Origin of the sequence: Gordonia rubripertincta (genome assembly GCF_038024875.1) — a bacterium.
Taxonomy (GTDB): domain Bacteria; phylum Actinomycetota; class Actinomycetes; order Mycobacteriales; family Mycobacteriaceae; genus Gordonia; species Gordonia rubripertincta.
Genome location: NZ_CP136136.1, coordinates 2,184,455 through 2,242,125, shown reverse-complemented (window position 1 = coordinate 2,242,125; position 57,671 = coordinate 2,184,455). Strand labels below are relative to the sequence as shown.

Below are 57,671 nucleotides of genomic sequence, written 5' to 3'. Positions count from 1 at the left end.
TCGACCTCGCCTCGCACGTCGGCCTCGGTGTGGGTCGAACCCAGCGGCATGCCGGCGTAGCTCGGGACGACCGAGGCGGCGGGCAGACCCGGCAGCACCTCGAAGGTCACCGAGTGGCGGGCCACGGCGTTGACCTCGGCGAGCACCGAATCGGTGGTCAGCGGGTCGCCGGCGACGACGCGGACCACGTCGTCTCCGTTTCGGGCGGCGGCCACGAGGGTCTTGGCGACCTCGGTCGGGTCGCCGAGTGCCGGTCGCACCACCGACTCCTCGTCGGCCTTGTCGGCCTCCGGGGCAGGTGCGGCGGTTGCATCGGCGGCGTCGGTGCCCGTTGCGTCGGCGCCGGCCTTCTCGTCCGCCTTGTCGGCCTTCTTGGTCGACCGGCGGGTGTCCGGTGCGGGTTCTTCGCGGTGTGCGCTGCCGATCAGCGACACCACGGCGGCCGGCACATCGGGATCGATGTAGGCCGTGGTCGCATTGATGATCACGGTGCGCGCCCGCACGGTGAGCAGATCGGGATCACCTGGACCCGACCCCACGAACAGGATCCGTCCGGGATTTGCCTTCTTCGTACGGCTCATGGGTTCGCACTCTCCTGCCCCCGCGTGGAGGGCTGCAGTTCGTTCTCTGCTAGGGAGAGTTGACGAGTTCGCCCGCTCCCAGCTCCAGCAGTTCGGCGGCGAGATCATTACCCAGCTGAACGGCCCGATCGACCGGACCCACCACCGAAGCGCGGATCACATCGGATCCGTCCTCGGCCGCCACCGCCGCGCGAAGCGACAGTTCGGCGAAGATGCGCCCGTCCTCGTCGATCGACTCCACCACCTCGGCGATCGCTCCGACCGGCGCGGTGCACCCGGCCTCCAGGGCCGCGAGCACCGACCGTTCGGCCTCGATGGCCGCCCGGGTGGACTTGTCGTCCAACTCGGCGAGTATTCTCACCAGTTCGGCATCGTCTGAGCGGCACTCCACAGCGAGAGCACCCTGCGCCGGAGCCGGCAGCATGACGACCGGATCGAGCGCTTCGGAGACCACTTCGGTCCGTCCGATCCGCACGAGGCCGGCGCGGGCGACCACGACTGCGTCGAGTTCGCCGCTGGCGACTTTGCCCAACCGAGAATCTAGGTTGCCTCGTAGGGGGCGGATTTCCAAACCGAGACCCAATGCCTTAAGCTGTGCCGCCCTGCGCGGCGCCGAGGTTCCGACGACCGATCCCGGGGGCAGTTCCCCGAGAACCAGTCCGTCCCGGCTGACCAGCGCATCTCGCGGGTCCACCCGGGTCGGGACGGCCGCGATCGTGAGGTCGTCCTCGGGGGCCGTCGGAAGGTCCTTGTAGGAGTGCACCGCGACGTCGACCTCGTCGTTGCGGAGAGCGACGCGGATGGCGGTGGTGAAGACGCCGACGCCGATCTCGGCGACCGGGGCGGCCGAGGCGTCACCGGCGGTCTTGATGATGACCAGCTCGGCCGGATGCCCGGCGGCGGTGAGCGCATCGGCGATGGTCTGCGACTGCGTCGTGGCCAGCAGCGAACCCCGCGTACCGATCCGGATCGGCGCGGTCCGGGTTTCGCTCATCGGTCGCCCTGCTCGCCGGCCACGTCGGTGGTCCCGATTCGATCGGGCGCCGAAACCGACTCTGCCGCACCTGGTTTGAGTTCGAACAATTCGCGCAGGGCCTCCGCGTAGTGGTCGCCGTTGGGTGTCGAGGCGAGCTGCTTCACCCGCACGGTCGGCGCGTGCAGCAGCTTGTCGACGACGCGTCGGACGGTCTTCGCGACCTCGTCGCGCTGGTTGTTCTCGAGGTCCGGGAGCCGGGTCTCGAGGCGCAGGATCTCGGCCTCCACGACGTCGGCGGCACGCTGACGGAGGGCGGCGACGGTCGGGGTGACCTCGGCCTGGCGCTGGTGGGTCAGGTAGTCGGCGAGCTCGGCCGCGACGATGGACCGGGCGGCGAGGGTGTCGTTCTCGGCGGCCTGGGTCTCGGAGTCGCCGCGCAGGCCCTCGATGTCGACGACGTGGACGCCGGGCAGGCGGGCCGCGGCCGGGTCGACGTTGCGCGGGAGCCCGAGGTCGCAGATCACCATCGGGGTGGTGTCGCCGTTACGGTTCCGCTCGGCGAGGGCCGAATGCACCGCACCGACGCTGATCACGGAGCCGACCGAGCCGGTACAGCTGACCACGACGTCGGCGGCGGCCATCGCGGCCGGCAGCTCGTCGAGGCCCACACCGTGCACGGTGATGCCGTGGTTGGCGGCGATGTTGTCGGCGAGGTGGCGGGCGTTCTCGACCGTGCGGTTGACCACCGACATCTCGGTGACGCCCTCACGCGCCAGCTGGGCGGTCGCGAGGCCGCCCATGGCGCCGGCGCCGACCACCACCGCGGTGCGCAGGCGATGCGCTTTGGTCGCGGGGTCGGTGAGCAGCGACTTCGCGCGATGCAGGGCCACCGACACGACCGACGCACCGGCGCGGTCGATGCCGGTCTCGGTGTGCACCCGCTTGCCCACGCGCAGAGCCTGCTGGGCGAGCTCGTGCAGGACGCGGCCGGCGGAGTCGTTGGCGTCGGCACTCAGGTAGGCGTTCCGGATCTGACCGAGGATCTGCTGCTCGCCGACGACGAGCGAGTCGAGACCGGCGGCCACGGTGAAGAGGTGTTCGACGGCGGCCTCGGAGTAGCGCACGTAGGCGTGCCGGGTCATCTCGTTGACGGTCATGCCCGAGTGGTCGCCGAGGACCTCGCCGACCGCCTCGAGGGCCGGGTGGAAGGCGTCGACGACCGCGTAGATCTCGACGCGGTTGCACGTCGAGACGACCATGGCCTCGGAGATCGCCCGCGACGACAGCAACTCGTCGACCAGCTTCGGACGGTCGTGGTCGGAGACCGTCAACCGCTCGAGCACCTCGACGGGCGCACTGCGGTGCGACACCCCGAACAACAGAACACTCACGCTGTCACCGTTTCTTCACCCATTGCATTTCCGCGGCGCCCGTCGGCCGCCTTCACCCCGCGAGGCGCACCGACGTCGCTGCGTGAGGAGATCTTGAGGTCGTTCCGTGGGACCTGTGAACTGCCACGAGAGGCCTGGAACGCCAACACCTGTAGTTCCAAGGCTAGATCAACTTGTCTGACGACGACATCCGCCTCCGTCGTCAGCGCCACCGGGGTGACGTTGAGCACCTGTCGCACGCCTGCCTCGACGAAGGCGTCGAAGGCTGCCCGGGCGTCCTCGTCGGCGGTCGCGACGACCCCGATCTCGACCGCGGGCTCGACCTCGGCGCAGACCGCCGCGATCTCGGCCAGCTGGGCGATGCGCGGTCCTCCGACCTCGAGCGATGTGCCCACGAGGGCCGGATCGGCGTCGAACATCGCGGCGACCCGGAAGCCGCGGCCGAAGCCGGTGTGGGCGAGCAGGGCGCGTCCGAGCTGTCCCGCGCCGGCCAGGGCGACCGTGTGGATGCTGTCGGTGTGCAAGGTCATCGAGATGCGCGCGGTGAGACGACCGACGTCATATCCGACGCCGCGGACGCCGTTCGCGGCGACATAGGAGAGGTCCTTGCGGAGGATGGCGGGGTTCACGCCGGCCGCGGTGGCCAGTTCCCCGCTGGAGGCCACCAGGACGCCGCGCTGACTGAACGAGCGCAGGACGTGCAGATAGGTGGCCAGACGGGCCACCGTGGGGGCCGGGATGTCGGTCGCGACCGCGGTGGCGGGGGGCGGCAGCGCGGACGCGGGAGGGTCGGCGTCGCCGGGCTTCTGACGATCGGCGCCCACGCTCACCTCCGCTCCCCTTCGCACAGCACGATCAATCGAGGATATAACCCCCTGTGAAACTCTTCACATGGACCCTCACGATTCGGCGACCCGTGTTAAACGCGACAGGTTCTCCGCAATGGCGGACCTGGGGGTGCCACGCGGCCAGATGGCTCAGCCGCGGCGCGCGAGGTCGGTGCGCAGTCGGGGCTCGTCGACCTCCCAGTAGCTGTGCTCGTCACCGTCGAGCAGCACCACCGGCAGCCGGTCCCCGTACTCCGCACGGATCTCCGGACGGCCGTCGGCGGCGGCCCGGTCGACGTCGACCTCGGTGAACTCGATACCGAGCTCGCCACAGATCCGCGTCAGGTCACGACGGGCGGTCGCGCACATCTGGCATCCCTCACGGGTCAGCAGTTCCACGGTCATGGGGTCCATACTCGCAGCGCTCCGCTCCCTCGATGACGCGACCCCGGCCGGTGACGAGGACCACGACCGTGGCGCGCCGGAACCGCCCGGCGGCGACGCTGATCGGCGTGTGCGGCCGCTAGGCTGGACCGCGCAGGCAGTGCTGGCGCCAGACGCGACGTGGGAGGTGGGCAGTGGGCAACACCCCGGGCCCGGGAGACGAACGACCCGACGATCCCTCCGACACCCCTGTGCCCGGCGCAGCCGGGTCCGAAACCACTGTGCCCGGCGCACCCGGCCCCGAAACCCCCGCGCCGAGCGTTGTACCGGCCGACTCCGGCGCCACCCCGCTCGACACCGGCGAGGACTGGGAGTCGCAGGCGGCGCGCATCGAGTTCGACGACGACTTCGACGAGGACACCGAACTCCACGACATCGCCGAGGACGACGAGTCCCACCGGGTCACCACGTGGATCTCCCAGCGGGCCAGCGCCGCGACCGGCCGCTTCCGCCAGACCGCCCACGAACTCCGCCAGACCCTCGCCGGCGAGGCGAGCGCGAAGGCCGCGGTCGACTCCCTCCGGCTGCGCGAACCGTCCGACATCGAGCCCGGCGAACCCCCGCGCGACCTGACCGCGGCCGCCTTCTTCGACGTCGACAACACCCTCGTCCAAGGCGCGTCGATCGTGCACTTCGCGCGGGGCCTCGCCGCCCACAAGTACTTCACCTATGGCGACATCATGGATTTCGCCTGGACCCAGGCGAAGTTCCGGATCACCGGTAAGGAGAACGCCCGGGACGTCGCCGAGGGCCGGGAAAAGGCACTCTCGTTCATCGCCGGGCGCCAGACCTCGGAACTCGTCGAACTCGGCGAGGAGATCTTCGACGACTACATCGCGGACAAGATCTGGCCGGGCACGCGCGCTCTCGCGCAGCGCCACCTCGACGCCGGTCAGCAGGTGTGGCTGGTGACCGCGACGCCGGTCGAACTCGCGCAGACCATCGCCGACCGGCTCGGGCTCACGGGTGCGCTGGGCACTGTCGCCGAAAGCGTCGACGGCGTGTTCACCGGGCGCCTCGTCGGCGACATCCTGCACGGGCCCGGCAAGGCCCACGCGGTGCGCGCACTCGCCATCCGCGAAGGCCTGAACCTCAAACGCTGCACCGCGTACTCGGATTCGCACAACGACGTGCCGATGCTGTCACTCGTGGGCAAGGCCGTCGCCATCAACCCCGACACCGACCTGCGCGACGTCGCCAAGGTCCGCGGATGGGAGATGTACGACTTCCGGACAGCACGCAAGGCGGCGAAGTACGGTGCCGGGACCGCCATCGTGCTGGGCGCCGCCGGTGGTGGTGCCGCGGCCGCCGCACGGCTGCTACGCCACCGCTGACGGGCGCCTCGTCGCGACGTCGGTGACCGGCATCGACGCCGATTCGATCGTCCGCGCCGCCCTCGTGCTCTGAGACACGCTCAGAGCGAGGCGATCTCGCTCATCGGATCGATCAGCACCTTCGCGTGGTGGGCGGCGGTCCCGAGCGCGTCGAACGCCGGTGCCACCCCCTCGAGTCCGACCGTCGCGGTGATCATCGGCCCGACGTCGACCTTGCCCGCGGCGATCATCTTCAGGGTCTCGTGGAACTCGGCCGGGTCGTAGACGAACACGAACCGCAGTTCGATCTCCTTGTTGAGCGCCATCGCCGGGCGGAACGTGTCCGGTTCCATGCACACACCCACCACGACGACACGTGAGCGGAACGGCGCATTCGACACGATGTGCTCGATCATTCCGGGTGTGCCCACGCATTCGAAGATCACCGGGCCCTTCGGCGTCGCCCCCAGCCGATCGGCGACCCGGAAGAGGGAGTCCCACGGCGCCAACGGGATTCGACGCAGCGTGCGCATCGCGTCGAAGGCGGTCCCGAGCAGGTCCTGCGCGGCGGTGACGTATTTGCCCTCCCGCGCACATCGGTCGAACGGCGACTCCACGGCCGGGTCGACGACGATGTCGGCACCGACGCGGCCGGCCAGCGAGCGTCGTCCCGCGGACAGGTCGCTCGCGATCACGGTGCGTACGCCCGACGCCTTGAGCATGGCGATGACGGCAAGGCCGATGGGGCCGCACCCGATCACCACCGCGACGTCGCGCCTGCCGACCTCCCCGCGACGGACCGCGTGGTGGGCGACGGCGAGCGGTTCGGTGAGGGCGGCGTGATCGATCGACAGCCCGTCGGGGATCTCGAAGGTCATGTCCTCGGAGACCAGCACGAACTGGGCGTAGGCCCCCGGCGCCGACGCCGTCAGGCCGGTCAGGTGTGCCTCCTCGCCGTGACGGATCATCGGCACCGCCACGACCGGCGTTCCCGGCGCCCACCGCTTGCGGCATCCGGGCCCGTAGGACACCACCTCGCCGGCGAACTCGTGCCCCATGACGACCGACTGGTCGGAGCGCATGAACGCGTCATAACCGACCTCCGCCGACACATCGGCGGTCGCGTCGCAGTGCACGCGGGCGTGCAGGTCGGACCCGCAGATCCCGGCCCGCAGGACACGGATGAGAACCTGCCCCTTGTCCGGTACGGGAGTGGGAACGTCTTGGACGGTCAGCTCACCGGCTCGACACACGACTGCACGCATGCCTCATCAGTATCAGTCGGCGAGCGTCGGTGTCAGCCGAAGTAGACACTCCCGCGGCGACTCAGCATCCGGAAGAGGGTCTGCTGAATCTCTTCGCGGACATGGTCGGTGAGGTCGAAGACAACCATCGGATCGTCGGCCGACGACTCGTCGTAGGAACCGGTCTCGATCGGGCGACCGAAGTGGATGTGCCACTTCGACGGCAACGGCACCATGCCCAGCGGTCCGAGCCACGGGAACAACGGCGTGATCGGGAAGTACGGCAGGCCGAGCACCTTGGCGAGTGGCTTGAGATCGGCGAGCATCGGGTAGATCTCCTCCGAGCCCACGATCGACACCGGGATGATCGGCGCCGCGTTGCGCAGCGCGGTCGTCACGAAGCCGCCCCGGCCGAATCGCTGTAGCTTGTAGCGGTCCTTGTAGAGCTTGCCGATGCCCTTGAACCCCTCCGGCCACACGGCGGTGAGCTCACCGTTGCGCAGCAGTCGGTCGGCGTCGCTGTTGCAGGCGAGCGTCGCGCCGATACGCCGCGCGACCTCGCTGATGCCCGGCGAGTCGAAGGCCATGTCGGCGGCGAGGACACGCAGGTACCGGTGGTCGGGGTGGTTGTCGCGGACGGCGAGCGAGGTGATGATCGCGTCGACCGGGATGGTTCCTGCATGGTTGGCGACAAGCAGCGCACCACCCTCGAGGGGCAGGTTCTCGATACCGGTGACCTCGACACGGAACCACTTCTCGTAGACCTGTCGGAGCGCCGGAAACCACACCGATTCGGTGAAATGGGGATCGAATCCGAACTCGTCGACCTCGTACTCGCCCGCCATCCGTTCGCGAATGAAGCCCGCGGTGGAGGTCAGGGTGTCGGCGACGGCGTTCCGGATCCCACCGAGACTGAACAGCGGGCTCGACTTCGACGGGTCGCGGTGCTCGATACCGAGCGCCTCGTCCGACAGCGCGATCTCGTCGCTGATCGGGGTGATCCGCGCAGGCGGGACGGCCGAATCCATCGGTGTTGGGGTGACCGAGCATCGAATCCTCGTGCATCGCACCGGCATTCGGTCGGTGTCCCGGACCCTGCTGGCTGGGATGTCGACGACGCCCCGAATCACGTGCGCCGCGGCGATCCGCGGAGGCGTCCGGACCGGACGGCGACGCGTAGAGCTGTATGACCTTGGCGGTACGCGCATCTGTAGCTCCGCTACCTGGCAAGGCGCTCACCCCTTGTTCCTGTCCCATGGATCGTGCGTGTGCCGGTGAACCCCCCGCTCGACGTTTGAACAAGGGGCGCCTGAACTGCTGGCAGTCGTTCCGTCACAGGCCATTCCCCCGGCTCCACAGACGCGACTCTGCGCCGTCGATGACTTGAAACGGGAACCCGGCAACCACCGCGATCTCCCCGTGTGATCATCAGCAAGTTCCCGAAGTCCTCACCCGTCGCCCGCGACGGAGTGGCTTCCCCCGCGCGTTGTGGGTCTGGCGTCCAAGTCTAGAGGTTGCACCGACGTTGCGCACCTCGACTGCAACTCCTCGCACCAATCTCATCTCACAATTCACTGGAGTTGATGTGCGGCAGAGACGACACGCTGCTCCAGGGCCCGCCAGACGTCGGTCCCGATCACCGGTGTCACGCCGCTGCGTTCCACGAAGTCGTCAAGGGTTTCCATGGTCGTGTACCTCGGCACGAAGCCCAGCTCGGTGCGCATCCTGGTGGTGTCGAGCACGCGGCCGTAGGTGAGGAACTCCGTCTGCGAGGAACGGAGCTTCGCCGAACGCAGGTCCTGGAAGACCCCGGCGATCGGCGCGAGGAGACCGCTCGGCACGGGTAGCTCGACGTGACCGACCCGCCGGATGGCCTGCGACAACGTCACCACCCCCTCGCCGGAGAGGTTGAACGTGCCGGGCTTGCCGGCGAGGGTCACGTACTCCATCGCCGCGAGCGCGTCCTCCTCGTGCAGAAACTGCAGACGCGGCTGATAACCGATGACCGTCGGGACCACCGGCGCCGACAGGTACGAACCCATGCGCGTGGTGATGCGCGGCCCGAGCATGGCCTGTGGGCGCACGATCGTGATGTCGATGTCCTGGCGGCGGCGTCCGAGACCGCGTACGTAACCCTCCACATCGAGGAGGTCGCGGCCATAGCCCCGCTTGGGCTCGCGGCGCGCGCGGGTCTCCTCCGAGAAATGCGACGGGTCGCGCGCGCTGGACCCGTAGACCATCGCAGTCGAACGCAGTACGAGCCGCTTCACCGACGGTGTCCGCTGGCAGGCCGCGCAGACCTGCATCGCGCCGACGACGTTGAACTCCTTGATCGCCGCCGAGTGCGGGGCGGTGTCGGCGATCGACGTCGCGGCGTGCACCACCGTGTCGACCTCGTACGACGCCAGCGCCTTCGCGATGGTGGGCCGCCGGATGTCCAGTCGCAGGAACTCCGCACGCCCCATCCGCCGCAGCAGGTCCTTGCGCGGCACCCGTGAGTCCACCGCCAGCACACGTTCGATCTGCGGATTGGCCGCGAGCCGTGCGACGAGGTACCCGCCGAGGAAAGTCGACGCCCCCGTCACCAGGACGACCCGAGGCACTGCGGAGGATTCGGCCATGGCGTCGAGGCTAACGCCATCGACCCGCTTCAGCCCGTCGAGGGGCCGAGATCGAGGCGATCGGTGACGAACGACCCCGGAACAAGTTCTTTCGTGTGACAAAGGACCTCAGGGGCCCGGACAATCCCGACACAGCAGCCCTGTAACAGCAAAAGGACCCGCCCGGGCGGGTCCTGGTGCCATGAGAGTGCTTATTTGCCGAGTTTGCGGCGCTGCACCCGGGTTCGACGCAGCAGCTTGCGGTGCTTCTTCTTCGACATGCGCTTGCGGCGCTTCTTGATCACTGAACCCATGGGGGCGCTTCCTCACGATTGACACTGATGTACTTGACCGACCCTGGCCTGCACTCGATCGGCTTCGTCAGTGGTCGTCGACTGGCGTCGACTACCCGGCCTCGAGGAGCTCACCGGTACATCCAGGTACGCGACCACTGAGCCTACCGGGCGGTGTGTCCGATCAGGAAATCGCGGTGGCCGAAACGATCACCAGGAGGGTCCGCCGACCCGACGGACACACCCATTGAACACAACACTCCCGGAGCGGCCGGACGGCCACCCTCGGGAGTGCTGGATAGAACTTGCTGATCGGCGCGTCGGCCGAGACCGAACCTAACCGGCGTCGAAGTACGACGTCTCCAGGTAGTCGTGCACCGCTTTCGCGTGCACACGGAACGAGCGTCCGACCCGAACCGCAGGCAGTTCGCCATTGTGGACGAGACGGTAGACCGTCATCTTCGAAACGCGCATCAGCGACGCAACCTCGGCGACGGTGAGGAACTGCGACGCAGAAGTCGCATTGCTCACCGAGGCCGTCCTGTCACCAGGAGTGTCTGCAGCTGCCATTGATCACTCAACCTCCGGTGCACGCGTCGCGGCCGCAGGCTTCCCCTCCTGCGGACATCAGACACGCACGTGCTTAAAGCAGCTTAGCGTGGCAGATGTGAAAAAAGCGACGTAAGGGACCGTGGTTTCTGGGATTTCTGTGACTCGACCCCAACATGCTGGGGTTTAACGGCCCATCGACCACAACTCATGGGGTGTCGGACACCGCGTGTCCCGACGCCAAACCCTCGACTTCCACTCGACGTCCGCCGCGGGCGCTGGCGGCCGCACAGGCACGTGTGGCCTGGTAGACGGCGTGCCGGAGTCCGTTGGCCTCGAACTCGCGGATCGCCTCCGCGGTGGTACCGCCCGGGGAGGTCACGGCGGCCCGCAGGTCGACCGGCGACATCCCCGAATCGCTGAGCAGGACACCCGCACCGCGGATCGTCTGGATCGCCATCTCCGACGCCTGCGCGCGGGTGAGACCCAGGCCGACGCCGGCGTCGATCATCGCCTCGGCGAGCAGGAAGACGTAGGCGGGACCGGACCCGGACACGGCGGTGACCGCGTCCATCTGCTTCTCGGGCACCACGGCCACCCGGCCGACGGTCTTGAGGATGTTGACGACGGCGCTGAGCTGCTCATCGCCGACGTACCGACCGGCCGACACCGCGGACATCGCCTCGTTGACGAGCATCGGCGTGTTCGGCATGACGCGGATGACCGGCGAACCCGCCTGCAGCGCACTCTCGTAGCGGGCCAGCGGGATGCCGGCGACGAGGGTCACGGTGACGCGCTCGCTCTCCGCGTTGTCCTCGGCCGAGGCCAGTTCCCGCAGCACCGAGTCGACGGCGTCGGGCTTGATGGCGAGGAAGACGTACTGCGCGGATTCGGCGGCCGTCTTCACGTCGGTCACCAGGACCCCGTATTCGTCGGCGATCTCGGACGCGCGGGATTCGAGCTTCTCCGCGACGACGAGATCCTTCGTCGGGGTTCCGGCACCGATCAGGCCGGCCAGGAGCGCCTCCCCGATCTTGCCTCCACCGATGATGGCGATGCGTTCGGTCACGAATGTCTACCTTCCTGCGGGAATGAGTGCCAATTGACGGGACTGGGCGACAACTGTCCCGGTCGAGTCCACCACGAGATGGTCCTCTTCGAACATTCCGGGCCCGACCTCGGTACTCGTCGCGGCGAACCGCAACCAGCCCGGCGCGGGATGCCGGCGCACGTAGGTGGTCAACTGGACGGTCGGCGCCCAGCCGAACATCGCGAGGTTGAAGACCACCGGCGGCGAGATGTCGCACACGAGGACCGCGAAGTACTCGTCGGGCTCGAGGCCCTTCGGACGGATCCAGCCGCGCACGAGCGGCTCACCGGTCTCGCCCCGGACCATCGGGAATGTCTCGGCGTCGAGGACCAGGTCGACCGCCGCGCCGAGGTGGTTGATCTCGGCGATAGGCGAACCGTCCAGCGAGATGCCGGTCGACGGTGGTTCGGCGGGCGTACCGTCGAGCACGTTGGGGCCGGAGTGATGCGGGGTGCCGGAGTCGGGGCGGGCCATCGTCACCGACGAGGACACGACCGTGCGACCCTGCTGCACCGCGTCGACCTGCAGGACCGTGACCGTCCGGCCTCGTTTGCGCACCGAGATCGCGAGATCGACGTCGGCGGCATCGGGTGCGGTCAGGTAGTCGCTGGCGACGGCGACCGGGATCATCGCGGCGGCCGCGTCGGCGACCTTCGGATCATCGGACGGCGTGAGGGCGCTCAGCGCGGTGCGCGCCGCTTTCGCCACGACCATCTGCAGGCTTCCGCCGTGCACCTTGGGTCCGATGGTGAAGGTGTCATCGATGTGCGCGCGCAAGGTGATGGAGTCGGGACCACCGCGGTCCACCTCGGTCAACGCCAATACCTCGGTGATCTTGCTGCTCATCGTCCCGCTTTCGCCGTGCCGACCCCGCGGCCGGCGAAAGACCGCAACGCGACGATCTCCGGGCGTCAGTTGTTGCGCCGGCCGGCGCTCTCGGGGTGCAGCTCCCGTTTGAGATGCTGCCGCGCAAAATCTAGCGAACGGGCCAGGAGTGCACTGCGTTCGGGTTTGGTGCGTGCACTACCGGTGGTCACCTCCAGCACGACGGCGCCGGCGAAGTCGCTCGCCGCGATCCGGCGGCACACCTCGGCGCACGGCTGTCCGCCGTCACCGGGGATGAGATGTTCGTCGGTGGCCGCACCGTGGCCGTCCGCGAGATGCAGATGGTTGAGGCTCGAGCCCATGCGCTCGAGCAGGTCGAGCGCGTCGACCCCGGCCGTCGCGGTGTGCGACAGGTCGAGCGTGTAGTTCGAGTACCCGTCGTCGGTGGGGTCGATCGACTTGCCGAAGGCGGAAGCGGCGAGGCCCGGTCCACCACCGCGCTTCTGGAGGCGTCGCACGGACGGCTCCCGGGACCCGAAGAAGCGGTCGGCCCGCATCGGGAACATGTTCTCCACGGCGATGGCGACCCCGCTGTCCTCCTCGAGTTCGCCGACGAGGTCGTCGAAGGCGGACACGTAGCCACGCTGCCAGCGAAAGGGCGGGTGCACGACGACGGTCGGCGCGCCGAGATCCTCGGCCGCCTGCACCGAGCGCGCGAGCTTCACGACCGGGTCACGTCCCCACACCCGCTGGCTGATCAGCAGGCACGGGGCGTGGATCGACAGCACCGGCACCTGATAGTGCTCCGACAGGTAGGCGACGTGCCGGATGTCCTGGCTGGCCGGGTCGCCCCAGACCATCAGTTCGACGCCGTCGTAGCCGAGGTCGGCGGCGTAGGCGAAGGCCGCCTCGGTGTTCTGCGGGTAGACCGAGGCGGTCGACAGGCCGATGGGTATCTCCGGCCTGGGGAGCGGAGGCGGCTCGGGCGGCGTCACGTGGCCAGGAGCACCAGTGGACCGATGGTCACCAGCAGGCCGACCCCCAACGCGAGCAGCGTCGTGGTCAGGTCCTTGGTGCGCCGCACGACGTGCGACAACGTGACGATCCCGAAGATGACCAGGACCGCGAGCACCAGCGCGAAGTACGGATTCCAGCGCCACAGTTCGGTGAAGCCCCAGAACAGGCCGATGCCGACGACCAGACCTGCGACTGCCTGACCGAAGATCAGGAGCCAGGCGACAGCCGGCGACCTCTCCTCCCTGGTCTCGTCGACCGCGGCCTCGTCGGTCTCGTCGCCGGTGACCGCGGGCCTCGCGGCCTCGTCGTTCTCGGGCGTCGACATACCCGCGACGGCGCCCTCCGACGACCCTTCGGTGTCACCACCGGGGGTCTCGTCGAGGTCGGCGGTCTCCGCGAGACGGGCGGTGTCGGGCTTGGCCGGGTCTTCGGGCTCGGATGAGGTGGTGGACTCGGCCGATTCGCTGGGCTGGTCATCCTCCTCGTCGACGACCGGCGCCGACCACGCCTCGGTGTCGTACCACTGGGCCGACGCCTGCCAGTCCACGGTCTCGGCGGTCTCCGCGGGCCGGGTGTCCTCGCCGCGGGTGTCCACCGCGGCCGACTCCTCGGGAGCGGCGGCGTCCTCCGGGGTCGGGACCGGCGCGATGATCTCGGTCGGGTTCTCGTCGTCATCGCGTGCCCGCGCCGCGGCGGCTCGTGCGCGGCCACCGGCCGGGGCGGCGTCCTTGCCCGACTTCGCTGCGGCGGCCGTGGCGGCGGTTCCCGCGGCAGCGCCCGCCGATTTCCGGCTGAACAGTTTGCGTGCGAGCCCACCCAGCGCCTTGGCGCCCTTCCTGGGTCCGCTCGTCCCGACCGCCGGCTGTGCGCCGGTGTCGGCGTCGCCCTCCACGTCGGCGAAGTTGCGATAGGCGTCGAAGTCCATGACGTCGGAGAACCCGCCATCGGCCCGCTCGCGCGGATCTGAACCGGAGTCGACCTCGGTGAGGTCGTAGGTCACCACGTCGTCGGATTCGACGACGACGAGGCCCTCGTCGGAACCCTCCACGAGCGGGATGATGCCGGTGACCGCGTTCGCCGACTCCTCGTCGACCGGCGCCGAGTCGCGGGGCGGACTCATGCGCCGGGCGACGGAATCCGAGCTGAAGTCACGGGTGGCCGGCGGTGCCTCGCCGTAACCGGGCATACCGCTGGCGTTGCGGCCCGACGTCGAGAACGGTCGGTCCCGACGGGAGCGGTCGGCGACCGGGCGGTCGTCGGCGGCGCGGCGCGCGACGGGGTTGCCCGACCGCGGGAACGGACCGTCAGGGCTCTCGGTCCCCGACCAGCCCGCCGGACCCCAGGCGCGGGGTGCGGCCGACTCCGGGCCCGAGGTCTCGGGTTCGGGAGTCTCGGTGGGTTCCGGCACCGACGGTTCGGTCGCTGGTCCGGGCGTCGAGGGTTCCGGCGCCGATGCCGCCTCGGGAGCTTCCGTCTCCGGTTGGTCGACCTCGTCGACCTCGTCCCGGGGCGTCTCGACCTCCGGTGTCTCCACCGCGGCGGGTTCGGCCGGCGCGGCCGCCTTCTCGTTCGCGGGCTTCTCGTCCACGGGAGCCGGCTTGTCGTCGGCCTGTGCTGCAGGCGCGTCGGTGATCTTCGGGATCTCGCCGGTCAGGTCCGAGACCGAGACCGAGCCGTCGCGACCCGCGCGTCGACGGCCGCGACCGTCACGCCGCGTGGGCGTGGTGCCGCCGGCCGCCTGCGACCGCGCGAGTAGTTCCGATACCGAGATGGGTCGAGATTCGGGCTCCGAATCCTTCGACATGAAGTGGCTCTCCGTCCTCGAACGTCACCGGATGCCGGTCGAGCGCATCCGCCTGGGTACTTCCCGGCGCTCGTGGACGCACCGTCGACCGTCTCCCCCATCCCGCGCGCCCGTGGGCATCGCAGACCGGATCAGCCGACGCCGCCCCGGGCGCCAGTCGTCTGTGAGGGCTCGAACGAGTCGGCTGGTTCCGCGTCGAGTCGACGCAAGATCACACCCTCCCGCAGAGCCCACGGACAGATCTCCAGTGTATCGACTCGGAGGGCCCGCATAGCCGCCTCCGCCACGAGCGCTCCGGCGACCAGCTGACCGGCACGATCGGCGCTGACGCCCTCCAGTGCGGCGCGGTCGGCGCGGGTCATGCGGGAGATGAAGGAGATGAGCTGGCGAAGGCCGCTCGTCGTCAATTCGCGCCGGACGCGGGGCCCCGCGCTCGACGGCGCCGCGCCGGTGAGGCGGGCGAGGCTGCGGAACGTCTTCGAGGTGCCGACACAGAGGTCGGGTGCGCCGGGCGCGAGGAGCTCCTTGGCGGGGGCCCGCAGCTCCGCGTCGAGCCAGTCCCGCAGAACACCGATCCGGCGCCGGTCCGGTGGGTCGTCGGGCAGCCACTCGCGGGTGAGTCGTCCGGCTCCGAGCGGCAACGACAGCGCGACGTCGGGTTCTTCGTCGACACCGTTGGACATCTCCAGCGAACCGCCGCCGATGTCGAGGGCGAGGATGCGGCCCGCGCTCCAGCCGCGCCAGCGGCGGACGGCGAGGGAGGTCAGACGTGCCTCGTCGCGGCCGGAGAGGACCGCGATGCGCACCCCGGTGCGCAACTCGACCTCGTCGAGCAGGTCATCGGAATTGGTGGCGTCGCGGACGGCCGACGTCGCGAAGGCCATCATCTGCTCGCAACCGGAGGTGCCGGCGATGTGGGTGAACTCCGTGACGGAGTCGATCAGCTTCGACACCGCCTTGTCGCTCATCCGCCCATCGGCGTCGATCTGTTCGGCCAGGCGCAGAACGGCCTTGGTCGAACTCATGGGCGTCGGGTGGCCGCCGCGATGGGCATCGACCACCAGGAGGTGGACAGTGTTGCTGCCCACGTCCAGAACTCCTAAGCGCACGGGTCAACGGTAGTGCAGCCGCCGTGTCGGCACGATCCCGGCTACCGTTGTAGTCGTGACCGCACTCTCGCCGTCCGCGCCACGAATCACGCCCGCCCCGGAGGTCGAACTCGACTTTCCGCGCGAATGGTACGAATTCGTCGATCCGGCCGATCCCGAACACTTCATCAGAGCCGACCTCACCTGGCTGCTGTCGCACTGGACCTGCGTCTTCGGCACCCCGGCCTGCCAGGGCATCCTGCCCGGACGCGAGACCGACGGTTGCTGCAGTCACGGCGCCTACCTGTCCGACTCCGACGATCGGGAGCGTCTCGCCCACGGCGTCTCGATGCTCACCCCGGAGGACTGGCAGTTCTACAAGAAGGGGTCGGGCAAGAACCCGCTCGGCCCCAGGGGGTACCTCGAAGAAGGCGACCTCGACGACGAGCCGGCGCTCAAGACGCGGCTTCACAAGGGCGCGTGCATCTTTCTCAACCGGCCGGGCTTCGAGGGCGGCGTCGGATGCGCGCTGCACTCGATGGCCCTGCGCAAGGGACTCGAACCGCTGACCGTCAAGCCCGACGTGTGCTGGCAGTTGCCGGTTCGCCGTGAGCAGGACTGGGGTGGAACGTCCCGACGGCACCGAGGTCCTGCAGACGACGATCACCGAGTTCGACCGCCGCGGCTGGGGCGAGGGCGGCCACGATCTCAAGTGGTACTGCTCGGGATCACCCGACGCGCACGTCGGCGCCAAGCAGGTGTGGGAGTCCTACGCACCCGAGCTGACCGAGCTGCTCGGCGCCCCGGCCTACGAGGCCCTCGCCGCCGCCTGCCGGCGTCGTAAGGGGTTGGGCCTCATCGCCGTTCACCCGGCGACCACAGCCGCGACCGCCCGTCGCGAGACCGACGTCAAATACGAGCTGCAACCGCCGGAGTGACCCCGGGTGCGCGGGAGACCGCGCACCCGTTTCAGGCCTCGAGTTTGTACCCGAGGCCACGGACGGTGATGAGGTGCTTCGGGGTGCCCGGATCGGGCTCGATCTTGGAGCGCAGGCGTTTGACATGCACGTCGAGGGTCTTGGTGTCGCCGACATAGTCCGCTCCCCAGACCCGGTCGATCAGCTGCCCGCGGGTGAGCACGCGGCCGGCATTGCGCAGGAGGTATTCGAGAAGGTCGAATTCCTTGAGCGGCAACGTGATCGACTGGCCGTCGACCGACACGGTGTGTCGCTCCACGTCCATCCGGACCGGACCCGCCTCGAGGACACCGAGATCGAGGTCGTCCTCGGCGGCGTCCGCCCCGCGACGCAGGACCGCCCGGATTCGGGCAATGAGTTCGCGCGCCGAGTACGGCTTGGTCACGTAGTCGTCGGCGCCGAGTTCCAGTCCGACGACCTTGTCGATCTCGGCGTCCCGGGCCGTCACCATGATCACCGGCACGTTCGACCGGGCACGCAGGGCCTTGCAGATCTCCGTCCCCGACATCCCGGGGAGCATCAGGTCGAGGAGGACGATGTCGGGGCTCACGCGGTCGAAGGCGGGCAACGCCTGGGCACCGTCGTTGACGATGCTGGCCTCGAACCCCTCCTTGCGCAGTAGGAAGGCCAGCGGATCCGCCAGCGATTCCTCGTCCTCGACGATCAGCACGTGGGTCAACTCTTCGATTCCTTGTCGTCAGCGGACCAGCCCACGTCGGACAGGTCCTCGGGGATGCACAGCGTGAACGTGGAGCCGGTGCCCGGTTCGCTCCACAGGTTGATCGTGCCGCCGTGATTGGCGGCCACGTGTTTGACGATCGCCAGGCCAAGACCGGTACCACCGGTCATCCGCGACCTCGCCTGGTCGACGCGGAAGAAGCGTTCGAAGACACGCTGCTGATCGCCGCGGGCGATGCCGATGCCGCGGTCGGTGACGGCGATCGCCACCATCGGACGGCCGTCGATCTTGATGATGCGGCGGCTGAGCGAGACGACGGTGTCCGCGGGCGAGTAGGCGATGGCGTTGGTGATCAGGTTGTTGAGAGCGGTGAGCAGCAGGAGACGGTCGCCGCGGATCGTCGCGCCGAGCGGCTCGTCGGACCGCAGTTCTATCGACGCCGCCTCGGCGGTCAGCGTCGCCGCGGCGAGAGCGTCGTCGACCAGCTCGTCGACGTCGATCCGGGTGAACTCGGGGGTGTGGCCGTCCTGCAGGCGCGACAACGCGAGCAGTTCGCTCACCAGCCTGCCCATCCGTTGGGTCTCCCCGACGACCCGCTGGCCGAAGTGCTGGACCGACTCGATGTCGTCGGACGATTCCAGGAGGGCCTCGGCGAGCAGGCCGATCGCGCCGACCGGCGTCTTGAGTTCATGCGACACGTTCGCCACGAAGTCGCGACGGGTGGCCTCGAGCCGCTTGTGTTCGGTGTCGTCGAGGCCGTAGACCACGGCGTACCGCTCGTCGTCCTGGGCCACCACCTTGGCCAGGCAGCGCACATGTTCGACGGTGGGCCGCGGGGTGCGGCCGGTGGAGACGAAGCCGAGGGTCGACGTGGGCGGGCTGAACTCGAAGTGCTGCTCGCCGTCGGTGTCGAGGACCTCCTTCACCGCATCCCAGACGGGGTCGGCGAGCAGCATCTCGCGGACGATCCCCAGCTCGACGGCCCGGTGGTTGAACATCACGACATCGCGGAACCCGTCGACGACGGCGACGGCGGTGGTCGAGTTGCGGACGACCATGCTCAGCAGGCCGGCCTTGGTCATCCGGCCGTCGGCGGTCGTCGACGTCACATCGGAGTCCCGAATCTCGGCCGAGGCGGACACGACCCTCGGCTCCTGCGCGCGGTCGGTGGCGGGCACGGGCAGGGCAGCGTCGGCGGAGGCGTCGGATCGTGTGGACGTGCGTTCGCGGCCGAACCAGGAGCCGAGCGCGAAGTGTCGGGGCCACCCGGAGGCGCCGAGACGACGCCCCAGCGTGACTCCGAGGATGAGCGCGAGCACGAATGCGATCGTCGCGGCTGAGATTGCGGCGGCCACGGGCCCAGCTTACGGCGGAACCAACGACAGCTGCACAGATGTCGCAGCTGTTCGGCAGCTGTTCACGTGCCGTTCGCCGAAGACCCGGCGGCAGCCGGGCACGACCGCCGGCGGGTGGAGCTCACGCCGGCGGCGCGGATCACTGAGGGACCGGCACCGCCATGTCGGCGAATTCCGGATGGCGCTCGATGAAACGCTGTACGTACGAGCAGACCGGCACGACCTGCTTGCCACTCGCGCGGATGTCCTCCAGGACGAACCGAACCAGTTGTCCCGCATAGCCATGCCCGCTGTACTGCTCACGGACCACCGTGTGGGTGAGCACGACCTGATACGGCTCGGAGACATAGTCGAGGTAGCCGACCACCTCGTCCTCGCCGAAGGAATCGGAGGCGAGAATCGCCTCATACCGTTCCTGAGCAGGTGAATGATCGATCCGAAGGGTGCCCACATCCGCCATAGCGTCTAATGTAGCGCGCGTCACACCGAAGAAGCTATGACGATTATGTTACGCGCTCGCCACCCGGCGTTTCCGGGTGGCGAGCGCGCGTGTCGAGGCGGGTCCGAAGGCTACTTCTGGCCCTGGGCCGCCACCGCGGCCGCGCCGGCCGCAGCCGCCTCGGGGTCGAGGTAGGTGCCGCCCGGGTTCAGGGGCTTGAGGTTCTCGTCGAGGTCGTAGCGCAGCGGGTTGCCGGTGGGGATGTTCAGACCGGCGATGTCCTCGTCGGAGATGCCGTCGAGGTGCTTGACGAGCGCACGAAGCGAATTGCCGTGTGCGGCCACGAGTACGGTCTTGCCCGCCTTGATGTCGGCGGCGATCGTCTCGGTGAAGTACGGGATCATCCGCGCCACGACGTCCTTGAGGCACTCGGTCAGCGGGACCTCGTCGAGGTCGGCGTACCGCGGGTCGCCGACCTGGCTGTACTCGGCGTCGGGCTCGATGGCCGGCGGCGGGGTGTCGTAGCTGCGACGCCACAGCATGAACTGCTCCTGGCCGTACTTCTCCAGGGTGTCGGCCTTGTTGAGGCCCTGGAGCGCACCGTAATGACGCTCGTTGAGACGCCAGTCGCGGACCACCGGGATCCAGTGGCGGTCGGCGGTGTCGAGAGCGATCTGCGCCGTCGAGATCGCGCGGCGCAGGAGCGAGGTGTACAGAACGTCGGGCAGCAGATCGTGCTCGACGAGCAGTTCACCGGCCCGTACGGCCTCGGCCTTGCCCTTGTCCGTGAGCGCCACGTCCACCCATCCGGTGAACTGGTTGGACGCATTCCATTCGCTCTCGCCGTGACGCATCAGGATCAGGGTGCCGTTGCTCATGGGCGATAGTTTCGCACAGACGCGCGGCGCCCTCTTCCCGCCGCCCGCCCATTTGGTGTCCGGCGTCGCGATTCGCGCGGCGACCGCACCTGGCGAGGTCTAGCGTTGTCGCATGACAGCCAGCACAAACGCCGGCGAGACCGGCAAGAATGCGGAACAGCAGCCCGAGCTCAAACGCGTACTGGGCTGGAAGCTGCTGCTCCTGTTCATCATCGGCGACATCCTCGGCACCGGCGTCTACGCGCTGACCGGTCAGGTGGCGGGCGAGGTCGGGGGCGCGGCGTGGCTGCCGTTCCTCATCGCCTTCGCCGTCGCGACACTCACCGCGTTCTCCTACCTCGAACTGGTGACGAAGTATCCGCAGGCCGCCGGGGCAGCGCTCTACGTGCACAAGGCCTTCGGCATCCACTTCATCACCTTCATCGTGCTGTTCACGGTGATGTGTTCGGGCATCACGTCGGCGACGACGGCCTCCCGCGCATTCGCGGTGAACATGCTGACCGCGTTCGGCGGCGAGTCCCCCGACGCCACGAATCCCGCCCTCTACGCGGTGGCCGTCGGTTTCCTGCTCCTCGTCATGTTCATCAACTTCCGCGGCGTCGCCGAGGGCGTCGGCACCAACGTCGTCCTGACCCTCGTGGAGCTGACCGGTCTGCTGCTCGTGCTGTTCATCGGTTACTGGTTCATCGCCGGCGGCAACGCCGAGCACTGGGATGCGGTGGTGGCGTTCGAGAGTCCCGACGACAAGAACGTCTTCATCGCCGTCACCGCGGCCACCTCGCTGGCCTTCTTCGCGCTCGTCGGCTTCGAGGACTCGGTCAACATGGCCGAGGAGTGCAAGGAGCCGACCCGCATCTTCCCGAAGGTCATGCTGAGCGGCCTCGGCATCACCGCCGCCGTCTACGTCCTGATCGCGATCTGCGCCGTGGCGATCGTGCCGGTGGGCGTGCTCTCCGAGAGCGAGACCCCGCTCGTCGACGTCGTCCAGGCCGCGGCGCCGGACTTCCCGATGTCGGATCTGCTGCCGTGGATCTCGATGTTCGCGGTCGCCAACACCGCCCTGATCAACATGATGATGGCGAGCCGCCTTCTCTACGGCATGGCCAAACGCGGTGTGCTGCCCAAGTTCCTGTCGTACGTCCACCCGGGGCGCCGTACCCCGTTCGCGGCCGTCATCTTCACCACGGTCATCGCCCTGTTGCTGCTCACCTACGTGAGCTCCGACCCGAAGAGCTCCGTCGTCGGGCTGCTCGGCGGCACCACCGCGCTCCTGCTGCTCGCGGTGTTCACCATCGTCAACATATCGGTGCTCGTGCTACGTCGGGACACGGTGGAGCACAAGCACTTCCGCACCTCCACACCCGTCGCCGTGCTCGGCGCCGTCACGTGCGGGTATCTCACCCTGCCGATCACCGGCCGCGATCCCGAGCAGTACGTGATCGCCGGTTGGCTCCTGCTCCTCGGCGTGCTCCTGTGGGCCCTGTGACCTATTGGTGGAACAGGCGTGCCGGTGACCATGCGATCAGCTACGACGAGGTGCCGCCGCATCAGATGAGTTGACGACCTCGCGGAGAGCCCGGAAATGAATCGACCCCCGACCAGGTGATCACCTGGTCGGGGGTCGATTCTGGTAGCGGGGACAGGATTTGAACCTGCGACCTCTGGGTTATGAGCCCAGCGAGCTACCGAGCTGCTCCACCCCGCGTTGCAAGGAGCAACACTATCCGCGGGGTGCGTCCTGCACCAAATCGGCAGCTCGGACGGGTCCTTGTCCTGCGCCCGGACCTACTTGCGCAGGTCCTTGCGGAGGATCTTGCCCGACGCCGACTTCGGGATCGCCTCGATGAACTCCACCGCACGAACCTTCTTGTGCGGGGCCACCTTCGACGCCACGAACTCCATCACCTCGTCGGCGGTCAGCTCGGCCTCGGGCTGCCGGACCACGAACGCCTTCGGGATCTCCTCCCCCGACTCCGCATCGATCACACCGATGACCGCCGAGTCCGCGATCTTGTCATGGGTCAGCAGCAGGGCCTCCAACTCCGCCGGCGGCACCTGGTAGCCCTTGTACTTGATGAGCTCCTTGAGCCGATCGACGATGTAGACACACCCCGTCGGATCGACCTGCGCCATGTCACCGGTGTGCAGAAAACCGTCGGCATCGATGGTGTCGGCGGTGGCCTGCTCGTTGTTGAGGTAACCGAGCATCACGTTCGGCCCCTTCACCCACAACTCACCCGGCTCCGAGAGCCCCTCCTGCGGAAGAGGGATGTCCTCACCGGTGGCCGGATCGACAACCTTGTTCACGGTGTTCGGCACCGGCCAGCCCGTCGACGACAGCGGCGGATCCTCACGCCCCAACGTGGCCTGGGTGTCGAAGGGGATGATGTGCGAGACCGGCGACAGCTCGCTCATGCCGTAGCCCTGCAACATGTGCAGGTCCAAACGCTTGGCCACGGCCTGACCCAACTCGTCGTCGAGCGGGGCCGCCCCCGACATCATCGTGTGCAACGACGACAGGTCGTAGTTGTCCACGATCGGATGCTTCGCGAGCGCCACCGCGACCGGCGGCGCGATGTAGGCCATCGTCACCTTGTGGTTCTGGATGTTCTCCAAGAACTCCACCAGATCGAATCGCGGCATGATGACCAGCGAACCGCGAGCCGCGAGAGCCGCATTGAGCAACACCGTCATCCCGTAGATGTGGAAGAACGGCAGCACCGCGATCACCACATCGTCGGCGGTCATACCCTGCAACGGCCTCAGCTGGGCGACGTTGGCGACCAGATTCCGGTGAGACAGCGCAACACCCTTGGGGTTTCCGGTCGTTCCCGAGCTGTAGGGCAACACCGCCACATGGGTGGCCGGGTCGAAGGAGACGTCCGGCGCGGGCAGGTTCGGACCCAGCAGATCCACCGCGTTCGGATGACCCGAGGCGTCCTGCCCCTCACCGTCGAGGACGATCAGGCTCTCCGCGGCCAACCCCACCTCGTCGGCAGCCGCCTTGGCCTGCTCGAACATCGGCGAGATCGTCACCAGCATCTTGGCGCCGGAATCCCGCAACTGTTTGGCGATCTCGGTCGCGGTGAACAGCGCATTGATCGTCGTCGCCGTCGCGCCCGCACGCAGGATGCCATGGAACACGGTCGCGAACGCCGGAATGTTCGGCGAGAGGATGCCCACCACATCCCCGACCCCGATCCCCCGCGACGCCAAAGCGCCGGCCGCGGCCTCGATCTGGCCGACCAGCTGGCCGTAAGTGGTCGTCGAACCCGACTTCGGGTCCACCAGGGCGATCCGTTCGCGGTCCTCGTCGGCGACCGACCCGAACAGGTAGTCGAAGACACTCACATCGGGGATCTCGACGTCGGGGAAAGGACTCGTGAAGCTCATGGCACCTCCGGTGATGGGTCGATTCTGCCCGCACACCGTATCAACACTCGTTGACACGGTGTGACCTGGACCTCTCCATCCAATCAAACTCCCCCGGCCCGGTGGGACACCACCTACAAGAACCGCCCCTCGAATCGACCCCAGATCGCGGCCACCGACGATATATGTCTGCGATGCCGCTGCCCAGGGCGGTTGACCGGGAGCGTTTCTCAGTCGTCGGACACAGGCTCGTCGCTGGAGGTCTGCGCGCCCTCGACGACGGACTCGCCTGGGACGTAACGTCCTTCGAGCGGGGCGCCGGCCTCGGGCAGCGCCTCCTTGTCGATGAGGTGCTCGAAGGCCAGGAGGTTCCGCAGGGATTCACCGCGCGACACGCGCCAGGCCCACTCGCGCTGGATCGAGGAGAGGAAGCCGAGTTCGAGCAGGGTGTTGAAGTCGCCGTCGGCAGCCTCGAGTACCTGCCCGAGGACACGGTCGAGTTCGTCGGAGCCGAGTGCGTCGGCCGAGATCCGGCCGACGAGGTAGATGTCGCCGGTGTTGTCGATCGTGTAGGCGACGCCGAACAGCCGACGGTTCCGCTTGAGCAGGTACTTGTAGACGCCCGCGTGGTTCTCGTCGGGTCGGCGGCACACGAAGGCCTCGACCCTGACCCCGTGTTCGCTGGCGGTGAGCAGGACCGTCGTCTTGAGCTTCTGCTCGCCCGGGAGTTCCAGGATGACGTGGTCGACGTCGGCTCCACCACCGCTCTTACGCGAGTAGGCGATCTCGTTCTCGGTCAGTGTCTTCTCGAGCAGGTCGACGACCTCGGTGCGACTCACGACATCCTCTCGGTGGGGAACGGGTACTGCGAGACCCTCAGACGGTCACCCGATTGCGCCGCCGACGCCAGCGCCGGCGAGCCCGGGCGGGGCCGCCCGGTGTCTGTGCCGCCGCCTGCTCGGCATCCTTCTGGGCCGCATCGGTCTGGGCGGCGAAGGACTCCATCGCCCGGCGATAGCTCTCGATGAGCTGGTCCACCGTGTGCTCCCAGGAGAACTTCTCGGCGTGGCGGCGGGCGTTGCGACCGAGCTCGGCCAGCCGATCGGGCTGCGCCAGAAGCTTTTCCAATGCGTTCGTCCAGTCACCGGGCACATGACCGTTGACGAGCACCCCGGTGCGGCCGTCGTCGACGGCGACGCCGAGACCACCGACGTGGGCGGCGATGACCGGCGTCCCACAGGCTTGCGCCTCGATGGCCACGAGACCGAAACTCTCGGAATGGCTGGGCACCGCGACCAGGTCCGAGGCGCGGTACACCTGGACGAGCCGATCCGACGGCTGCGGCGGAAGGAAGGTGACGGACTGCGAGATCCCCAGTTCGGCAACCTGATCCATGAGTGCGGTGGGGCGCTGCAGTCCGGAACCCGACGGCCCGCCGACGATCAGGAGCCGCAGCTTGCGCCCGGATGCGACGGCGTCCTCGATCAGCGGTGCCATCGCGGCGACCAGGAGATCGGGAGCCTTGAGCGGCTGGATCCGTCCCACGAACGTCACGATCGTCTCGTCGGGATCGAGACCGAGGATCGACCTGGCCTCGGCCGACGAGCCCGGCGTGTAGCACTCGAGGTCGGCGCCCGGTGTCACCACGTCGATGCGGTCAGCGTCGGCGTCGTACATCGAGAGAAGTTCTGCCGCTTCGGTTTCGGTGTTCGCGACCAGGCGGTCGGCCTCGCCCACCACCTGTTGCTCGCCGATGACGCGTAGCTGCGGCTCGGCGGTGTCACCCTCGGCCAGGGCGGCGTTCTTCACCGCGGCGAGGGTGTGGGCGGTGTGCACCAGCGGCACGCCCCAGCGGTCCCGCGCCAGCCAGCCGACCTGCCCGGACAGCCAGTAGTGGGAGTGGATCACGTCGTAGTGACCCGGCGCCTGCGCAGCCTCGGCCCGGAGCACACCCGCGGTGAAGGCGCAGAGCTGGGCGGGCAGGTCTCGCTTGTCGAGACCCTCGAACGGGCCGGCGATGACGTGACGGACGGTCACACCCGGCGCGGCCACGACCGACGGCGCATCGGACGAGGAGGTCGCCCGGGTGAAGATCTCGACCTCGATGCCGCGCCGGGCGAGCCGGATCGCCGTCTGCCAGACGTAGACGTTCATCCCGCCCGCGTCGCCGGTACCCGGCTGCGCCAACGGCGAGGTGTGCACGGAGATCAGCGCAACACGCCGCGGCAACGGGCTGGAGGTCATGTTCTCCACCTTAGAGAAATGGTGCCGCCGGTGACGCGCACCCTCCGCTTGGACCAGCGCACACCACAGATCTCACGCGGCTTCGCGTCGCACCCGGCCATCGCCTACACTGTTTTCGGTAACGATTGTCATTTGCGTAAAGGGTGTCATGAGGAAAACGCTTCTGGCCGCTGCCGGAGCCCTGTCCACCGCCGTGCTGCTACTGGCCGGCTGCTCGAGCGACTCCGGGAACGGTGACGACACCCCGACGGTGGTGACGTCGACCAACGTCTGGGGCGCGGTCGCCTCGGCCGTCGCCGGCGACAAGGCGACCGTCACCTCCGTCTACACCAACACTGAGGGCGACCCCCACGAGTTCGAGCCGTCCGCTGCCGACACCGCGACGATCGCCGACGCCGACATCCTCGTCATGAACGGCGGCCACTACGACGCCTACATGGAACAGGCCGCGAAGTCCTCGGGCGCGACGGTCGTCGACGCCTACGCCCTCACCCGCAGCGACGACCACGACGCGCACGATCACGATGCCGACGACCACAGCGCAGACGACCACGCGGAACACGACCACGGCGACGAGAACGAACACGTCTTCTACGACCTGCCCGTCGTCGCGGAGGTCGCCGACAAGGTCGCCGACGCCCTCGCCGAGCAGGACCCGGCGAACGCGGAGACCTACCGCGCGAACGCCAAGACCTTCACCACCGGCATCGACGAACTGCGCGGCGAGGTCGCCGGCATCCGCAAGGCGCACGACGGCACCAAGGTGGCCCAGACCGAACCGCTCGCGGGGTACCTGCTCACCGAGGCCGGCCTGGTCGACGCGGCTCCGGCCGGGTTCACCCAGGCCGTCGAGGAGGGTCAGTCGCCGTCCGCCGCGGACCGCGCGGCCATGCAGGACCTGCTCGCCTCCCGCGGCGCCGCCGTCCTGATCTACAACGTCCAGGCCGTCGACCCGGTGACCCAGGCGATGCTCGACGTCGCGAAGTCCGCGAAGGTGCCCGTGGTCGAGTTCACCGAGACCCTGCCGGACGGCGTCACCGACTACCTCGTCTGGCAGCGCGCCCAGGTCGACGCGCTCGCAGCAGCTCTCGACGCAGAGAAGTCGTGACCGCGATGACGGCGGGAACCGACCCGGTGGTCACGTTCTCGGGTGCGCGGCTCGGCTTCGGCGACCGCGTGCTCTGGGACGACCTCGACCTGACGATCCGGCCGGGTGAGTTCGTCGCCGTCCTCGGGCCCAACGGGTCGGGGAAGACCTCGTTCCTCCGCGTTCTGCTGCGCCAGTACTCACTCGACCGCGGCACCGTGGAGACGACCGACAAGATCGGTTACATCCCGCAGCAGCACGCCGACGAGGGCGACCCGATGGCTCTCCGCGGCCGGGACCTGGTCGGTTTCGGCGTCGACGGCAGCCGGTGGGGACTCGGTTTCCGCGGCCGGTCGCGCCGTCGTGAACTCGTCGACCAGGCACTCGCCGCGGTGGACTCGCTCCCCTACGCCGACGCCCCGCTCGGTGTCCTCTCCGGAGGCGAACAGCAACGACTGCGTGTCGCCCAGGCGGTCGTGAGCGATCCCGACCTCCTGCTGTGCGACGAACCGCTGGCGAGTCTCGACCCGACCAACCAGCAGGTGGTCGTCGACCTCATCGACCAGCGCCGCAAGCAGGCGGGAACCGCGGTTGTGTTCGTCACGCACGAGATCAACCCGATCCTCCCCTACGTCGACCGTGTGCTCTATCTGGTCGGCGGCCGCTTCCGCGTGGGCACTCCCGACGAGGTGATGACCACCGAGACGCTCAGCGAGCTGTACGGCAGCGACGTCGAGGTGCTCCGGGTCAACGGTCGCCTCGTCGTGATCGGCGGCGAGGACGCCCATCACTGCGTCGACGTCGCCGAGGCCGGGAGTCAGCCCCTATGAGCGTGACTCCGCTGGCCGCCGAACGTCAGTTCAGCGACCTCTGGGACTTCTCGACGACCGTCGACCTGCTCGGCTACGACTTCATGCAGCAGGCGCTGCTCGCGATGGTCCTGCTCGGCCTGGTGGGCGGACTGCTCGGGCCGTTGATCGTCGCCCGGCAGATGTCGTTCGCGGTCCACGGCTGCAGTGAGCTGTCGGTGACGGGTGCGGCCGCGGCGTTGCTCGCCGGCGTCAGCGTCAACCTCGGCGGTGTCATCGGTGCGGTCCTCGCCGCGGCGGTCTTCGGCATCCTCGGTAACAAGGCCCGGGAACGCGATTCGGTCATCGGTGTCGTCATGGCATTCGGCCTGGGCATCGGTGTCCTGTTCCTGGCCCTCTACGGCCGGATCGGCACCGGTTTCGCACTGCTGACCGGACAGGTCGTCAGCGTCGGACTGAACGGCCTGGTCGCGATCGCGATCACGACGGCCATCGTCGTCGCGGTGCTCGCCGTGATCTACCGGCCACTGCTGTTCGCGTCGACCGATCCGCGGGTGGCGCAGGCGCAGGGCGTGCCGGTGCGCACGTTGTCGGTGGTCTTCGCGATCATCATGGGGCTCGCCTGCGCCCAGGGTGTGCAGATCATCGGCGCACTGCTGGTGATGTCCCTGTTGATCACCCCGGGTGCCGCCGCTGCACGGGTGACCGCCAACCCGATGCGGGCGCTGGTGCTGTCGGTGATCTTCGCCGAGGTCGCCGCGGTCGGCGGCCTGTTGATGTCGCTCGCTCCGAAACTCCCGGTTTCGGTGTTCGTCACGATCATCTCGTTCGTGATCTACGTCGTCTGCCGCATCATCGGCTCCCGCCGCGTCCACACCACTCGCTAGTACTCCTCGGCGAACCCCGGATTGCACCGGGAGCCGACCATGTCCTCCTCGGTGACGACGGGCCGTCCGGGTTCCAGGTTCCAGCTCGGCTTCTCCGGTTCGACGATCCGCGCGAACCGCCAGTGACAGTCGAACTGTGCCTGCATGCCGGGGGTGTCGGCACCCGCGTCGAGTCCGATGACCTCCCGCCACGCCGCGGCCATCGCCGACGGGTCCTGCGTATACCGGCCCGACGTCGTCGGGAAAACCGAGAGGCTGGGGCCCACCTCGGTGTCCGTCCACTCGACGCGTTCGATGAACGGCGGCCGGTAGACGACCGTCGGGGTGGTCGACGGGCCCGACGCCCCGGGACCGGCCGTGTTCGTGGGGGCGGGGGCAGAATCGGTGGTCACCGGACTGATCGTCGACACCGCACCGACCGACTCGCCCGAATCGTCGGATGCCGAGCCGCAGCCCGCCAGGAACAACGAGGTCGCGATGCATCCCACGGCCACCGAGGCACAGATTCGCGCCGTTCTCCCGTTGATCCCTCTCGCGCCCATACGGCCACCGTAGGGCACGAGTAGCCTGCATCTGTGATTCACTGGCGAACACTCGGAGGGGCGGTGGGAACAGGGACGACCGTCCTCATCGTCACCGTGTTCGTCCTGCTCGTCGGCCTCAGCGGGGGCGACCGCGCTTCCTCACCGCACGCCGGCGACTCGGCTCATCCTCGCGTGCGCGCGACCTCGGACGGTCTCACCCTCGACGGGAAACCGTGGTGGCCGGTGGGTTTCAACGCCTATCAGCTGGGCACCGACTGGTCGGTGAACGTGGGCTGCGGCGCCGAGGTCGATCTCGACGACTACTTCGCGGCGTTGCCACCAGGGGCCCTCACGCGGTTCGACCTCTACTCGTCCTTCGCCACCGACAAACACACGGGACTGCTGAACTTCGAACCACTGGACCGGGTCTTCGAAGCCGCGAAGCGTCATGAACAGCTGGTGCTGCCGGTCCTTGCCGGCGGCTCGGGGGACTGCGAGGACGGCAGGTTCAAGGAGCGGGACTTCTACGTGGACGGCTGGCTGTCGAAGCACGTCCCCGCAATGACCTCCCCTAGTCATCTGACGTATGCGCAGTGGATCGAGACGGCGGTGTCCCGATGGCGCGACGAACCGTCGGTCGTCGGATGGGAGCTCGTCGGCGAGCCCGAACCCGGAATCTGCGGCAAGTCCTGCGACTGGCGGCGGCGCGTGTGTCCCGCCGATGCCCCGGCCGTGTTGCGCTCGTTCTTCGACCGGGCCGGCGCGCATCTGCGATCGTTCGACGACTCGCGCCCGATCTTCTCCGGACTCGTGGGTGGCGACCAATGCGGGATCGCCGGCGACGGTTACCTCGAGGTCGCTCGCTCCGACGGGATCGACGTCCTCGATTTCCACGATTACCGCTCCACCGCCGACCCCGCCCCCGGACCGCAGGGCAGCGACCTGTCGACCCGGATCGATCAGGCCCGGCGACTCGGTAAACCGCTGGTGGTCAACGAGGTCGGCATCGAAGCGGGTTCGTGCCTGTCCCTGGGGACACGCGCCCGGCGCGTCGACGCCGCCATGTCCCGGCGGCGGGAAGCCGGTGTCGCGGGCGTCCTGCTCTGGTCCTTCGTCCCCGACCCCCGTACCGCCGAATGCACCTACGACATCGGTCCGCACGACCCCGCATGGGATGTGTTGCGCGCCGAGCTCTCCCAACCCGAGGGTTGAGCGGCTCTCAGCCCGTGATCCGGTAGACGCGCCAATCGGGCAGATCGGCACCGTCATTGGGAGCCTCGAGAACGCGGACGCCGATCTGGGCGCCGTTCTCATACATGGTCGGATAGCGCTGGTTGATGGCGTCCGACGCCCCGCGCCCCTCGGCCGGAACGGTGAGGAAGTACTGCACCCCGCCGTCGACCGGGTCGTTCAGCAACTGGGCGAAGTCCCGGTCCGACGGGATGACGAACTGCCGCGGCCGCTCGGACTGGGCGACCACCGCGAAGCCGTAGACGGTGTCGCTCAAGACCGCCCCGTCGGGCAGTTCCAGCGAGTCCAGGTACTTCGCCAACGCCCGTTCGGTCGAGAACGACCGCACGACGCGCTGTTCGTCGAGGTACTTCTTCTCGACCGACTGCGGTCGCGGGTCGACCACCGAGCCGACCGCGAACTCCTGCGGTGCGTACTTGGGCGATGTCATCCCCATCGCGGTCACCGGGATCGCGGCGGCCATCACCACCACGGCCACGGTGCAGGCGATCTTGTACCCCCACCGCGACGCGTAGGGCCGGGCCGGCAGCAGGTCCGCGTGGGCGCCCGCGCGACGCATCGGGATCGGTGAACGCAGCGGGACCGACATCAACGCCACGATCGCGGCGAGCAGGATGACCGTCATGTAGAACCGCAGGAAGCCGAAGGTTGATCCCTGCGAATAGCCGTAGACCTGGAATGCCAGCACCGCGACGATCATCAGGCCCGGGAGCATCGGCTGGAGCCGGCGCCGCCGCGCACGCACGCCGATCAGCCCGACGACGAGGATCGGCAGCAGCGGCGCGAGGATCGCCATCTCGGTCATCGAGAACAAGATGGCGTCGCGCGTCGTCGACGATCCGCTGCCGCCCGACTGCTCGATGATCGCCGCGTTGCCGTATTCGGAGGTGAACTGGGCGAAGGCATTACCGGTGATGAGCCATCCGGTGGCCGCCCACGCGATGAAGGCCAGAGCACTCGGGGCGACGACCAGGGTGACGTCGACGAGGCTGCGGGACAACTTCTTCCGCGAGTCGCGGCGGTGGTAGGTCACCCAGCCGACGACGAGTCCGGCCGCCAGAGCGGCCGCTCCGCCGTCGTAGCGGGTGAGATAGGCCAGGGCCAAGGCGATTCCGGTGACCACGAGTTCGTGCACGTCGTCGGTGGAGATCCACCGGATCAGCCGCCGCGACGCCCACGCCAGGAAGAACAGGTAGGGCGCCTCGCTCATCCCGTTGGCCGCGTACAGGACGATCATCGGGTTGGCCGCGTAGCAGACCGTGAACGTCCCTGCCACAACGGGATCCAGCCCGCGATCGCGTGCGATCCCCGACACCTGGACCACCGAGCCGGCCATGAACACCGACGACATGATGACCGCTGAGAGTGCCTGGGTGGTCATCTCGGGCCACCACGGCGACAGCGCGACGAGCGGCAGCTGCACGATGGCCGTGAGCGGGGTGAAGACGAAACCGATGGCCGACAGATGCGGGCTCCGGCTGAAGAGCACGCTCTGCGCCGACTGCACCCGTGACAGGGCGTCACCGAAGAACCACTGCACCTCGGTCGCCAGGTAGACCCCGATGATCAGGTACGGCAGCCACGCAGCCAGGAAGATCACCACTCCGACCTGCAACCGGCGGCTCATGTCGCGTCCCCGGCCTCGGTTCGGGTGCCGGTCGAATCCCCGTCACCCGCCGAGTCCCCGTGACTCGTCGACAGACCGTGGTAGGTCTTCTCCCAATAGCTCGGGTTGACCAGGATCTGCCACATCCCCTTGATCGCCGCGACGCTCATCATCAGCCAGTACAGCGGGATCAGCAGCGCCGAGACCAGCAGCTCACTCCGATCGTCTTCACGGATCGCGATCAGGTTCATGTAGATCGCGGCACTGTTGCCGAGAATCATCGACGCCAGCGCCAGGTAGTAGATCGGCCCCGGGAACAACTCGGCGACGATCTGCGGCTGGCCGCCGATCCACAACGCCAGAATCAGCCAGAACACCATGTTCAGGCAGGCGATCAGTGGTGTACCCGCGATGAGCAGCGTGAACCGTGCGAAGGCGACCGGACCGAGGATCTCCCACAGCTTGACCGGGTGCCGCATGTGGACGAGCCACGTCTGCATGTAGCCCTTGTACCAACGGGAACGTTGCCGCACCCAGTTGATGGCGTCGACGTTGGCCTCTTCCATCGTCACCGAATCCAGCACGACGGTGCGGTAGCCGTGATCGGCGATGCGCACGCCGAGGTCCGCGTCCTCGGTGACGTTGAACGGATCCCACGCCCCGATCTTGTCGAGGACATCACGCTTGAAGTGATTCGACGTGCCGCCCAACGGGATCGGCGCGCGGCTGACCATCATGCCGGGCAACAGGAAACCGAACCAGATGCCGTAGTCGGCAGTGAACCACTCGGTGAGGAGGTTCTCGCGCACGTTGTGGAAGCTCAGCTTGCCCTGGACGCAGACGACCGACTCGTCGTCGGTGTTGTTGAGCACGTAGACCGCTCGTCGTAGCTGCAGGGGTTCGGGCTTGTCCTCCGCGTCGAAGATGGTGACGATGTCGCCGGTCGCGAAGTGCATCCCGTAGTTGCATGCCTTCGGCTTGGTCCGCGGCTGCGCCGGCGGGGTCAGGACGACGGTCACGATCCCGGTCTTCTCGACGTCGCGAGCCGCCTCGATCGTCGGTTCGTCGTCCTCCTCGAGGAGCAGCAGCACCTGCAGATTCTCGCGCGGGTACTCGATGGTCTCCATCGCGGCCACGAGTTCGCCGACCACCTCGGGTTCACCGTAGGCCGGGACGAAGACGGTGTAGAACGGCAACTCGGAGTCGGGTATCGAGCGGGCCTGCTCGTCGGAGACGCGGAGGGCGCCGTTGACCAGCCCGCGCCGGAAGATCACCACCCGGTCGGCGATGGTGACGACGTACGCGATCGTGGCGACGGAGATGAGTGTCGCGCACGTACCGACCGGGAATAACACCAGCAGGATCGCGACGACGCCGAGCATCGTGAACCCGATGATCTTCTGGGTTCGGTTGAACGGCACCGACGCCGACATGTCCTCGTCGGCGTCACGCAGTCGGTTCACCGCGTCCTGCAGGGCCTCTGCGCGGTACTCCTCGTCGACGAGCAGCTCACGCACCGGCCGGGTGGGGCGCGTACTCCGGGCGATCCCCGGCGCGTCGATGCGGTCGCGGCTCATGGCTTCTCCCCCGCCTCCGGTTCCAGCTGCGCCTCGATCAGATCGCCGGCGAGCCCGACGAGCAGCGCCCGGTCCTTGTACTGGGGGTCGGTGTCGAGGAGAACGGCGTCGCCGCGCAGCAACACCGTCATCAGTGCGTTTATGTTCGCCAGGATGGTGACACGCGGTTCCGGGAAGTACGCGTCGGGTTCATGGTTGTCGACGGCCCACAGCATGACCTGTTGGGTCCGGCTCCCGTTGTTCCACCACCACGAGACCACCGTGTAGGTGAGGTACCGGCCGTCGTCGACGACGTTCCAGATCTTCCCGTCGACACCCAGCGGCAGCGCGACCCGAACGGGTTCGCTGACGCGTTCGTCGGACAGGTCGTAGCGGAACAGGTCCGGGTAGACCTCGAGCGCCAGCGGGCGTCGCGAATCGACGCTGTCGACCGCGACCCGGCGGGGCCGGCCGAACTTGTCGAAGGCCCGGCTCCCCGCGCCCTGGACCATGATCTGCCGGATGAGTGACGCACCGGGTCCGTACATCATCGACCCCCAGCGGTGGACCTTTGCGGATTCCTGCCGCCAGCCGACGGGCACGGTGAGCGGCTCACCGATCGTCAGTTGCGGGTAGCGGTTGCTCTGCCATGTGCTCCCGACCGCCGGGGTCGGCACGAAGGCGAGGGCAATCGCGGCGACGAGCACCACCAGCAGCGGACGACCGACGGCCGCGACCTTGGGCGGCGTCACGTCGGCGGGTGCCGGCGGCGACCACTCCTGCCCGCCCTGCCGCCGGTGGTCGTAGAGCATCAGGCCGGTCGTCGCCAGCGCAGCCACCAGCGCCGGGATCGGGATGAGCAGGTTGCGTGGGGCGTTCACCAGGTAGAGCAACCCGAGCGTGCCCAGGCCGATGGCTCCGGCGATGAGCGCCGCGACAGCCTTGCGCTGGCGCCCCGACCCGACCGCGATCGCGGTGGCCGCCATGGCGACGAGCACGAGAATGAACCCCGCGATCGGCGATGTACCACCCAGCGCAAGCAGTAGTGCGCGCATCGGTATGGGGAACACGAGCAGGAACAGCAGCCACACCCACCGGTAGCGCGCCACCGGGCGGAGACCGAACACCAGGACCGCCGCACCGAGCACGAACAACCACAGCGCCAGCAGGTCCATGTGCGTCGTCAGATACGAACGGGCATAACGCGGGTTCACCAACGACTTCGTCGCCAGCGACAGGATCAGCACGACGATCCCGACGATCACGTCGGTCTGCCGGTCGTAGATCGGCGGCTCGTCGACGCGTTTCCACGAGACACCCACCGCGGCGATGACACAGAGGATGATCAGTACCGGCACGTACACGATCAGTGTCTGCGCCTTCATCTCGTCGACGACCGCGAGGATCGTGTTCCAGAAGGCCAGCACGGTACAACCGACCAGGAACAACCACCGGAGGGTGATGAACCCGCCGGGCCGTTTCTCGGTGGCCCTGGCAGCGGCCTGCGTGATCGCGGAGACCACCGACGGTCAGTCCTCTGCGTGTGCGCGGCGACGACGACGCAGGACGAGGGTCGCCACGAGCGCGGCCGCGACCGCGATCCCGACGGCCACGAGTGTCACCGTCACCCAGGACGTACCCGTCGACGACGAGTCGGCCGGTTGCGATTGTCCGTCGCCGGGCACCACGACCGGTTCCTGACCGGACACCTGCAGCAGGGCCACCCCGCTCAGGGCCGACCAGCGGTCGGGATCGGCGGACAGCCGGCGCAGGACAGCGTCGAGGTCGGCGGCATCCCGGGTCGACGTCGCGACCAGGACGGTCCGGCCGGCGTCACGCGCGACCTGCAGCGAGCCGAACCTCACGCCGGGCGTCAGGACCACGTTCGACGGCTTGCCGTCCGCGTTGAGCACGGTGAGGGTCTGGCCGTCGGCGGTCACCGGCAGCGTGAGATTGGGCAGGCCACGGCCGTCGGCGGCGATGATCACCGCAGGCGCGCTCGATGCCATGGCGTCGTCGACGGACACCATGTCCACCCCGAGGCGGACCGCCGACAGCCGCTGCAGACCCGACATGATCTCCACCGCGCGTGCGACATCGGCGACGCCGCCGTTCGTCCAGGCGAGCGAGGTACGGGGCATGAGCGCCTGGGGCAGCGAGGCGAAACCCGGCGGGGTCGGCGGGTCGGCGGATTCCGAGCGGACCTCACCGGCCGAGCTCAGGCTCAGCGAAGTGCGGACACCGGAACCGCATTCCTCGCCGACGTCGCCGTGGTTGTAGGTGACGGAGACCTCGGTGTAGCGACCGAGCACGTCGGCCGGGACATCGACCCACTGGTTGTAGCTGCCCGACGCGTCGGCCGGCCAGGACGCGATCACGCGTTGTCCCACCGACACCGAGATCTGGCCACCCAGCGGGGTGTAGGTACCGGACAGCTGCAGGCGCACGTCCTTCGACGGCCGGCCGAGCCGGGCCTGGTCGATGCCGAAGGAGATCGAGGGCCACCCGGAGGAGGTGACGAGCTGGTCGCCGACCCCCAGGTCCGCGAGGCTGCTCACGGCGGGCGCGAGTTGCGGTGCGGCGAAGGGCGGTCCGGCGACGGCGGCCGAGCTGACCGCGATCGACGACAGATCCGAGGCGAGGAACTCGACCTGCGCCGGGAGCTCCTCCGCGCTGCCGCCGATCCGCAGCACCGGCCAACCGGCGCCCGGTCCGAGGCTGAGTCCCGCGGGCATGGTGGTGGAGATGACCACCTGACGTTCCAGGGGGCCCGCCTCCGGCTCGGGTGCCGCGCTTCCGCGCCGCATGGAGGCGACCTCGACGTCGACGGTCGCCGACCCGTAGTTCGCCACGATCGCGGTCGCGAGCGCCACGGCCGCGGCGCCCTCGCCGGGCTGCACGTCGTCGGGCACGAAGATGGTGAGCTTGCGCAGGATCGGCGGCAGGAAATCGGCGACGCTCTCGGGTGTCGCCTCGCGACCCGAGTAGGACACCGTCGAGCTCCGGATCGAGAATCCCGACCGGTCGTCGAACAGACAGGAGCCCGCAGTACGCAGGTAGGTCCGCAGGACGAGGTCGGCAGCGTTGCGTTCGACGCGAATACCGCGCAGTGGCAACGCAATCGGCGAGTTCACCGCCGCGTCGATCGGGGTGCGCGAGATCAGCCGACCCTCCTGCAGCACGTCGACGGTGCCACCGGTGACGAAGGTCGGGAACTGCGCGGTTCCGCGGATCTCGGTGGGCGTCAGGCCCTGGGGAACCGCGAGCGAGAGGCTGACCTCCCCCTGTTGCCCGGGGAACGCGACCGTCGGCGACGAGCCGAGTTCGCGCATGCTCAGGGGTGGGGGCGGGTCACCCGGCGCCGCGGTGGCCGGAGCGGTGAACGCACCGATCGAAGCGGTCCCGGCCAACAGCAGACCCGCCAGCAGCAGGCTCACGCTGCGACGGCTCCGGACACGCGAATATGCCTGGAGCGCCCAGGACGTGCACATACTTCACCCTCCGAATGACCCCGACACCACTCCATCACCCCAGCGTTCAACCTATCCCATGCCCCTGGCGGGTACATCTTTGTCTCGTGAAGCAGTGGTCTCGATTGCCGAAGGTCGGCCCGAAGCCCGACGAAGTCTGCAACCATGGCGGAGCGGAGGAGTCCACGCCAACCCGAGGAACGCCCATGCGCACAGTTCACGTCGGCGACAAGGTCGACGGCGGAACATACGTGGACGTCGCCGGGACGACGCTCTGGCATTTCTCCGCCGGCGACCCGCAGGGCATCCCGACGGTCTTGTTGCACGGCATCTTCGCGTCCGCAGCGTCCTGGGGCGCGCAGGTCCCCGACTTCCTCGACGCCGGCCTGCGACTCTTCCTGCCGGAACGGCCCGGCCACGGCCACAGTCCTGACACCACCAGCGATTTCACCTGTGCGTCCATCGCCGAGCGCACGATCGCCTACCTCGAGACGGTCGTCGGACGGCCGGCGAACATCGTCGGCTGGGCCGACGGCGCGGCGATCGCGCTCGTCGTCGCGCGTGACCGCCCCGACCTGGTCAACCGGGTCGTGTACGTGGGTGGCTACCTGAACCTCCGTGGGCGCCGACCCGATCGGTTCTCCGACATGGTGCTCAGCCGCAATCCCGTCACCGTCGCATACCTGCGCACCCACCACGATGCGACATCGCCCGATGGGCCCGAACACTTCTCGGTCGTCTACGACAAGACGCTTCGGATGCTCGCCGCCGAACCCGACTACGCGGTCGCCGATTTCGCCGAGGTCCGGGCGCCGGTCCTCGTGGTGGTCGCCGACCGCGGGCTGGTCCGGATGGAACACGCCCTGGACATCGTCCGGACACTGCCGAACGCCCGGTTCGCCGTTCTACCCGGGACGCACATCATGCCGGTGGAGGCCCCGGAGTTGTTCGACCCACTCGTCTTGTCGTTCCTCGCGGCCGATCCGCCCACCGAGTGGTTACCGGAGTGAGCGGGCCGCACACCGAACTCAGGCCTCGGACGGTGCGTGCACCCGGTACCAGGCCCGGCGACGCAGGGTGTCGGGGTCGGCGACGACACTGTCCGGGTCGTTGATGACCAGGACCTTCCGCTCGTCGGTGGTGTAGACCGGCCAGCCCAGACCGGGGTCGCCGGTGCGGGCGAAAGCACCCCAACGCCCCTGCACGTTCTCGGTGACGCGGCGCGTGCCCGGCCAGTCGGCGATGGCGAGTCCGGCCCCCATCGGTGCCCGGTAGGCACCGAACACGGTGAACAGTTCCGTCGCGTGCGTCGCACCGAAGCCCGTCGCGTCCAGCACCTTCGTCCGGTAGTCGTAGCGGTAGACGTAGGTCGGCGCGACCTTGCTGTGTCCGTCGGCGAAGGCGGTCATCGGCGCCCAGAAGATCGAGTCGCCGGCCAGCCGGATGCGGTCGCGGTCGCCGTTGCCGTATTGCGAGGCGATCTCGCGGCGGACCTCCTCGTCCTCCACCCGCATCAGCATGCGTTCGGAGTCGGGTAGTACGTTCCAGAGCTTCGCGAAGAGCTTTCCCTCGTCCTTGTTGCTCCCGATCACCAGCGGCACCGGCACCGTCAGTCCCTCGGCTGCCGCGGCCAGCGGCGAGCGCGGCAGCACGTCACCGTCGACGACCGGCGCGAACGGGATGGCCCCGCCGGACGACTTGGTCGCGAACCGCATCAACCGGTTGCCGGCCTCGAGCAACAGGGCCGGGTTGGGTGTGGTGAGGAGGCGCTGCGCCTCGGCCGGGTCGACGGGATCCTCGGTGCGTTCCATCGAGGTGTTCCGGCGCTGCGGGTCGCGGAGGATCCGGACGAACTCGTCGGCGTAGACGGTCGCCGCATCCTGCTCGACCACGAGTTCGGGAGCCGGACTCTGCGCGATGGCGTGGTGGAACAGGCCGGTGGCCTCCGGCGCGGACAGCAGAGCGAGGACCGAGGAGCCGCCGGCGCTCTCGCCGAAGACGGTCACGTTGTCGGGGTCGCCGCCGAACGCGGCGATGTTCTCCTGCACCCAGCGCAGCGCGGCGATCTGGTCGCGCAGACCCGCGTTGGTGTCGAACGGCCGGTCGTCCGTGGCGAACTGCGAGAGGTCGAGAAAACCGAAAGGCCCGAAGCGATATTGGATCGTCACCACGACGACGTCCTGGGCGCGTGCCAGGAAGGCGCCGTCGTAGAGCGGCGTCGCGGCGGTGCCGAGGATGAAGGCTCCGCCGTGGATGAAGACCATCACCGCGCGCGGCCTGCTCGATTCCACCTCGGGCGAGAACACGTTGAGGGTCAGGCAGTCCTCGGCCATCGGGGCGAACCTGCCCGGCGCAACCGCGGTGAACCGCTTCTCCTGGATGGCCGCCTTGGCGATCTTGGTGCAGTCCCGGACGCCGGGCCAGTCGTGCACCGGTTCGGGAGCGCGGAAGCGGCGGTGAGCCACCGGGGGTGCGGCGAACGGGATGCCCCGCCAGCTGATCGTGCCGCGGCGGAGCCGCTTCCCCCGGGCGCCACCGATGACGCCGTTGACCGTGGTGACCTTGGTGTCGAGCAGTGCCATTCCCCCACCGTAGACGAATCGCACGTTTCGTCTGTTCAACCGTTGGCAGAACTAGGATGTGGCCATGACCCCCGACAGGGCCACGACCGACCCGGCGCCCGCTCCTCGCATCGATCTCAACGCCGATCTCGGCGAGGGTGTCGGCGACGACGAAGCGATGCTGACCATCGTCACCAGCGCCAACGTCGCATGCGGCTTCCACGCCGGGACGCCCGCGGACCTGCTGGCGACGTGCCGGGCGGCCGTCGCCGCCGGTGTACGCATCGGCGCCCAGGTCTCCTACCCCGACCGCGCGGGATTCGGCCGCCGCTTCATGGAGATGTCGACGCCGGACCTGATCGCCGACCTCGTCTACCAGATCGGCGCGCTCGACGCTCTCGCCCGCTCCGTCGGCGGGGCGGTCACCTACGTGAAACCCCATGGCGCGCTGTACAACACGGTCGTCCACCACCAGCAGCAGGCCGATGCGATCGTGACCGCGGTGCGCGACGTGAACCCCGACCTCGCGGTGATGGGCCTACCGGACTCGGAGGTCCTCGCCCGCGCCGAACGTGCCGGACTCGCGGTCATCACCGAGGCCTTCGCCGACCGCGCCTACACCCCGGCCGGCACGCTCGTCCCCCGCACCGAGCCGGGGGCGGTTCTCTCCGACAGCACCGAGATCGCGCGCCGCGTCGTCGAGATGACCACGAGCGGACGGCTCACGGCCGTCGACGGTTCGGTCATCACCGTCGCCGCGGATTCGATCTGCCTGCACGGCGACACCCCGGGCGCGGTCGACCACGCCCGCGCGGTCCGCGAGGCCCTCGGCCGGGCCGGCGTCGAGGTCGCGCTCCACCGGGCGTGAGGGCCGCCGGTCGCTATCGACGCCGCTGACGTGCGAATTCGGCGAGCACGACGCCCGCCGCCACCGACGCGTTGAGCGACTCGACGTCACCAGCCATCGGGATGGAGAGGATCGAGTCGCAGCTCTCGCGCACGAGTCGCGACAGTCCCTTGCCCTCCGACCCGACGACGATCACGGTAGGGCCGGTGCCGTCGTACTCGTCGAGGGTGACGTCGCCGTCGGCATCCAGACCCACGAGTTGGGCACCGGAGTCCGCCCAGTCCTTGAGGGTGCGGGTCAGGTTGGTGGCGCGCGCGACCGGGAGACGCGCGGCGGCGCCGGCACTGGTGCGCCAGGCCACCGCGGTCACACTCGCGCTGCGTCGGGCCGGGATCACCACACCGTGCCCGCCGAACGCGGCCACCGAGCGGATCACCGCGCCCAGATTGCGGGGGTCGGTGATGTTGTCGAGGGCCACCAGCAGAGGCGGGGTGCCGCTGGCCTTGGCATCGGCCATCAGATCGTCCGGATGGGTGTACCGGTACTCCGGCACCTGGAGGGCGATGCCCTGGTGCATTCCGTTGGTGGACAACCGATCCAGCTCCGGTTTGCCGACCTCGAGGATGGAGATCGCCTGATCGCCGGCGATCTTGACCGCCTCGGCGACGCGCTCATCCGGCTCGGAGTTGGTGGCGATGTAGAGCGCCGTCGCGGGAACGCCGGCACGCAGGCACTCGACCACCGGGTTGCGGCCGAGGACGTACTCGGGACCCTCGTCCTTGGCTCGCGCCGCGCCGCCACCGCTGCGTCCTGCACCCGACTTCGCCGCGGCCTTGGCCTTCTTGTGCGCGGGATGGTAAGGGCGGTCGACCGCCTTCGGGGTGGCGCCGCGGGCCTCGAGTCCACGACGACGCTGGCCGCCGGACCCGACGACCTGCCCCTTCTTGGTGCCCGACTTCCGGATCGCACCCTTACGCTTCGAATTTCCTGCCATCACGCCTCACCCTTCAATGCCCACTGTGCACCATCAGGGGTGTCGGTCACCTCGATGCCGGCCTCGGCCAGGCGGTCTCGGACCGCGTCCGCGGTCGCCCAGTCCTTGGCGGAACGCGCGTCCGCGCGTCGTTGCAGTTCGGCGCGCACCAGCACGTCCAGCGCGGAGGTGGCGGCCGAGTCGTCGGCCGTACCGGCCCATTGGTCGTCGAGCGGGTCGACGCCGAGAATTCCCATCATGCCCCGCACCGACGACGCGGCGGCGAGAGCGGCCAACCCGTCACCCGATTCGAGTGCGGTGTTGCCCTGCCGGACGACGTTGTGCACCACCGCGAGAGCCGCGGGGACGCCGAGATCGTCGTCGAGTGCGGCACCGAACTCGGGGTCGATGTCACCGATCACCACGTCACCGACGCGGGCGGCGACACGTTCGACGAACGACTCCACCCGCCGGTAGCCGGCGGCCGCCTCGGTGAGCGCACCGGGCGAGTACTCCAGCATCGACCGGTAGTGCGCGCTGCCGAGGTAGTACCGCAGTTCGACGGCACGGACGCGCTGCAGCATCGCGGGGATCGACACCACGTTGCCCAGCGACTTGCTCATCTTCTCGCCACCCATGGTGACCCAGCCGTTGTGTAGCCAGTAGCGCGCGAACGGGTCCCCGGCGCCGTGCGCCTGGGCGATCTCATTCTCGTGGTGCGGGAACACCAGATCCATTCCGCCGCAGTGGATGTCGAACTCGGCACCCAGCAGGCTGGTGGCCATCGCCGAGCATTCGAGGTGCCAGCCCGGGCGTCCCGGGCCCCACGGTGTCGGCCACGACGGCTCGTCGGGTTTGGCCGCCTTCCACAGGGTGAAGTCGCGGTGGTCGCGCTTGCCGGTGCCCGCGCTCTCACCCTGGTGCACGTCGTCGAGCTTGTGCCCGGACAGCGCACCGTAATCGGGCAGGCTGCGGACGTCGAAGTACACGTTGCCGTCGGCGACGTAGGCGTGCCCGCGTTCGATCAGCCGCTCCATGTACTCGACCATCTGGGTCACGAAGCCGGTCGCGCGCGGTTCCGCGGACGGCGGCAGGACGCCGAGGGCGCGGTAGGCGTCGTCGAAGGCGCGCTCGTGGGTGGCCGCCCACTCCCACCAGGGGCGCCCGGCGTCGGCGGCCTTGCGGAGGATCTTGTCGTCGATGTCGGTGACGTTGCGGACGAACAGCACGTCGAGGCCCTGATGGCTCAACCAGCGCCGGAGGATGTCGAAGGCGATGCCGCTGCGGACGTGGCCGATATGGGGAACACCCTGCACAGTGGCGCCACAGAGGTACACCGATGCCTGGCCTGGGCGCAGCGGCACGAAGTCGCGCACCTCTCGGGAGCTGGTGTCATAAAGGCGCAGGGTCACGACCGGCCATCCTACCGGACCACGATCGGGCCACCGACCACGCGAGCGCGCCGAAGACCCCGTTCCGCAGCCGGAATGCCATCAGCCCGCGTCGGCGGCGAGGACCGAGTCGAGGAGCGCCTGCATCGTGTCGAGCGTGTCCCCGAGGACCGCCACGGCCCGTTCGGTGTGCGGATACCGCACACGGACATGGATGCCGTCACGATCACGCCAGAACCACCACTGCGCCGTGTCGGTCGGCTTCTGGCTCGAGATCTGCCGCACGTCGACGTCCCCGCGCGGCATGGGCAGCCGCGTGTAGTCGACATAGGACATCATGAAGACGTCGCTACGACCGGGGCGCAGTCGATCACCGAAGGCTGCGTACACCGGCGTCAGCCCGATCTCGGCCAGCGGCAGTGCGGCCGCGAGACGCCGGGTGTTCCGGTGCATGGCGGCGTACAGGTCGCCCGTCGCGCTGATCCGCAGCGGGGCGTTGCCCACCGACCAGCTCACGCAACCCGGCCCCGCCCCGGCGCCGGTGGGCACCGCGGTCGCGATCTCGTCGGGTCCGCCGGCGGCGTTGACGGCCATCGCCGCACAGGTGAGGACGGCCGGATAGGTGCGGGCACCGCGACGGTGGACCGTCGAACTGAAGGTCGCGGCGTCGTCGCCGGACAGCAATGTCCGGACCATCGTGTGCACGGGCAGGCTGACGCCCACGGCGACACCGAGGTCGAGCGGGAACTCGGGCACCGTCCAGCCGGTCGCGGCGAGGAACTGCCCCCAGGCGCCCAGGCGGGGATCGTCGGCGGTCACCGACGCCTCCCCCTCGGCGACGACGCTCAGGGCCGCGAGTCCCGACTCCGCGGGCGCCAGTTCCCGACCGGCGAGCAGTTCGCAGATCTCGGTCGACACGACCGCCAGCGAGCGGGCGTCGACGTAGCAATGGTCGAAGGCGCAGATGAGTGTCGTCCCGCCGGCGCGCGTGACCGCCGCCAGGAAATGCGGCATCGGCTCGAAGGGGTTGCACGTCGCGCCGATGGACTCGATGAGCTTCGCGGCGAACTCCTGCGGCGAGAGCCCTTCGGCCGTCTCGCGGGACTCCTCCTTGACGTCGACGCCGGGGTGCACCAACCGGGTGATCTTGCCCTCGGCCTGTACATAGTGGCTGCGCAGCGCGTCATGACGGGCGATGACCGTCCCGATCACGTCGCCGAGCAGGTCGGCATCGATCCGTTGGCGGAAGTCGAGGGTCAGCGCAATCCAGCCCGGCTGTCCCGAGGCGAGCGACGCCAGGTGGAATCGCTCGTTCTCCGACACCGGCGCGCTCGACTGCGCGGCGGCGCCACCGGGCACGGCTCGCCAGCACACCAGTTCACCCGGCTCTACCTCCCACGATTCGGAACTCGAGAGCTTCATCGCACACTCCTTGTCGATGGGCGGGGGTCGGCGGGCGGGGCGTCGGAGGCCGGTTCGGGCGCGAGAGCGCCTGCGGCGTAAGCGGTCACGATGGACTCGATACGTTCGATCAGGCCCAGGATCGAGGTGCGCGCCACCGCGTTGTCGGGGACGTGCGAGCGCACGACGAGTCCGGCGTCGGTGCGCGTGAACCACAGGTTGGCGTTGCGGGTCGGACCGACCCCGCTGGAGGTCTGCATCGTCGACAGAACCGGGTCGTCGCCGAGGCCGAGCCGGCGCACATCGGTGTAGGACACCATGTACGGACTGCCGTCGAGTCCCTTGAAGACCCCTTCGCCGGCCAAGAGCCGGAGGACGCCGTGAGCCGGTACCGAAGCGGCCCGGCGCGCAGCGCGCACACGCTCGGTCGCGATGCGGACGAGTCCGTCGAACGACGTGTCCGGTCCCTGCGGCGAGTCCACGATGACCGGCGCGAAGTTGCACAGCCAGCCCTGTGTCCGCTCGTGCCCGGCGCCCCGGCTCGAGAGCACGGTGGACACGAAGAACCTTGCCTCGCCGGTGGATTCACGGTGATGCGTGGCGAGAGCAGCGTAGAGGAGGCCGGCGAAACCGCCGGCGGACGCGGCCAGCCGGGTGTCGCAGTGCCCCAGCTGCTCGGGCGTCAGCAGCCAGTGCTCGATCGCGACCGCGGGTTGCGGCGCGCCACCGGTCAGTCCCAGTTCGAGTGGACACCGCGGGGGTCGGCCGTCGTTCGCGGACAACGCATCCCGCCAGAGAGCCACCCGCTCGTCGTCCGAGGTGAGGGCCGCCGCCGCGGCCCGCTCGGCCGTGATCGAATCACCGAAGGCACCGGCGGGGCCGAGTTCCGCGGGCACACCGGAACTTCGCTCCCGGTACAGCGCGACGATCTCGGACAACGCCAGCGCCGAGGAGTAGCCGTCACCGTGGGCGTGGTCGGTGGCGAAGAAGAACGTGAAGGCACCATCGGCCGAGGGGTCCGGATCGACCGCGGCGGCGCACCAGGTGCCCGGGATCTGCTCTGCACGAGCCGTTTCCGATGCACGACGGCCGGCCCAGAGGCCCAGATCGGCATCGCCGACGACCTGCGCCTCCCCGGCGCGCTCGGCGACCCGGAACTCGAAGGCCTCCGGCGGCGCCACCCATCGCTCGGGACCAGAGTCACCAGTGCGGTAGTGGGCGCGCTGTTCCTCGTGTCGCCGGACGAACGCGGTGAGGGCACCGCTCATCGCCTCCGCATCGAGGGGACCGTCGAAACGTGCGGCGGCGAGCAGGAAGCCGTGGTGCGGCTGACCGTCGGATCGCCTGTCCGCCATGGACACCAGATGGTCTGACTGCAGGAACGACACCCCGTCACCCCACCGTCGTGCCGCCCGGGCGACGCCCGCCGGGTCGCCGAGTTCCCATTCGACGATCCGCCCACCACGCAGGTGGGGGCGGAGGCGAACGGTCAGCGACCCGGGGACACCGAACCCGGGTGACACGCGAGAGGACTGCAGGGTGCCGGACATCAGCGTTCCGCTACGACCGGCGACCCTCCGGCTACCAATTCCGCAGTGCGGTAGGTGTACTCGCAATCGCCTTCGGTGACGATCCGCTCGAGGATCGCATGGAAGACGGACAGGAAGGCCTCGACCGCCGGCGCGTTCTCGGCCGGGAAGCGCGAGGACACGTTGACACCGGTGGGGATGCGGTTGATCCAGAAGTAGACCTCGTCGGCGTCGCGGGTCGCGCTGCGCAGCACGCGTGCCGCGCGCGGCTCCCACTCGGTCGACCCCTCTGCGTGGCGGAGGTCGATGTAGGACACCACGAATCCCGGCGGCGTGACATCCCCGCCGATGAGCTCGGCGACCGGCGCGAACGGGGCGCCGCCCACATCCTTGTACTGGGCCGCGGTGGCCGCGACCGCGGTCAGCGCGTCGGTGAACTTCAGCGGCCGACCCGGGCGGACGGCCACCGGGATGATGCCGACGAACCAACCCACGGCCTCGCCCCACTCGACCGAGTTGCGGGTGTGGACCGGACTGATGAAACGCAGATCCGCGGAACCGGTCAGGGCCGCGGACGTCATCGACAGCGCGGTGTAGATGCCTGCGGTCATGGACGACCCGGCCGCCTTGCAGATCGCGTCGAAGCGCTTGGTCTCGGCGGAATCGAGCAACCAGTGCGACAGCGTCGTCTGGAAGCCCTCGTCCGGGACCCGCCGCGCGGTGATCGTGCGCGGCGCGTCGTCCGGGACGGCGAACTGCGGGAAGCGCGGGATCGGCTCCGGCTGAACGGCCGTGGTGGTGTCGTCGAAGAAGCTGCGCCACTGGCTCACCGCGGCGTTGTTCGCGTCGATCTGCTCACCGAGGCGGCGCTCGGCGTCGCTGAAGTCCAGGTAGCTGCCGATGGCGGCGAGGCCGTGCGGATCACCGGTGAGCTCGGCGAGGTACAGCGCGGTCAGCTCGCGGATCGCGAACACCTGGGTGTAGGCGTCCATCACGGTGTGGTCGGCGGCGAACACCACGAGGAAGCCCTCGTCGTCGCCAGGCGTCTCGACCGTCACCGCGATGCAGTGCGGCCACGCCAGCGGGGTGACGGTGGTGTTGAAGTACTCGGTGACGAGTTCGGAGACCTCGGCGGGTTCCAGATCGGACCCGAAGGCCCGCTCGCGCACCGAGATCGCGTCGGCGGCGACGGTGATGCGGGTCAGGTCGCCCTGCGGGTGTCCGGCGTCGTGGACACGGACCGAGGTCCGGAACGCCTCGTGCCGGCGGTACCACGCGACGAGCGTGCGCGAGAACGCTTCCCGGTCGAGCGGACGCTGGATCCGGAATGCCGTCCCGATCCACTGGCTGTACCAGTCGTCGCCCTCCCGAACCGCGCGTCGGGCGTGCTCGAGATGCATGTACGACAGTTGCCGCGAGTCGGTCTGCCATTCCGATGCCTCGACCGTCGGCTCCCACGCGGTCACCGTTCCGCCGGGCATCGAATAGTCATCGAGTTCGGTGTATTCCATCGAAACCTCTCGTGTTGACACGTGTCAGCCCCCGACTGTTGGTCTTCTCCAGCCCCTCCCCTGAGGCTGGTGCGCCGCGTTGCGCTAGCGGTGTTGTCGATCGAAGTCGACGCGGGCATGCGTCCTCGACGCCGAGAGCTGCTGTGCTCTCGGTTGTCTCGCCATGCTCACAGCCCCAACCCACGTCGTAGCGTGGGCCACGACTCCCGCTGCTGGTCGACCCAGTACGGCCACGAATGTGTGCCGGGGTCGACGTAACGGATGGTGGCCGGAACACCGGCAGCGGCGAGCCTGGACTGCAGCTGCTGTGTGCACCACATCGAACCGACCTCGATCACGCCACCGACGACCTGTCGGTCTGTGGGGTTCTCGTTGCCGGGATAACCGGGGGCATCGTACTTTCCGGAGCGGCCCGTCCCGGTGGAGACGTAGACGGCGGAGCCCCGGAGGTTTCCCGCCTGGGCGAGCACATCGTGTGCAGCCCAATCCGGGTCGTTCGGGCCGCCCCACATGTTGTTGGCGTCACCGCCGAACGCCGCGACGATGCCTCGAGGGTAGGCCTGGCCGGCCGGTCCCGTCGTGGTGAAGCATCCGCTGTAGGCGGCCACCGCATCATAGAAACCGGGATTGCGGGCCGCCAGGACGAGCGCGGCACCCGCACCCATCGAGAGTCCGGCGACACCCCGCACGCCGTTGCCGGAGAACTGCGTATCGATCAGCGGGGGCAGTTCGCGGGTCAGGAACGTCTCCCACTTGTAGCGGCCGAGCTTCGGATCGTCGCGCTGCCAGTCCGTATAGAAACTGCCGTCACCCGCAATTGGCATGACCACGTTGACGTTCTTGTCGGCATAGAAACCGGCGAGATCCGTCTTCAGCGTCCACACACTGTTGTTCGGATCCTGTTCGTTCAGGCCTCCCAGCAGGTACAGCGACGGCCGCGGGCCGGTGTCCGCACGCGGGGTCAGGACCTGCACCTTGATGGTCTTGTCCATGGACGCGGAATGCACGTACACGGCGTGGAGGTGCGGGCCCTCGGCGACCACTCGCTCGATCGCGGAGACGCCCGGTGCCGCGGACGCGGGGCCCGCCGACACTGCTGTGGCCAGACCCGAGAAGACGATCGCCGCAGCCACAGTGGTCGCGAGAACGCCTGTAGCGCGCATCTTCACACGGCGATACGTGTTCCGGCGGGCAGCACCCGTCATATCGTCGCGTCCTCCGAATTCCAAGACTTGGCAGTCAAATGACCAGATTCGCCGACTTCCCGATTTCCGGGGAGGCCGGTCCACATTGGTCACGACAGTAACCCGAATTCATCCGATTGGATAGTTCGCCGTACGAATTGGGCGTCAGCAAGGCGACCCTTAAAGATCCATGATATTGACGGTTTCGGGGTCCCCTCCGGCCACCGTTCGGGCACTTTCGCCCGAGGATCGGGCCACCACCGGCTCCTCGGGTATGGTTTGCACGGTCTCGACGCCACCCGACGCGGCTCGAAGGGCGCGGTCGACCACGATCACCGAATCCGCAGCTGCGGGCGTTCATCCGTCCGGCCGTCGCCGGCATCCGGCGCGCACCGTTCCGGCGGTCCGGCCGGATCGGACCGGCGGTACGGCACCGCGGAAGACACCTCGGAAGGTGCTCACAATGGAATTCTGGTGTGACACAACACACATGACGCCGGGGCGCGATCGGCGCCCTGGCGCCCGGCGGCTTGTGGAAAGAATCACTCTCGACGAACGGCAGGTCCGGTCATGAACTTCGCATCCCTGGTCGGCAACACATCGAGTGCTGGTCGGACCCCCACCGTCGACCGCCTAACCTCCGACGACGACCTCTTCGTCCGGATGGACGTGATCCTCGGCCTACCCGTCGTGAACCAGACGCTGTGGCGCTTCCCCGGCACGGTCGACGTCGACGACTTCGCCGCACTCGCGGAGAAGCTGCGTCGCGGACGCCTGAGCCGGCTCGTCGCGAAGCACCGCGGCCCGGGGCGAGCCCACTGGCGTTACACGCCCGACGCCGGCCACTTCGCCGTGCAGGCCGAGCCGGTCCCGGTCGGCGCGGAAGAGCAGTGGGGACGGGCACAGGCCGACGCCGGCCACTTCGCCGTGCAGGCCGAGCCGGTCCCGGTCGGCGCGGAAGAGCAGTGGGGACGGGCACAGGCCGACGCCGACCTCGACATCGAGAACGGACCCGCGTGGCGGCTCGTCGTCGCACGGACCGCCGACGACGCCTCGGTGCTCGTGTCCCTGGTCATCTCCCATGTCATCGCCGACGGCGGGACGGGCGCGGTCGCGGTCCTCGAGGCCGTCCATGACCTGGACTACACACCCGGCACCGCACCGGGCCTGGTGTCGAATGCCGTCGACGCCGCCGACCTACTCTGGACCGCGGGCAAGACCGCGATCCGGATGGCGCGGGCCGGCCGGTCCGGACCGCCCGCCTCGCCGGCACGTGTGACCGGCCGGCCTGCACCCGACACCGATGTCGCCGCCGCCGAGATCGCACCGAACGTGACCGTCCTGATCCCGGCCGCCGACTTCAGGTCCGCGGCCGAATCCCGGGGCGGCACCGACAACAGTCTGTTCGCGGCTCTCATGGTGGGTGTTCTGGAGCGGTGTGGTCGGGTCTCCCCCGGCGACGTCGTCCCGGTGTCGCTGCCCGTCTCGTCCCGCACACCCGACGACCGCCGCGCCAATGCGACGTCGGGCGCCACCGCGTTCGTCGAGGTCGCCCCCGACCGCTACGAGGACCTGTCCGCCGTCCGGGCCGCGTGCAAGGACGCCTACAACCGCTTGGCCGCCAACTCGGGCAAGGTGGCCCAGCGAGCAGTGGTCCTGCAGGCGCTGAGCGCATCCCTCACCCGACGCCTGGCCGCCAACGTCACCACCCCGCTGTGCCTCGCCTCCAACGTCGGACCGGTTCCCGACGAGTTCGCGACGCTGGGCACCGGCGAACCCGCTGCACTCTCCATCCGAGCCGTCACCGCGACCGACGACCCTCGCGCTCTGCGTGACCGCAAGGGCGGGATCAGCGGTTGGCTTGCACTCGGCGCCGACGACGTCATGTTCAGCGTGAGTTCGCTTGACCCGGTACGAATCCCGGACGTGGCCACCATGCGCGAGCTGGTAACCGCCGAACTCGCCGCCTGGGGTATGCACGGAAAGTTCTGGGGCGCATGAGGATCGCGTTCACCGTCCACGGCAGCCGGGGAGACGTCCAGCCCGCGGTGGCGATCGGCGTCGAGCTCGCGCGTCGCGGCCACGACGTCCGGCTCGCCGTGCCCGAGGACCTCGTCGAACTGACCGCGAATTCCGGATTGCCGACGCAGATGCTGGCTCCGTCGACGGCGGAGCTGCTGGCCAGTCCGCTGGTCAAGGAACGCCTGAAGTCCAAGAACCCGCGCGTCCGACTCAAGGCGCTGGGCGAGGTCGCCGATCACGGCCGCGAGACCTCTGAGCGGGTCATGGCCGAACTCGCCGACGTCTCCGATCTGCTGGTGACCGGCCCGCTGGCGCAGGACCGGGCCGACGCCATCGCCCAGAGCCGTGGCATCGGATTCGTTCCGCTGCACTACTGTCCGCTCCGTCCGAACGCCAGCCTCGACGTCCGCTACCGCGAGTACCCGCGTCCGGTCTCGCGCGCGATGTGGCGTCTGGCCGACCGGGCCTACTGGCTCACGCTGCGCGGCGCCGACCGGCGGTTGCGCACCGAACTCGGCCTCCCGCCGGCGAAAGGCCCTCTGGGACGCCGACTTCGGGAGCGCGGCATCCCCGAGATCCAGGCCTACGACGCCGCGCTGTTCCCCGGGCTCGGGAACGACTGGGGACCGCAGCGGCCGCTCGTGGGATTCCTGCTGCCGGACAAGGACACTCGTACCGCATTGTCGAACGGGGACGACACGACCGCACATGCGGTCGCGTGGGCGACCACCGACGAGGCGCCCGTCTACGTCGGCTTCGGCAGCATGAAGATCACCGCCGAGCAGATCGGCGGAATCGTGAGCTCGCTGCTCGACCGCGGGCTGCGGGTCATCGGACACACCGATCACGAACTCCCCCAGCATGATCGGCTTTTTCACCTCACCCAGCCGGTCGACCACGAGACCCTACTCCCGCAATGTCGCGGCGCGGTCCACCACGGCGGCGCCGGCACCACGTCAGCGGCGACCCGCGCGGGCATCCCGTCGGTGGTCGCCTGGCTCAGTGCAGATCAGCCGATGTGGGCCGCGGCGCTACGCCGCAGGGGGGCCGGTTCCGGCAACAAGCTGGCTCGATTCGGGCCCTCCGATCTCGACCCGCTCACCGATCCGGCAGTGGCGGCCGCAGCCGCGCGTCTGGGGACGGAACTCACCCCGCCGGCCGCGGCCGTCGACCGTGCCTGCGAGATCCTGCTGGACGCGGCCTCGCGCTGACCGGGGCGTCGTCGACCGGCGTCTCAGGCGTCGTCGAGCAGGGCGGTGGCGACCGCCCCGATCCCCTCGCCGCGTCCGGTCATGCCCAGACCGTCGGTGGTGGTCGCCGAGACGGAGACGGGTCCGCCGACCGCCGTCGACAGCACTTCCTGGGCCTCGGTGCGACGGGGTCCGATCTTGGGTCGATTGCCGATGACCTGAACGGCGGCGTTCACGACGCGGAGTCCTTCGGCGGCGATCAGCTCGGCCACATGGGTGAGCATCGCGACGCCGGAGACGCCCTCCCACTCGGGTCGCCCGGTACCGAACACCGAGCCGACGTCGCCGAGTCCGGCGGCCGAGAGCACCGCATCGCACAGGGCGTGGGCACCGACGTCACCGTCGGAGTGACCCTCACAGCCGGGCTCGTCGGGAAAGTGCAGGCCGACCATCCAGCAGTCGGCTGACGGGTCGACGCGATGCGCGTCGGTGCCGATCCCGACCCTCATGCCCGGGCCTCGATGTCGGCCGCGGTCTCACGGACGACGTCTCGGATGATACGGAGGTCCCACGGTGTGGTGATCTTCATGGCGAGAGGGTCTCCCGGGACGATGTGGACAGGGATGCCGCAGCGTTCGGCGAGGCCGGCATCGTCGGTTGCGAGACCGGCATCGTCGGCATGTGCGCGCAGTAGGGCGTCGCGGGTGAAGCCCTGCGGGGTCTGTACCGCGCGGAGTTCTTCACGGTCGACGGTGCGGGCCACGAGTTCGAGTCCGCGCGCATCCGTTGTGACCTGCTTGAGAGTGTCGACGACGGGCACACCCGGGACCACGGCCGGGTGGCCGGCGGCGACGGCCTCGACCACGCTCGTGAAGACATGGGCGGGTGTCAGGGGTCTTGCCGCGTCGTGCACGAGAAGGATCTGGGCATCGCCGGCCGCGGCGATCCCCGCGCGCACCGAATCGGATCGGTGAGCGCCGCCGGATACGACGACGACCCCGGGGAGCAGCTCTCGAGCGTGTTCCACGAGGTCGGCCGGCACCACGACGACGATCGATGCCCCGAGTGAATCGGGGACGTTGTCGACGCAGCGCTCGATGATCGTTGCGCCACCGAGGTCGACGAAAGCCTTCGGAACCGGCTCGCCGAGTCGGGTTCCCGACCCGGCGGCCGGGATGATGACGCAGACTTCTGCGCCGGAATCCTCCGGCGAAGTGGTCAATGCTCTACCTGATCAGGTACGAACCGATGTCAGGAAGCGGCCGCGAGGACCTCGTCCAGGATGATGGTGGCCTTCTCGTCATCGGTGTTCTGCGCGAGCGACAATTCGTCCACGAGGACTCGGCGGGCACGGGTCAGCATGCGCTTCTCACCGGCCGAGAGTCCACGGTCCCGCTCGCGACGCCAGAGGTCGCGCACGATCTCGGCGACCTTGATGATGTCGCCGGAGATGAGCTTCTCCTGGTTCGCCTTGAATCGCCGCGCCCAGTTGGTCGGCTCTTCGGTGTGCGGGGCCCGCAGCACCTGGAATACCTGGTCGAGACCCTCTTGCCCGACCACGTCGCGGACGCCCACGTATTCCAGCTTCGTCGAGGGAATCTGAACGGTCATGTCACCGTCGGCAACCTTGAGAACAAGGTATTCGATCTGCTCACCCTTGATGGTCCGGGTAACGATGTCTTCGACCCGAGCAGCACCGTGATGGGGGTAAACGACGGTGTCGCCAACTTTGAAATTCAATGTTCCTTGCCCCTTTCGAGTGAACCCAGTCTAGCACGGGCGTTCCGAGGGCCCCACCCAACGGTGCAGGTCAACGCGGTGAACCGGTTCCAGCACTGCCTCTTCCGAGGTGGCAGGGGGTGCCGTAGCAGCGTGTTCGGCGTCACGCAACACCACACAGAAGAGGGCAGTACGGACCCCTCCGCCGATCCCCGGAACATGCCCTCGCGGACACGAATCGGGCACCCGGGCGGACTTTTCCGGACGGCGCCCACTACGCTGCGTAGTGCAGGGTTTCGTGCGCTGCAATTCGACTTCGTTTGACCTGGGAGGATCGGGTGTCAGTGCTTTCACCATCCGCACGGCGATCGGCGTTTCGGCCTACTCGTCTGGCCACCGCAGTAGCCACGATCGGCATCGCCGTTGCCCTGGGCACCACCGGTTGCGGTGCGGGACAGATCTCGCAGACCGCCAACCAGCTGCCCGCAGTGAACGGCGCGAACGTCAACATCGACTCGCTGCAGCTGCGCGACGTGCAGATCCTCTACCCGGAGAAGGACGCACCGACCGTCTTCGGCAACGGCGGCCCCTTCGAGCTCGCGTTCGTCGTCGCGAACTCCGACCAGACCGCCTACTACCGACTGAAGGAGATCAAGCCCGAGAAGGGTTCGGTCGAGTTCGTCGAGGGCAGTGATCCCGCGGCTCGCGTCATCGCGCCGGGGCAGGCCCTCAGCAGCGGTACGCCCGTCGGCTCCGTCCGCGACAGCGAGAAGAAGGTCACCGCCGAGCTGAGCAACGCGGGCGACACCGTCGCCTCGGGCCTCACCACCGACCTGACCTTCGTCTTCGAGAAGCGCGAAGCCAACGGCTCGTGGGTCGCCGCCGGTGAGACCACCGTGCAGACCCCGGTCGACGCCGGTGCGGATCTCCAGCGTCAGGACGTCGCCCGCAACGCGGAGCCGACGTTCTACAACCAGCATCACGGCGAGGTCGGCCCCGGGGACGAAGAGGGCGGCGCTCCCGAGGGCGGACACGAAGAGGGCGGCGGGCACTGACCCCCTTCCCCTGAAGACGCACGACGAGGCCCGGCATCCGCCGGGCCTCGTCTGTTCTGTCGGTCCCCCCGCTTAGGCTGACCGGGTGGCAAAACCCAAATCCTCGTATCGCTGCACCGGATGCGGTCACCAGGTCGCCAAGTGGGTCGGACGCTGCCCCGAATGCGGTGAATGGGGATCGATCGACGAGGTCGCCGGCACACCCACGTCCTCCCGGGCCACCGCGGCTGTTGCGCCGTCGAGCCCGGCCCTGCGCATCACCGAGGTCGACGCGGAATCGTCGGCAGCGGTGCCCACGGGCATCGGCGAACTCGACCGCGTCCTCGGGCGCGGCGTCGTCCCGGGATCGGTGATCCTGCTCGCCGGCGAGCCCGGCGTCGGCAAGTCGACGCTGCTGCTCGAGACGGTCAAGCACTGGGCCGCCAAGGATCGCGTCGCGCTGTACATCACCGGCGAGGAGTCGGCCGGACAGGTGCGCATGCGCGCCGAGCGCACCGGTGCGGTGCACCCCAACGTCTATCTCGCTGCCGAGACCGATCTCGCGACCATCCTCGGCCACGTCGACACCGTGCGACCGTCGCTCATGATCATCGACTCGGTCCAGACCGTCGTCGCGTCCGGCGCCGACGGCGTCACCGGCGGCGTGACGCAGATCCGCGCGGTCACCACCGCATTGGTGTCGCTGGCCAAGAACCGGGGCATCGCGGTGATCCTGGTCGGCCACGTGACCAAGGAGGGCGCCGTCGCGGGCCCGCGTTCACTCGAGCACCTCGTGGACGTCGTACTCGCCTTCGAGGGCGACAAGCACTCGACGCTGCGGATGGTCCGCGGCGTGAAGAACCGCTTCGGCGCCGCCGACGAGGTCGGCTGCTTCGAACAGCGCGACGACGGTATCCACCAGGTACCCGATCCTTCCGGAATCTTTCTGCACCAACGAGATTCGGACGTCAGCGGCAGCGTCACGATGGTGACGATGGACGGCAAGCGGGCGCTCGTCGGCGAGGTCCAGGCGCTCGCCAACGGGACCGAGATGTCCAACCCCCGTCGGGCGGTTTCCGGTCTCGACTTCAACCGGGTGGCGATGGTCCTCGCCGTCCTGCAGGCGCGCGCCGGCCGGAAGGAACTCGGCAAGTCGGAGGTCTACCTGTCGACGGTCGGCGGCATGCGCGTGACCGAACCCGCCGCCGACCTCGCGATCGCGCTCTCGGTCTATTCGACCCTGACCCAACGTCCGGTCCCCCAGTCGACCGTCGTCATCGGCGAGGTCGGGCTCGGCGGCGAGATCCGTCGGGTCTCGGCGGTCGCACGACGCCTGGCAGAGGCCAAGCGACTCGGGTTCCGCGAGGCGATCATCCCGGCGGCCACCGATGAGGAACTGCCGAAGGGCATCCGCCTCCTCCGGGTCGCCAACCTCGGCGACGCCGTCCACCTTCGCGATTCCGACCCGGTGGACGCGCCGTTCTGACCCGCCCGCCCGACCCGCGTCAGCCCGTCAGAGGTGCGGCCGCCCGTCAGAGGTGCGGCCGCCCCGACAGGTACTCCTCCGCCTTCGCGCTGTTCTTGACGTGGTCGGCGTAGTGCTCCACCACGTCGATCGTCACGAAGACCCCGTTCGCCCGGGCGACCGGACGGTCAGGATCGCCGAGGTGCGCGAGCCCCTCGGTGTAGATCTTGCGTCGCTGCTTGCCGAGGATCGCCGCATGGATCTGCAGGGTCTCGCCGACCGGGATCGGCTTCAGGAAGTCGACCTGCAGGTGCACGGTGACGCCGGGAGGACCCAGAAGCCGTGGAAGCATCCCCATCACGTCGTCGAACGCGCTGGACAGGATGCCCCCGTGGATCACGCCGGGCCCGCCCTCCATCCACTGCTCGACCGGCATCTGCGCGTCCACGGTGAAGCCCTCGCCCGCGTACATCGGTATGCGCAGGCCCCGCGGCGAGTCCCCCCCACAGCCGAAGCACGTCGAGTTGTGCGGGCGCATGAGTTCACCCGGCGCGGAGGTCTTCGGGTGGCGCTCGAGCACGTCGAGCTCGTCGGGCACCACAAAACTGCTGCTCTTCACATCCCGGTACCCTAGTCACCGTTGTGACGACCTGCTTCGACGGGCGTCGTCCGCCCGGGGGTGTCCCGGAGCCGAAGGGGAGACATGGTTGCCGAAGTGGTGAAGTCCGAGCTCGCGCGTGAGACGTTGGCGCGCGTCGCGCCGGGCACCCCGCTACGCGACGGCCTGGAGCGGATCCTGCGTGGCGGTACGGGCGCCCTGATCGTGCTGGGGCACGACTCCGACGTCGAAAAGATCTGCGACGGCGGTTTCCATCTCGACGTCGAGTTCGCCCCCACCCGGCTGCGTGAGCTCGCCAAGATGGACGGCGCGGTGGTCCTGTCCACCGACGGAAAGCGCATCGTGCGCGCCAACGTCCAGCTCGTGCCGGACCCCTCGATCCCCACCGAGGAATCGGGCACCCGGCATCGTAACGCCGAACGCACCGCGATCCAGACCGGTCACCCGGTCATCTCGGTCAGTGCCTCGATGTCGATTGTCAGCGTCTACGTCGACGGCGCTCGTCGTGTCGTCGAGAGCCCCGACCCCATCCTGTCGCGCGCGAACGTCGCCCTGGCCACCCTGGAGCGGTACAAGGCACGTCTCGACGAGGTCATCGCCGCGTTGTCGCGCGCCGAGATCGAGGACTACGTGCTGCTGCGCGACGCCATGTCGACCGCACAGCGCATGGAGATGGTGCGGCGGGTATCGGTGGAGATCGAGGAGTACGTCCTCGAACTGGGCACCAACGGTCGACAGGTGAGCCTGCAGCTCGAAGAGCTCATCAGCGACAACGACACCATGCGAGAACTGCTCGTCCGCGACTACTTCGCCAGCCCCGAACCCGCCACCGCCGAAGACGTCCGACAGGCACTCGAGGTCATCGAGGAACTCAGCGACGCCGATCTCCTCGATCTCACCCAGCTCGCCGGCGCCTTCGGCTACCCGACGACGATCGACGCCCAGGACAACACCATGAGTCCGCGCGGCTACCGGCTGCTCGCACGCATCTCACGTCTGCAGTTCGCGCACGTGGACCGGCTCGTTCGCAGCTTCGGCACCCTGCAGGC

The 57,671-nt window shown here is 68.8% G+C and carries 49 protein-coding genes, 1 tRNA gene and 3 pseudogenes (2 of these 53 running past the window's edge); 14 read left to right on the top strand and 39 right to left on the bottom strand.

Annotated features, from left to right (window positions below; all coding sequences use genetic code 11):
* The 5 genes from RVF83_RS10200 to RVF83_RS10180 form a co-directional block, all read right to left on the bottom strand.
* Positions 1-581, bottom strand: the beginning of a protein-coding gene (locus RVF83_RS10200) for a uroporphyrinogen-III synthase (RefSeq protein ID WP_005194228.1). The gene continues 1,102 nt to the left of window position 1, outside the view; only the first 581 of its 1,683 coding nucleotides appear in the window; the start codon lies at positions 579-581; its stop codon lies beyond the left edge, outside the window.
* A 49-nt stretch (positions 582-630) separates the two neighbouring features.
* The gene (gene hemC / locus RVF83_RS10195; RefSeq protein WP_005194229.1) at positions 631-1,575 is read right to left on the bottom strand and encodes a hydroxymethylbilane synthase; all 945 of its coding nucleotides are present in this window, start codon (positions 1,573-1,575) and stop codon (positions 631-633) included.
* Positions 1,572-2,948, bottom strand: coding sequence for a glutamyl-tRNA reductase (locus RVF83_RS10190; RefSeq protein WP_005194230.1), 1,377 nt, complete (start codon positions 2,946-2,948; stop codon positions 1,572-1,574). The genes hemC and RVF83_RS10190 overlap by 4 nt, the downstream gene beginning before the upstream one ends.
* Positions 2,945-3,772: a redox-sensing transcriptional repressor Rex gene (locus tag RVF83_RS10185; protein WP_005194231.1), complete on the bottom strand. Its 828-nt coding sequence runs from the start codon at positions 3,770-3,772 to the stop codon at positions 2,945-2,947. The genes RVF83_RS10190 and RVF83_RS10185 overlap by 4 nt, the downstream gene beginning before the upstream one ends.
* Positions 3,773-3,925: 153 nt before the next feature.
* Complete coding sequence (locus RVF83_RS10180; RefSeq protein ID WP_039879855.1) at positions 3,926-4,180, bottom strand: glutaredoxin family protein; 255 nt, start codon at positions 4,178-4,180, stop codon at positions 3,926-3,928.
* A 173-nt stretch (positions 4,181-4,353) separates the two neighbouring features.
* On the opposite strand from RVF83_RS10180, the gene RVF83_RS10175 reads away from it, so the two are divergent.
* Positions 4,354-5,553 carry an HAD family hydrolase gene (locus RVF83_RS10175; RefSeq protein ID WP_005194233.1) on the top strand — a complete coding sequence of 400 codons (1,200 nt, stop codon included), beginning with the start codon at positions 4,354-4,356 and terminating at the stop codon, positions 5,551-5,553.
* Positions 5,554-5,633: 80 nt separating this feature from the next.
* Here RVF83_RS10175 and RVF83_RS10170 read toward each other — a convergent pair whose 3' ends face one another.
* The 10 genes and pseudogenes from RVF83_RS10170 to RVF83_RS10125 form a co-directional block, all read right to left on the bottom strand.
* Positions 5,634-6,797, bottom strand: coding sequence for a zinc-binding dehydrogenase (locus RVF83_RS10170; RefSeq protein WP_005194234.1), 1,164 nt, complete (start codon positions 6,795-6,797; stop codon positions 5,634-5,636).
* 32 nt (positions 6,798-6,829) lie between these two features.
* Positions 6,830-8,033: pseudogene (locus RVF83_RS10165) on the bottom strand (lysophospholipid acyltransferase family protein).
* Between the two features lie 314 nt (positions 8,034-8,347).
* On the bottom strand, positions 8,348-9,397 hold the full coding sequence (locus tag RVF83_RS10160) for an NAD-dependent epimerase/dehydratase family protein (protein WP_005194236.1): 1,050 nt from the start codon (positions 9,395-9,397) through the stop codon (positions 8,348-8,350).
* A 191-nt stretch (positions 9,398-9,588) separates the two neighbouring features.
* Positions 9,589-9,690, bottom strand: coding sequence for a 30S ribosomal protein bS22 (locus RVF83_RS10155; RefSeq protein ID WP_003402602.1), 102 nt, complete (start codon positions 9,688-9,690; stop codon positions 9,589-9,591).
* A 315-nt stretch (positions 9,691-10,005) separates the two neighbouring features.
* Complete coding sequence (locus tag RVF83_RS10150; RefSeq protein WP_005194237.1) at positions 10,006-10,239, bottom strand: helix-turn-helix domain-containing protein; 234 nt, start codon at positions 10,237-10,239, stop codon at positions 10,006-10,008.
* 187 nt (positions 10,240-10,426) lie between these two features.
* On the bottom strand, positions 10,427-11,287 hold the full coding sequence (proC, locus tag RVF83_RS10145; protein ID WP_005194238.1) for a pyrroline-5-carboxylate reductase: 861 nt from the start codon (positions 11,285-11,287) through the stop codon (positions 10,427-10,429).
* Positions 11,288-11,293: 6 nt separating this feature from the next.
* The gene (locus RVF83_RS10140) at positions 11,294-12,154 is read right to left on the bottom strand and encodes a thioesterase family protein (protein WP_005194239.1); all 861 of its coding nucleotides are present in this window, start codon (positions 12,152-12,154) and stop codon (positions 11,294-11,296) included.
* 65 nt (positions 12,155-12,219) lie between these two features.
* Complete coding sequence (locus tag RVF83_RS10135; RefSeq protein WP_005194240.1) at positions 12,220-13,128, bottom strand: sugar phosphate isomerase/epimerase family protein; 909 nt, start codon at positions 13,126-13,128, stop codon at positions 12,220-12,222.
* On the bottom strand, positions 13,125-14,954 hold the full coding sequence (locus RVF83_RS10130; protein ID WP_005194241.1) for a hypothetical protein: 1,830 nt from the start codon (positions 14,952-14,954) through the stop codon (positions 13,125-13,127). Before RVF83_RS10130 ends, RVF83_RS10135 begins: the two co-directional genes overlap by 4 nt.
* A 131-nt stretch (positions 14,955-15,085) precedes the next feature.
* The gene (locus tag RVF83_RS10125; protein WP_174351866.1) at positions 15,086-16,063 is read right to left on the bottom strand and encodes a Ppx/GppA phosphatase family protein; all 978 of its coding nucleotides are present in this window, start codon (positions 16,061-16,063) and stop codon (positions 15,086-15,088) included.
* Between the two features lie 55 nt (positions 16,064-16,118).
* Here RVF83_RS10125 and RVF83_RS10120 point away from each other — a divergent pair.
* Positions 16,119-16,980 (top strand): annotated as a pseudogene (locus RVF83_RS10120) (hypothetical protein).
* A gap of 31 nt (positions 16,981-17,011) precedes the next feature.
* Here the strand turns inward: RVF83_RS10120 and RVF83_RS10115 are convergent.
* The 4 genes from RVF83_RS10115 to RVF83_RS10100 all read right to left on the bottom strand — a co-directional run bounded on the left by RVF83_RS10115 (position 17,012) and on the right by RVF83_RS10100 (position 20,370).
* Complete coding sequence (locus RVF83_RS10115) at positions 17,012-17,698, bottom strand: response regulator transcription factor (protein ID WP_005194244.1); 687 nt, start codon at positions 17,696-17,698, stop codon at positions 17,012-17,014.
* Entirely contained in the window at positions 17,695-19,053 is a 1,359-nt protein-coding gene (locus RVF83_RS10110) for a sensor histidine kinase (protein ID WP_005194245.1), read from the bottom strand. The genes RVF83_RS10115 and RVF83_RS10110 overlap by 4 nt, the downstream gene beginning before the upstream one ends.
* Positions 19,054-19,192: 139 nt before the next feature.
* Positions 19,193-19,513: a GNAT family N-acetyltransferase gene (locus RVF83_RS10105; RefSeq protein ID WP_005194246.1), complete on the bottom strand. Its 321-nt coding sequence runs from the start codon at positions 19,511-19,513 to the stop codon at positions 19,193-19,195.
* A gap of 110 nt (positions 19,514-19,623) precedes the next feature.
* Positions 19,624-20,370, bottom strand: coding sequence for a phosphoglyceromutase (locus RVF83_RS10100; RefSeq protein ID WP_005194247.1), 747 nt, complete (start codon positions 20,368-20,370; stop codon positions 19,624-19,626).
* A gap of 112 nt (positions 20,371-20,482) precedes the next feature.
* On the opposite strand from RVF83_RS10100, the pseudogene RVF83_RS10095 reads away from it, so the two are divergent.
* Positions 20,483-21,930 (top strand): annotated as a pseudogene (locus RVF83_RS10095) (APC family permease).
* 68 nt (positions 21,931-21,998) lie between these two features.
* On the opposite strand, the gene RVF83_RS10090 reads toward RVF83_RS10095, so the two are convergent.
* The 4 genes from RVF83_RS10090 to mshA form a co-directional block, all read right to left on the bottom strand.
* A tRNA-Met gene (locus tag RVF83_RS10090) sits at positions 21,999-22,075 on the bottom strand.
* An 80-nt stretch (positions 22,076-22,155) separates the two neighbouring features.
* Positions 22,156-23,763, bottom strand: coding sequence for a 4-coumarate--CoA ligase family protein (locus RVF83_RS10085; protein ID WP_005194249.1), 1,608 nt, complete (start codon positions 23,761-23,763; stop codon positions 22,156-22,158).
* Between the two features lie 209 nt (positions 23,764-23,972).
* The gene (locus RVF83_RS10080; protein WP_005194250.1) at positions 23,973-24,581 is read right to left on the bottom strand and encodes a YbjN domain-containing protein; all 609 of its coding nucleotides are present in this window, start codon (positions 24,579-24,581) and stop codon (positions 23,973-23,975) included.
* 37 nt (positions 24,582-24,618) lie between these two features.
* Entirely contained in the window at positions 24,619-25,986 is a 1,368-nt protein-coding gene (mshA, locus tag RVF83_RS10075; RefSeq protein ID WP_005194251.1) for a D-inositol-3-phosphate glycosyltransferase, read from the bottom strand.
* 148 nt (positions 25,987-26,134) lie between these two features.
* On the opposite strand from mshA, the gene RVF83_RS10070 reads away from it, so the two are divergent.
* The 3 genes from RVF83_RS10070 to RVF83_RS10060 are packed head-to-tail and all read left to right on the top strand — an operon-like array spanning position 26,135 to position 28,769.
* Positions 26,135-27,094 carry a metal ABC transporter solute-binding protein, Zn/Mn family gene (locus tag RVF83_RS10070; RefSeq protein WP_005194252.1) on the top strand — a complete coding sequence of 320 codons (960 nt, stop codon included), beginning with the start codon at positions 26,135-26,137 and terminating at the stop codon, positions 27,092-27,094.
* Between the two features lie 5 nt (positions 27,095-27,099).
* On the top strand, positions 27,100-27,903 hold the full coding sequence (locus RVF83_RS10065) for a metal ABC transporter ATP-binding protein (RefSeq protein WP_039879858.1): 804 nt from the start codon (positions 27,100-27,102) through the stop codon (positions 27,901-27,903).
* Complete coding sequence (locus tag RVF83_RS10060; RefSeq protein WP_005194254.1) at positions 27,900-28,769, top strand: metal ABC transporter permease; 870 nt, start codon at positions 27,900-27,902, stop codon at positions 28,767-28,769. The genes RVF83_RS10065 and RVF83_RS10060 overlap by 4 nt, the downstream gene beginning before the upstream one ends.
* Here RVF83_RS10060 and RVF83_RS10055 read toward each other — a convergent pair.
* Positions 28,766-29,311 (bottom strand): DUF2599 domain-containing protein, encoded by a 546-nt coding sequence (locus RVF83_RS10055; protein WP_005194255.1) that lies wholly within the window; start codon positions 29,309-29,311, stop codon positions 28,766-28,768. The genes RVF83_RS10060 and RVF83_RS10055 overlap by 4 nt on opposite strands.
* A 63-nt stretch (positions 29,312-29,374) precedes the next feature.
* On the opposite strand from RVF83_RS10055, the gene RVF83_RS10050 reads away from it, so the two are divergent.
* A complete protein-coding gene (locus RVF83_RS10050; protein WP_039879830.1) occupies positions 29,375-30,505 on the top strand; it encodes a beta-mannosidase in 1,131 nt (376 codons plus the stop codon).
* Between the two features lie 7 nt (positions 30,506-30,512).
* Here the strand turns inward: RVF83_RS10050 and RVF83_RS10045 are convergent, their stop codons facing one another.
* Genes RVF83_RS10045 through RVF83_RS10030 form a run of 4 tightly spaced genes read right to left on the bottom strand, consistent with a single transcriptional unit; the run spans position 30,513 to position 37,197 of the window.
* Positions 30,513-32,171, bottom strand: coding sequence for an ArnT family glycosyltransferase (locus RVF83_RS10045; protein WP_005194257.1), 1,659 nt, complete (start codon positions 32,169-32,171; stop codon positions 30,513-30,515).
* Positions 32,168-33,727: a glycosyltransferase gene (locus tag RVF83_RS10040; RefSeq protein WP_005194258.1), complete on the bottom strand. Its 1,560-nt coding sequence runs from the start codon at positions 33,725-33,727 to the stop codon at positions 32,168-32,170. Before RVF83_RS10040 ends, RVF83_RS10045 begins: the two co-directional genes overlap by 4 nt.
* Complete coding sequence (locus RVF83_RS10035) at positions 33,724-35,229, bottom strand: hypothetical protein (protein WP_005194259.1); 1,506 nt, start codon at positions 35,227-35,229, stop codon at positions 33,724-33,726. Before RVF83_RS10035 ends, RVF83_RS10040 begins: the two co-directional genes overlap by 4 nt.
* Positions 35,230-35,235: 6 nt before the next feature.
* Positions 35,236-37,197: a hypothetical protein gene (locus RVF83_RS10030; protein WP_005194260.1), complete on the bottom strand. Its 1,962-nt coding sequence runs from the start codon at positions 37,195-37,197 to the stop codon at positions 35,236-35,238.
* A gap of 185 nt (positions 37,198-37,382) precedes the next feature.
* Here RVF83_RS10030 and RVF83_RS10025 point away from each other — a divergent pair, with 185 nt between their 5' ends.
* Positions 37,383-38,186, top strand: a complete 804-nt coding sequence (locus RVF83_RS10025; protein ID WP_005194261.1) for an alpha/beta fold hydrolase — start codon at positions 37,383-37,385, stop codon at positions 38,184-38,186.
* An 18-nt stretch (positions 38,187-38,204) separates the two neighbouring features.
* Here the strand turns inward: RVF83_RS10025 and RVF83_RS10020 are convergent, their stop codons facing one another.
* Positions 38,205-39,758 carry a carboxylesterase/lipase family protein gene (locus tag RVF83_RS10020; RefSeq protein WP_005194262.1) on the bottom strand — a complete coding sequence of 518 codons (1,554 nt, stop codon included), beginning with the start codon at positions 39,756-39,758 and terminating at the stop codon, positions 38,205-38,207.
* 64 nt (positions 39,759-39,822) lie between these two features.
* On the opposite strand from RVF83_RS10020, the gene RVF83_RS10015 reads away from it, so the two are divergent.
* Positions 39,823-40,605 (top strand): LamB/YcsF family protein, encoded by a 783-nt coding sequence (locus RVF83_RS10015; protein ID WP_005194263.1) that lies wholly within the window; start codon positions 39,823-39,825, stop codon positions 40,603-40,605.
* Between the two features lie 13 nt (positions 40,606-40,618).
* On the opposite strand, the gene rlmB is transcribed toward RVF83_RS10015, so the two are convergent.
* The 6 genes from rlmB to RVF83_RS09985 all read right to left on the bottom strand — a co-directional run bounded on the left by rlmB (position 40,619) and on the right by RVF83_RS09985 (position 48,594).
* Complete coding sequence (rlmB, locus tag RVF83_RS10010; RefSeq protein WP_005194264.1) at positions 40,619-41,578, bottom strand: 23S rRNA (guanosine(2251)-2'-O)-methyltransferase RlmB; 960 nt, start codon at positions 41,576-41,578, stop codon at positions 40,619-40,621.
* Positions 41,578-42,969, bottom strand: a complete 1,392-nt coding sequence (cysS, locus tag RVF83_RS10005) for a cysteine--tRNA ligase (RefSeq protein WP_005194265.1) — start codon at positions 42,967-42,969, stop codon at positions 41,578-41,580. Before cysS ends, rlmB begins: the two co-directional genes overlap by 1 nt.
* 81 nt (positions 42,970-43,050) lie before the next feature.
* A complete protein-coding gene (locus tag RVF83_RS10000) occupies positions 43,051-44,370 on the bottom strand; it encodes a condensation protein (RefSeq protein ID WP_005194266.1) in 1,320 nt (439 codons plus the stop codon).
* Positions 44,367-45,899 carry a hypothetical protein gene (locus RVF83_RS09995; RefSeq protein ID WP_005194267.1) on the bottom strand — a complete coding sequence of 511 codons (1,533 nt, stop codon included), beginning with the start codon at positions 45,897-45,899 and terminating at the stop codon, positions 44,367-44,369. The genes RVF83_RS10000 and RVF83_RS09995 overlap by 4 nt, the downstream gene beginning before the upstream one ends.
* Positions 45,899-47,389, bottom strand: a complete 1,491-nt coding sequence (locus RVF83_RS09990) for a condensation domain-containing protein (protein WP_005194268.1) — start codon at positions 47,387-47,389, stop codon at positions 45,899-45,901. The genes RVF83_RS09995 and RVF83_RS09990 overlap by 1 nt, the downstream gene beginning before the upstream one ends.
* A 167-nt stretch (positions 47,390-47,556) precedes the next feature.
* Positions 47,557-48,594: an alpha/beta hydrolase gene (locus tag RVF83_RS09985; protein WP_005194269.1), complete on the bottom strand. Its 1,038-nt coding sequence runs from the start codon at positions 48,592-48,594 to the stop codon at positions 47,557-47,559.
* A 549-nt stretch (positions 48,595-49,143) separates the two neighbouring features.
* Between RVF83_RS09985 and RVF83_RS09980 the strand changes: the two genes are divergently transcribed.
* Positions 49,144-50,574 carry a hypothetical protein gene (locus tag RVF83_RS09980; protein WP_005194270.1) on the top strand — a complete coding sequence of 477 codons (1,431 nt, stop codon included), beginning with the start codon at positions 49,144-49,146 and terminating at the stop codon, positions 50,572-50,574.
* The gene (locus RVF83_RS09975) at positions 50,571-51,806 is read left to right on the top strand and encodes a glycosyltransferase (protein WP_005194271.1); all 1,236 of its coding nucleotides are present in this window, start codon (positions 50,571-50,573) and stop codon (positions 51,804-51,806) included. Before RVF83_RS09980 ends, RVF83_RS09975 begins: the two co-directional genes overlap by 4 nt.
* 23 nt (positions 51,807-51,829) lie before the next feature.
* Here the strand turns inward: RVF83_RS09975 and ispF are convergent, their stop codons facing one another.
* The 3 genes from ispF to RVF83_RS09960 are packed head-to-tail and all read right to left on the bottom strand — an operon-like array spanning position 51,830 to position 53,525.
* Positions 51,830-52,294 (bottom strand): 2-C-methyl-D-erythritol 2,4-cyclodiphosphate synthase, encoded by a 465-nt coding sequence (ispF, locus tag RVF83_RS09970; RefSeq protein WP_005194272.1) that lies wholly within the window; start codon positions 52,292-52,294, stop codon positions 51,830-51,832.
* The gene (gene ispD, locus RVF83_RS09965; RefSeq protein ID WP_005194273.1) at positions 52,291-53,007 is read right to left on the bottom strand and encodes a 2-C-methyl-D-erythritol 4-phosphate cytidylyltransferase; all 717 of its coding nucleotides are present in this window, start codon (positions 53,005-53,007) and stop codon (positions 52,291-52,293) included. The genes ispF and ispD overlap by 4 nt, the downstream gene beginning before the upstream one ends.
* A 29-nt stretch (positions 53,008-53,036) precedes the next feature.
* On the bottom strand, positions 53,037-53,525 hold the full coding sequence (locus RVF83_RS09960; RefSeq protein ID WP_005194274.1) for a CarD family transcriptional regulator: 489 nt from the start codon (positions 53,523-53,525) through the stop codon (positions 53,037-53,039).
* 323 nt (positions 53,526-53,848) lie between these two features.
* Here RVF83_RS09960 and RVF83_RS09955 point away from each other — a divergent pair, with 323 nt between their 5' ends.
* Positions 53,849-54,559: a hypothetical protein gene (locus tag RVF83_RS09955; RefSeq protein ID WP_005194275.1), complete on the top strand. Its 711-nt coding sequence runs from the start codon at positions 53,849-53,851 to the stop codon at positions 54,557-54,559.
* A gap of 85 nt (positions 54,560-54,644) precedes the next feature.
* On the top strand, positions 54,645-56,024 hold the full coding sequence (gene radA, locus RVF83_RS09950; RefSeq protein WP_005194276.1) for a DNA repair protein RadA: 1,380 nt from the start codon (positions 54,645-54,647) through the stop codon (positions 56,022-56,024).
* Between the two features lie 46 nt (positions 56,025-56,070).
* Here the strand turns inward: radA and RVF83_RS09945 are convergent, their stop codons facing one another.
* Positions 56,071-56,601: a PaaI family thioesterase gene (locus RVF83_RS09945; RefSeq protein ID WP_005194277.1), complete on the bottom strand. Its 531-nt coding sequence runs from the start codon at positions 56,599-56,601 to the stop codon at positions 56,071-56,073.
* A 105-nt stretch (positions 56,602-56,706) separates the two neighbouring features.
* Between RVF83_RS09945 and disA the strand changes: the two genes are divergently transcribed.
* Positions 56,707-57,671, top strand: partial view of a DNA integrity scanning diadenylate cyclase DisA gene (disA, locus tag RVF83_RS09940; RefSeq protein ID WP_005194278.1) — the 5' portion only. Its footprint extends 121 nt past the window's final position; the window shows 965 of its 1,086 coding nt (coding positions 1-965); its start codon is at positions 56,707-56,709; its stop codon lies off the right edge, out of view.

Coding starts and splice junctions, on each gene's coding strand:
- hemC (WP_005194229.1), bottom strand. CDS start 1,575: ATGAGCGAAACCCGGACCGCGCCGATCCGGATCGGTACGCGGGGTTCG.
- RVF83_RS10180 (WP_039879855.1), bottom strand. CDS start 4,180: ATGACCGTGGAACTGCTGACCCGTGAGGGATGCCAGATGTGCGCGACC.
- RVF83_RS10170 (WP_005194234.1), bottom strand. CDS start 6,797: ATGCGTGCAGTCGTGTGTCGAGCCGGTGAGCTGACCGTCCAAGACGTT.
- RVF83_RS10160 (WP_005194236.1), bottom strand. CDS start 9,397: ATGGCCGAATCCTCCGCAGTGCCTCGGGTCGTCCTGGTGACGGGGGCG.
- RVF83_RS10155 (WP_003402602.1), bottom strand. CDS start 9,690: ATGGGTTCAGTGATCAAGAAGCGCCGCAAGCGCATGTCGAAGAAGAAG.
- RVF83_RS10150 (WP_005194237.1), bottom strand. CDS start 10,239: ATGGCAGCTGCAGACACTCCTGGTGACAGGACGGCCTCGGTGAGCAAT.
- RVF83_RS10140 (WP_005194239.1), bottom strand. CDS start 12,154: ATGAGCAGCAAGATCACCGAGGTATTGGCGTTGACCGAGGTGGACCGC.
- RVF83_RS10130 (WP_005194241.1), bottom strand. CDS start 14,954: ATGTCGAAGGATTCGGAGCCCGAATCTCGACCCATCTCGGTATCGGAA.
- RVF83_RS10105 (WP_005194246.1), bottom strand. CDS start 19,513: ATGGCGGATGTGGGCACCCTTCGGATCGATCATTCACCTGCTCAGGAA.
- RVF83_RS10100 (WP_005194247.1), bottom strand. CDS start 20,370: ATGAGCAACGGCACCCTGATCCTGATGCGTCACGGCGAGAGCGAATGG.
- RVF83_RS10085 (WP_005194249.1), bottom strand. CDS start 23,763: ATGAGCTTCACGAGTCCTTTCCCCGACGTCGAGATCCCCGATGTGAGT.
- mshA (WP_005194251.1), bottom strand. CDS start 25,986: ATGACCTCCAGCCCGTTGCCGCGGCGTGTTGCGCTGATCTCCGTGCAC.
- RVF83_RS10070 (WP_005194252.1), top strand. CDS start 26,135: ATGAGGAAAACGCTTCTGGCCGCTGCCGGAGCCCTGTCCACCGCCGTG.
- RVF83_RS10065 (WP_039879858.1), top strand. CDS start 27,100: ATGACGGCGGGAACCGACCCGGTGGTCACGTTCTCGGGTGCGCGGCTC.
- RVF83_RS10060 (WP_005194254.1), top strand. CDS start 27,900: ATGAGCGTGACTCCGCTGGCCGCCGAACGTCAGTTCAGCGACCTCTGG.
- RVF83_RS10055 (WP_005194255.1), bottom strand. CDS start 29,311: ATGGGCGCGAGAGGGATCAACGGGAGAACGGCGCGAATCTGTGCCTCG.
- RVF83_RS10045 (WP_005194257.1), bottom strand. CDS start 32,171: ATGAGCCGCCGGTTGCAGGTCGGAGTGGTGATCTTCCTGGCTGCGTGG.
- RVF83_RS10040 (WP_005194258.1), bottom strand. CDS start 33,727: ATGAGCCGCGACCGCATCGACGCGCCGGGGATCGCCCGGAGTACGCGC.
- RVF83_RS10030 (WP_005194260.1), bottom strand. CDS start 37,197: ATGTGCACGTCCTGGGCGCTCCAGGCATATTCGCGTGTCCGGAGCCGT.
- RVF83_RS10025 (WP_005194261.1), top strand. CDS start 37,383: ATGCGCACAGTTCACGTCGGCGACAAGGTCGACGGCGGAACATACGTG.
- RVF83_RS10020 (WP_005194262.1), bottom strand. CDS start 39,758: ATGGCACTGCTCGACACCAAGGTCACCACGGTCAACGGCGTCATCGGT.
- RVF83_RS10015 (WP_005194263.1), top strand. CDS start 39,823: ATGACCCCCGACAGGGCCACGACCGACCCGGCGCCCGCTCCTCGCATC.
- rlmB (WP_005194264.1), bottom strand. CDS start 41,578: ATGGCAGGAAATTCGAAGCGTAAGGGTGCGATCCGGAAGTCGGGCACC.
- RVF83_RS10000 (WP_005194266.1), bottom strand. CDS start 44,370: ATGAAGCTCTCGAGTTCCGAATCGTGGGAGGTAGAGCCGGGTGAACTG.
- RVF83_RS09995 (WP_005194267.1), bottom strand. CDS start 45,899: ATGTCCGGCACCCTGCAGTCCTCTCGCGTGTCACCCGGGTTCGGTGTC.
- RVF83_RS09990 (WP_005194268.1), bottom strand. CDS start 47,389: ATGGAATACACCGAACTCGATGACTATTCGATGCCCGGCGGAACGGTG.
- RVF83_RS09985 (WP_005194269.1), bottom strand. CDS start 48,594: ATGACGGGTGCTGCCCGCCGGAACACGTATCGCCGTGTGAAGATGCGC.
- RVF83_RS09980 (WP_005194270.1), top strand. CDS start 49,144: ATGAACTTCGCATCCCTGGTCGGCAACACATCGAGTGCTGGTCGGACC.
- RVF83_RS09975 (WP_005194271.1), top strand. CDS start 50,571: ATGAGGATCGCGTTCACCGTCCACGGCAGCCGGGGAGACGTCCAGCCC.
- ispF (WP_005194272.1), bottom strand. CDS start 52,294: ATGAGGGTCGGGATCGGCACCGACGCGCATCGCGTCGACCCGTCAGCC.